Genomic DNA, 56,791 nt, shown 5'->3' with positions numbered 1-56,791 from the left:
TTGACATGAGGCAAAATCTTGCCGGCATTGGTCAGCCGGATATGGAGCAAAAAGTAAAGCGCACCGCCGGCGAGGCTGGCAAGGAATGCAAATGCGAAGGCCGCCTCGATCGGCATCGACCAGCCTGTGGCAATGCGGCCAATGATCGGTCCGGCGCCGATGCCCGACATCATCGATCCGGAAAGTAGAGCAAAAAACCTGATGCGGTGCTCGGGTTCGACGATAGCGGCGACCAGAATGGGTCCAAGCGCATAGAAGGTGCCCCAGCCTATGCCGAGGATGAAGCCGACCGTCATCAGACTCAGCCCAGCTGAGGGAACCATGGCGAATCCCAGCGCTGACGCGGCAAGAAACAGTCCCGAAACAGCCACCGCCCGCGCCGAGCCGATGGCATCCGCGATGTGCCCGGACAGGGTCACGAGAATGACGGTGCTGACAGTCGCGGCCGAAATGATCAGGCCGGCCAGCGCCTCGTCGCCGCCACGCTGGCCAACCAGCACCGGAACCAGAAAGGTCACGCCGTAGGCGATCGAAAGAAGAAACCCTCCAATACACAAAGCGGTAAACTCGCCGCCATCGACTTTCTTCCGTGCAATTGAATCACTCATGTCTCCACGCCCCTCGCAGGAAAACTGATCTGGGATATTTCCGCAATGGAGATCACGTTTGCATTTTACGAACAAGCCGTTTTTATATCGCTCATAACCTATTGAAAAGACATAGACAGATGGGCAAATGTTTCGGTTTAAGCAACATCCTCAACATCCCCGGTCAACGCGCTGCATCGATCGATGATTAGGAAGCCGCCTCCCGACGTCCGCGACCTCGCCCGCCATCAGCGATGCGAATTCTCAGGAATACCTATTGGGTTGACCACGTTCAGCCAAATGGAGAAGAGCCTCAATCGGGGCCAGCCGAGCCAACTGGTTGCTCGGGCTAACTGGGTCTGGCTGAGCTAACTGAGTTTCACCACGCCGGAGCGGCCGACGACGCAATTGCGGCCGCTCTTCTTTGCCGCGTAGAGCCTGCCGTCGGCCGCCGTCAGCACGGCGGTGAAATCGACGCCGTCCTCATCGGCGGTCGCAACCCCGATACTGACCGTGACCGGCCTGTCATCCGGCGTCTTGACGCTGGTCGCGATCGTCCAGCGCAGGCGCTCGGCAAGCAGCAGCCCTTCTTCGTGGTCGGTGCCTGGACAGACGGCAACGAATTCCTCGCCGCCGAAGCGGAAGACGCGGTCGCTGGAGCGCAGCGTCGTGCCCAATCGGGCGGCGATCGCCTTCAGCACCTCGTCGCCCTGGAGATGGCCGTAGCCGTCATTGACATCCTTGAAGTGATCGGCGTCGATAATGAGGACGGTGGCGAATAGCCCCTGCTTCAGTGCCTCGAGCAGCATCAGCGGCGCTTCCATTTCCATGCGCGTCCGATCATAGACGCCAGTGAGCATGTCGCGGCCAGTGCGCTCCAGAAGATCGTTGTAGCGCTCGCGGAACGTCAAGTCACCGAATACGTCGCTGATCGAACGTGCGGACCCGGCTGCGCCGATACGGCGAATGCGATATTCATAGAATGCGAACATCGCCGCGTAGAGGCAGACGGCAAGCATTTTCGCCTTCCATCCGCCCCAGAATGCGGCGATCGGTACATCCAGGAAGTAATGCAGCGCGGCGAAGAAGCCGATCTGGTCGAAGGTCAGCAGCACGAATCCCGAAATCAGGAAGCGCAGGACGACGCGGCGGCGAAAGAAATTGCCGAGTTTTTCGTAGAGCAGGATGATGCCGAGCGAATCGACATAGAGCAGCGCCGTGCCCCAGACCATCAGCCAGCCCATCTCCTTGAGAAAATCGACGTCGGGTGTGTGGCCGGTCGACATCTGCAGCGGCTGGTGCATCTGCAGCACCCAGGCAATACCGACGGTTAGCAGGTTGCCGAGGAACAGGCCGTAGATCGGCTGGCGCACCGTCGCCGCATCCTCCTGCAGGTAAAGCATCAGGATCATCATCAGCTTACCGGAGAAGAACACGGATGAACCCGGCGACACATCCCCGAACGGCAGCGAGACATAGAAGACCGCCGCCAGATATGTCTCCATGAAATGCATGACGCCGAGCGCCGTCAGGAAAACCCCGAGACCAAGCCGATGACGGAAATGCAGAAGCGTTACCATCAGCACGAAATAGGCGATGGCTTCGACGACGAAGAGAAGGAGGTTCAGTGTCTCCATCATGAGACCTTGGCGCCGGACGTTCGGCCTCCTGCCGGCGCGGCGATCGCGACAGCGAATCCTTTGGTCAATCGTCCGAAACAGTCAAACACGGGGGGTGTCCTGCAAATCCTGCAGGCGATACCTTTCACCGCAATCCTTTAAGATTGCGTGAGTGAGAACGCGCTCGCTGGAGAGCACCCGGGTCACACACAGGAATAGTTACAGCCGGCATCAGGGACCTATGCCCGGATCCCGATTTCAGACCTGACGAAGCTTCTCGCCGTCACCAAAGAGCGACGAACCATGCTGATCGATAATCTGCTGCGCCTTGCGCACCGTGCATTCGATCGCATCGTCGGAAGAGGTAAACAGATCGGCGCGGATGAAATTGCGCACCAGCACCTCGTCGCCGACCTTCTTTTCGATGCGGCCGGCCAGGCGATACTGGCTGCCTTCCCTACGAGGTTCGGCATAGATCGTGCAATCGCCGTAGAGCTGCGGCTCGCCGGAAGGGCCTGCCGCTTCCGTGGCCGGTTTGCCGCCGCCGGAGAACATCGAAAAGAGATTTGAAATGAACGAAGCCATGCTCCGCCTTTAGCACGACGGCATCGCTATCGCCAAGTCAAATGATCAGGTTGGCGAGGATCTCGTTTTCGGTAATATCCTCGTAACCCATGCCGGCGGCTTCGAAATTTCCGACCAGCCGGGCGAAATTCTCAGGCGCCTTGGTTTCGATGCCGATCAGGATCGAGCCAAAGTTGCGTGCCGATTTCTTCAGATATTCGAAGCGGGCGATATCGTCGTCGGGGCCGAGCAGATTGAGGAAATCGCGCAGCGCGCCAGGGCGTTGGGCGAGCCGCAGGATGAAGTATTTCTTCAGCCCTGCGTAACGCATGGCTCTTTCCTTTACGTCAGGCAGACGCTCGAAATCGAAATTGCCGCCGGAGACGACGGCGACGATGGTCTTGCCGCGGATCGTCTGGCGATCCATCGCGGCGATCGCCGTCAGTGACAGGGCGCCGGCCGGCTCCAGCACGACGCCCTCGACATTCAGCATCTCCTGAATGGTGACGCAGATGGCGTTCTCCGGCATCAGTTGCACTTGGCTTGCCGGGAAATCGCGAAGAGCGGCGAAATTCAGGTCGCCGATGCGGGCGACGGCAGCGCCATCGACGAAATTGTCGACCTTGGCCAGCGTCGTCACCTTGCCCGCCTCGATACTGCGCTTAAGGCTTGGCGCGCCGGCGGGCTCAGTGAAGACGAAAGCCGATTTCGGCACGGTGCCGTCGAGATAGCCGGTGATGCCGGCGGCAAGTCCGCCGCCGCCAACCGGCAGGACGACCATGTCGGGCACCGTTCCCTCAGGCAGCTGCTGCATGATTTCGGCGGCGACCGTCGCCTGCCCCTCAATGATGTCCGGATGGTCGAAGGGCGGCACCATGACGCCGCCGACCGCCTCCACATGTTCGCGTGCGGCCTGGTAGCACTGGTCGAAGAAGTCGCCGAACAGCCGAATAGTGATGAATTCGGCGCCGAACATCCTGGTCTTGTCGATCTTCTGCTGCGGTGTCGTCACCGGCATGAAGACGACGCCCGGCACGCCGAAATGGCGGCAGACGAAGGCAAAGCCCTGAGCATGATTGCCGGCCGAGGCGCAGACGAAGGTCTTGCCAGAGGCACCCTGCCCGATCGCCTTGCGGAAGAAATTGAAGGCGCCGCGGATCTTGTAGGAGCGCACCGGCGACAGATCCTCGCGCTTCAGCCAGATATCGGCACCGTAGCGGGCCGACAAATGATCGTTGAGCTGCAGCGGCGTTGCCGGAAACAGGCTGCGCATTGCCTCTTCGGCGCTTTCGACATCAAGTCTCGTCACGGGTATGGTCCATTCTCACGTTAGCCACCGCCGCTATGGCACAGGCCGGCCGGCAAAAGAAGCTCGTTTGGGCCATTTCCAGTTCGCTCCCGCATCGTTTCACTCCGCGGGGCCGGGTTCGGCGCTGGGGACAGGTTCTGCTCCCGGGGAAGGCCTTTCTTAAGCCAATAGCGAAATTGGCGGCACATGAACTGATTTTAACTGTCAATAAAAAGGACGGCCACTAATATGAAGCTATGATGACATTCAAATTCGCAAGACCGCTCGCCTGGCTGCTGCTGGCCTTCATCATCTTCGTCACCGTTTCGCCGATCGGAGAGAGGCCGAATACGGTCACGATGGTCGATGTCGACCGCGCGGTCGCCTATCTTCTCCTTGGCTTCGCCTTTGCGCTGGCCTATCCGAAACAGTGGAAGATGGTCGCCATGCTGCTGATCGTCGGCGCATTCGCCATCGAATATCTGCAATACTTCTCGCCGACGCGGCATCCGCGCCTGCATGATGCAGGCATCAAGGCCATGGGCGCTGCCCTCGGGCTGCTAGCCGGATGGGTGATCAACAGATGGCGCGAGACCAAAGCGCCAAACGCTCTACCCTTCGCAGAACGCTGATTATCCCAGGTTAGAAACCGCGCAATTGCACTGCCCAGAAGAGCAGTGGTATCGCAGCCATCGCAGTTCCCAGAACAAGTGCGACACTGGTCTTGAAGATCCGGATGCGCCGAACCTTCGCCCCACTCCAATCGTAAACCATCGTCTTACTCCCACAAGACAACACTTACTCAGCCGCCGCGGCGCAATACTTGCATCGAAAATACCATTGTCAAGCGGCAACTCGCTTTTGTGCACAATATGCAGGCAGATACAATACTGGCATATTCCAACGGCATTATGAAAATGGTGCGGGCGACGGGGCTCGAACCCGTACAGCCAAGGCCGAGGGATTTTAAGTCCCTTGCGTCTACCAGTTTCGCCACGCCCGCTTGCGGCATTTTCAATATCTTGCGTCATGGGCGATGGGAAGAGCCGCAAGGCGTAAAAAATAGTGCCCGTTTGCCGGCAGCACCGACGAGTGATCGGCTAGACATTTCCCTCGCGAAAGCCCGCGCCGACGAAGGCTGCCCAGTCTGTCGCGGGGAAAAACAGAAAAGGCGCGGCGAGCCCCATGCCTGCCGCACCTTGATTTATTTCAGTGTCAAAGATCAGGCGAGCTTAGCTGCCAGCTTGGCGACGTGGGCGCCCTGGTATTTCGCGCCTTCCAGCTCGATCTCGGAAGGCTGGCGCGAGCCGTCACCATTGGTGATGGTGGAAGCGCCGTAGGGCGATCCACCCTTGACTTCCTCAGTGCCCATCTGGCCCTGGAAGGCATAAGGCAGGCCGGCAACGACCATGCCCTGGTGCAGGAAGGTGGGGAGGAAGCCGAGGATGGTCGATTCCTGGCCGCCGTGCTGGGTTGCCGAGGAGGTGAAGACCGAACCGAGCTTGCCGACGAGCTTGCCGGCGAACCAGAGGCCGCCCGTCTGATCCCAGAAATTGCGCATCTGCGAGGCGACCGTGCCGAAGCGGGTGCCGGCACCGACGATGATCGCGTCGTAGTCGGCCAGTTCGTCGACGGTGGCGATCGGAGCCGCCTGATCGACCTTGTAATAGGAAGCCTTGGCGACATCTTCCGGAACCAGTTCCGGAACGCGCTTGACGGTGACCTCGGCACCGGCCGACTTCGCGCCTTCGGCAACGGCATAGGCCATGGTTTCAATATGGCCGTAAGCCGAATAATAAAGGACGAGAACCTTCGCCATCTTCAATCTCCCTTGGAGCACTGGTTGAATTTCGTGACCGAGGGAGTTCTATCAGCGGGTATTTCCGAACACAGCCATGCCTTGAAGAACTCAGTGTTCAACATCCGTAGACGAAAATTCACTTGCGTTTTCATTTCAGCAAAAATGAACGTATCGCAGAACAGCACTTGCACTTTTGGGCATCATGCCGTGGCTGTTTGCAAAGCGACCGAACGGCACTACCTATTCACCAGCCTCAGATCACGGAACATCCCATGAGCCAAAACATCGTCGTCACCGCCGCCATGCTCGCCATCGGCGACGAACTTCTTTCCGGCCGCACCAAGGACAAAAATATCGGCCATCTCGCCGATCTGCTCACGCTTTCCGGCATTGATCTCAAGGAGGTGCGCATCGTCGCCGACGACGAGGAGGTGATCGTCGAGGCGCTGAACGCCCTTCGCGGCAAATATGATTACGTCTTCACCTCGGGCGGTATCGGGCCGACGCATGACGACATCACCGCCGATGCCATCTCCAAGGCTTTCGGCGTGCCTTGCGAATATGACGAAGCGGCAATGACACTGCTTGCCGAGATGTATCGGCGCCGCGAGATGGAATTCACCGAAGCGCGCCAGCGCATGGCGCGCATGCCGCGCGGGGCCGTGCATATCGCCAATCCGGTCTCGACCGCGCCAGGCTTCATCATCGGCAATGTCCATGTCATGGCCGGCGTGCCGCAGGTCTTCCAGGCGATGGTCGACAATGTGTTGCCGACGCTTCGAACCGGCACGCCGGTGCTTTCGCTCGCCATCGCCTGCCCTTACGGCGAAGGCGAGATCGGCACGCCCTTGACCGCGATTCAGAAAGCACATCCGGAAACCAGTATCGGCTCCTACCCGCGCTATGTCGGCCAGAAATTCTCGACCGAGATCGTCGTGCGCGGCCGCTCGCAGGCGGTTATCGATGCGGCCGGCGCCGAAGTGCAGGCGATGATCGACGCCATCCGCCGCAGGAAGGACATCGCCGAAAACCATTCCGCCGAGGCTTGAGGGAAACGCCGGAACTCAGGGCCATCCTTGATCCCCATCAAGGAACAGGAGTACGGTCCGGTGCATTCCTTTCCTCGCGCAAGCCATTTCAGCGCAAGGAGAATTGATATGTCTTACAAAACCATTCTCGCCATTCTCGATACATCAGACAATAGTGCTGCGGTTGCCGATTTCGCCTTTGCCTTCGCCGCTGAAAGCGGCGCCCACGTGATCGGCCTGCATGCCGAAATCATCTCCGCCGTGCCGCTGGTGGCGCCGATGGAAATCCCCGATCCCGTCGCCGTGCAGGCGCTGCAGGACATGGCGCACAGCGAAACGATTGCGGTTGAGCGCATCTTCAGGTCGAAAGCGGAGGCATCAGGCGCCTCCTCCGAGTGGCGCAGCTTTGCCACATCAACCGGATACGGCTCCGCACCGCTAATCGAAAGTGCGCGTAGCGCCGACCTCTTGATCGCCTCACAGGCCGACCCGGCCAGACCTTCCGACAGCCACGTCGACGTCGACAGCTTCCTCTTCGAAAGCGGCCGGCCGGTGCTGATGATCCCCTTTATCATCCGCCAGCCGAAGCCGATCAAGCGCGTGCTGATCGCCTGGAACGGCTCGAAGGAGGCGGCGCGCGCGACCTTCGACGCGCTGCCGATCCTCAAAGCCGCCGACGAGGTGGAGATCTTTTCGGTCGATCCGGCCGACACGGCGCTGCAATCGCCGCTGACAGCAGGCGCCGACATCGCCGCGACGCTTGCGCGTCATGGCGTGAAGACGACGCTTTCGACGGCGCAAAGTGTGGACAAAAGTGCGTCCCACGTCATCGAAAACAGGCTATCGGACAGCAGCATCGATCTTCTCGTCATGGGCGCTTATACGCATTCCTGGCTCTGGCAGATGATCTTCGGCGGCACGACCAAGACCCTGCTGCAATCGATGACGGCACTGACCCTGTTATCGCGTTGATTGGCTGCTCTTGCCTTTTGCCGGCAAATCCCGCTAATTGCGGCGACCGATGACAGCTTCGAGCCTCGGCCCCATCTCGCGCAGTTCCGGCTGCGCGATTTGCGTTTTGCCAATCGCCGCTTCAAGCCCGTCCGGTCGCCGGCAAACGGCGTGTCGTTTTTTCATGCCGCGGAGCAGCCCGATGTCCCTTCCCGATAAAGCCTTTCCCGTTTCCTGGGATCAGTTCCACCGCGATGCGCGCGCGCTTGCCTGGCGGCTTGCCGGCCTTGATCAGACGTTCAAGGCGATCGTCTGCATCACCCGCGGCGGCCTCGTTCCGGCAGCGATCATCTCGCGCGAACTGAACATCCGGCTGATCGAGACCGTCTGCGTCGCGTCCTATCATGACTATGTGAACCAGGGGGACATGGTGCTGCTCAAGGGCATAGCGCCCGAACTTCAGGAAAATGGCGGCGAAAGCGTGCTCGTCGTCGACGATCTGACGGATACCGGCAAGACCGCCGCTCAGGTGCGCACGATGCTGCCGAAGGCACATTTCGCCTGCGTCTATGCCAAGCCGAAGGGCGTGCCGACCGTCGACACCTTCATCACCGAGGTGAGCCAGGATACCTGGATCTACTTCCCTTGGGACATGGGCTTCACCTATCAGGAGCCGATCGCCAAGGGCGCGCGCTGATCGCAACGCGCATCCTTCGACTTTACCACTTGAAATTGTTCCAGATTTTGTCGGCGAGGTTTTCTGAATCCGCTATCGGGATCTGCACATCTATTTTATCTTATTCGCATAAACTCGGCAGCTGCGAATCGCGTCAAATTGCGCTTAAAGCGTGCAGCAAACGATGCGATATAAGGAAGCAAGATGGCGCGGTGGGGGCATATCGGGGCAGTTGTGACCGTCGGGTTGGCGACCTTTCTATTTCCGCTGGCGCCTGTCCGCGCTGAGCCAGCCTACATTCCCCTCGTGCGCGACTACGTCGAGAAGCAGGTCCGGCCGATGGTGGAAACGCCCTTGGTGCTGAAAGCCATTGCCGAACAGAATGCGAAATTCGGCAATGTCAGCGAAATGGATATGCGGGTGCTCGACGAGACCTACCGGTCGGAGGTCGATCAGCACCAACTGCACATGGTCACGCTGCTGCTCGACAAATCCGTGTCGCATTACCTGAAAGCCAGGCAGGACACCTCACAAGGGGCGATCCTCGAATTTTTCGTCACCGACTCGCATGGGCTGAACGTCGGTCAGAGCACCGTCACCGCCGACTATTGGCAGGGCGACGAGGAGAAATATCTCAGAACCTTCGCCAACAGCTCCCGGGAGATCTTCATCGACCGGGCCGAACGCAACGAATCCACCCAGAATCTCGAAACGCAGGCGAGTTTCGTCGTCATGGACGAAGAGAACAGGCCGATTGGCGTCGCCATCGTCACCATCGCCATCGATGCGCTCTGACAGGCACTTGCACCCGTGCGAATCGGCATGCCCATTTGCACCGGAAATGCCATCACAAGATTTGCCGCGGGACGCTTTTTTGCCGTTCCGACGTTTTCCTTAGCCGGCAACACCTGCAAGCCATTGTAATATCAGCGCTCCCCGGCTTTCCCCAATCTCCACAGGCGCATCCACAACATGTTGTGGTTAGCAATCAATTAAAAGCCAGCCCTTGACGGAATCAGCTGTTTCAAACTTTAATGTTTCTGATGTTGCGGCGGCGACAGGACCGGAGGTAACGAGCCCGGTTCCCTTTTGAAAATTAGGACGCGGAATCAGGGCGATGGACCGGGAACGGTTCAGGCCTGACAGGATTTTTGCGCGGTTTTCAGCCTCCAAAAAAAGTGACATCGGGGCTGGCGATAATAAGCTGTTAATACTATATTTAGTGTTTGCAGCCACCATCACCACAAGATACAGGAAGATCATCTCCGGATGACACCCCTGTCACGATACGGAAACGAGACTGGCTGCGCGACGACAAAGTGCCGCCGGATAGGAATTTTGCGCCCCGGTCGCGGGGACCGGGCGCCAACACGAGGTCAAGACCATGCGCATCGAACGTCGTTTCACGAAGGCCGGCCAAGGCGCCTATGCGGATATCGAATTCCGCAAGGCGACGAGCGAGATCAAGAACCCTGACGGTTCGGTCGTGTTCCGCCTCGAGAATATCGACGTTCCCGCGCAGTTCTCCCAGGTCGCGACCGACGTTCTGGCGCAGAAGTATTTTCGCAAGGCCGGCGTTCCCACCCGGCTGAAGAAGGTCGAGGAAAACGATGTTCCTTCCTTCCTGTGGCGCTCCGTTCCCGACGATGCTGCGCTGAAGACCCTGTCTAAGGATGAGCAGACCGGCTCCGAAATCGATGCGCGCCAGGTCTTCGACCGTCTTGCCGGCACCTGGACCTATTGGGGCTGGAAGGGCGGCTATTTCTCCTCCGAGGAAGATGCCTCGGCCTTCAAGGACGAGCTTGCCTACATGCTCGCCACCCAGCGCGTCGCCCCGAACTCGCCGCAGTGGTTCAACACCGGCCTGCACTGGGCCTACGGCATCGATGGTCCCGGCCAGGGCCATTTCTACGTCGACCCCTTCACCGGCAAGCTGACCAAGTCCAAGTCGGCCTATGAACACCCGCAGCCGCATGCCTGCTTCATCCAGTCTGTCGAGGACGACCTCGTCAACGAAGGCGGCATCATGGACCTCTGGGTGCGTGAGGCGCGCCTCTTCAAATACGGCTCTGGTACCGGTTCCAACTTCTCGATGCTGCGCGGCGAAGGCGAAAAGCTTTCCGGCGGCGGCCGTTCCTCCGGCCTGATGAGCTTCCTGAAGATTGGCGACCGCGCCGCCGGCGCCATCAAATCGGGCGGCACGACGCGCCGCGCCGCCAAGATGGTGGTCGTCGATATCGACCATCCCGATATCGAGGAATACATCAACTGGAAGGTCAAGGAAGAGCAGAAGGTCGCGGCTCTCGTGACCGGCTCGAAGGTCGTCGCCAAGCATCTGAAGGCGATCATGAAGGCATGCTTCAACTGCGAAGGCGGTGACAACGGCGATTGCTACGATCCCAACAAGAACCCTGCCCTGAAGCGCGAAATCCGCGCCGCCAAGAAGGACCAGGTTCCTGAGAACTACGTCCAGCGCGTCATCCAGTTCGCCCGCCAGGGCTACAAGGATCTCCAATTCAAGACCTACGACACGGATTGGGACTCGGAAGCCTACCTCACGGTATCCGGCCAGAACTCCAACAACTCCGTCTCGATCAAGGACGACTTCTTGCGCGCCGTCGAGAATGATGGCGAATGGAACCTGACCGCCCGCAAGGACGGCCGCGTGATGAAGACGCTCAAGGCCCGCGATCTCTGGGAAACGATTTCCTACGCTGCCTGGGCTTCGGCCGATCCGGGCATCCACTTCAATACGACGATGAACGACTGGCACACTTCGCCGGCCGGCGGCCCGATCCGCGGCTCGAACCCGTGCTCGGAATACATGTTCCTCGATGACACGGCCTGCAACCTTGCCTCGCTGAACCTGCTGCAGTTCAAGGACAAGGCTACCAAGCGCATCAACATCGCCGATTACGAACATGCAGTTCGCCTGTGGACGGTCGTGCTCGAAGTCTCGGTGATGATGGCGCAGTTCCCGTCGAAGCGCATTGCCGAACTCTCTTACGAATACCGCACGCTCGGCCTTGGCTACGCCAATATCGGCGGCCTGCTGATGTCGTCGGGCATTCCCTATGACTCCACTGAGGCCCGCGCCATTGCAGGCTCGCTGACCGCGATCATGACCGGTGTCTGCTATGCGACCTCGGCCGAAATGGCTGCCGAACTCGGCCCGTTCCCGAACTTCGCGCCGAACCGCGAGAGCATGCTCAGGGTCATTCGCAACCATCGCCGCGCCGCTCATGGCGAAACCTCCGGCTATGAGGCCCTGTCGATCAACCCGGTCGCGCTGATCCATTCGGAAAACCCGGACCAGGATCTCGTCGCCCACGCCAAGTCGGCCTGGGACAAAGCGCTCGAGCTCGGTGAACAGCATGGCTACCGCAATGCGCAGGTCTCGGTCATCGCGCCCACAGGCACGATCGGTCTCGTCATGGATTGCGATACCACCGGCATCGAGCCCGACTTTGCCCTCGTCAAGTTCAAGAAGCTCGCCGGTGGCGGCTACTTCAAGATCATCAACCGCGCCGTGCCCGACGCGCTGCGCACGCTCGGCTATTCCGAAAGCCAGATCGCCGAGATCGAGGCCTATGCCGTCGGCCATGGCAATCTGAACCAGGCGCCGGCTGTCAATCCATCGACGCTGAAGACCAAGGGCTTCACCGACGAGAAGGTGGAAGCCGTCAACGCCGCGCTGAAGAGCGCCTTCGACATCAAGTTCGTCTTCAACCAGTGGACGCTGGGCGCCGACTTCCTGAAGGAGACGCTGAAGGTTTCGGACGAACAGCTGGCCGACATGAGCTTCAGCCTGCTCGACCATATCGGCTTCTCGAAGAAGGACATCGAAGCGGCCAACATCCACGTTTGCGGTGCGATGACGCTGGAAGGCGCGCCTTTCCTGAAGGCGGAACACCTGCCGGTCTTCGATTGCGCCAATCCCTGCGGCAAGATCGGCAAGCGCTACCTCTCTGTGGAAAGCCATATCCGCATGATGGCGGCTGCCCAGCCGTTCATCTCGGGCGCAATTTCCAAGACGATCAACATGCCGAACGAGGCGACCGTCGAGGATTGCAAGAACGCCTACATGCTCTCCTGGAAGCTTGGCCTCAAGGCCAACGCGCTCTATCGCGACGGCTCGAAGCTGTCGCAGCCGCTCAATGCCTCGCTGATCGAAGACGAAGACGACGAGGATGCGCTGGAGGAACTGCTGCAGGCGCCCTTCGCCGCCCAGGCCGTCACTGTTACCGAGAAGATCATCGAGCGGGTGGTCGAGCGTGTTTCCCGCGAACGCGAGAAGCTGCCGAACCGCCGCCAGGGCTATACCCAGAAGGCCGCCGTCGGCGGACATAAGGTCTATCTCCGCACCGGCGAATTCGGCGACGGCCGCATCGGCGAGATCTTCATCGACATGCACAAGGAAGGTGCTGCCTTCCGTGCAATGATGAACAATTTCGCCATCGCCATCTCGCTCGGCCTGCAATATGGCGTGCCGCTCGAGGAATATGTCGAGGCCTTCACCTTCACCAAGTTCGAGCCGGCCGGCATGGTCATCGGCAATGACGCGATCAAGAACGCCACGTCGATCCTCGACTATGTCTTCCGCGAGCTTGCCGTTTCCTATCTCGGCCGCCACGACCTGGCCCATGTCGATACGTCTGATTTCTCGAACACGGCACTCGGCAAGGGCATCCAGGAAGGCAAAACCAACCTGCTCTCCACCGGCTGGACCCGCGGCTACAAGCCGACACTGGTGTCCGGCACCGGCGGCGAACGCCAGGCAGGCGAACCCAAGGGTGCTGCCACATCAGCCCCTGCCCGCGCCGCCTCCACCGGCACCGTGACTGCCTTTGCAGGCAGCGCTGCCCGCAAGCTGGAGCCGACGATTGCCGTCTCCACCTCCGAAATCGTTGCCTTCAAGCGCGACTACGAGGAGCGGGCCAAGGAATTGGCGGAAGAGATCGCCGAAGAGGTGACCGAGGAAATCACCAGCGACGCAACGGCACTCTTCTCCGACAAGGCGGCAGCCGACGCGGCAACGGCGAAATCCGAAGCGAAGAAGCGTGAAGCCGAGCGCCGCCAGCGCTCGATCATGCAGGGCTATACCGGCAACATGTGCTCGGAGTGCCAGAATTTTACGATGGTGCGGAATGGCACCTGCGAGAAGTGCGACACGTGTGGTGCGACGAGCGGGTGCAGCTGAGTAGGCTCTTCCTACTCTTCGGTTCTAAAAATATCGTGGGAGGTCCGGGCAACCGGGCCTCTCATACTTTCATAAACAATATTGAAGTTGGAACTTTGGGGCCCTTCAGCTTCGCCGCCGAAGGGAGCCAGAAACAACCGATCATCGTACCGGTCGATACGTTCGTTCTTCCTCAGGCTTAATGTAGGATTTTCGACTGCTGGGGCAATCTCGCCGGATCCCGCTGGCCCCGCTTTAACCGGCCCCCGGCTTTCGTTTAAAAGGGAAGAAAGTCGAACAGGCGCTTGCTGGCCCTCGCCGCCCAAGCCGGCTTCACGGTTCCGGCAACCAATGGCGGGCCGGACGATGGAGCCAAGGGCGATTGATAGAACCGGTTGAGCATCGCGTCGCACACGTAGTGCCCCCAGTTCGTCAGATACTCCGTCTCCTTCGCGCCCAGAAAATGGAGATAGGTGCCGACCTCCGAGGGAACGACCGACGACGGCGGCAGCGTGTAGGACGCGTTGGGCTTGAGCTCGACGTCCTTGCTGTCGATCGACCAATAGACGCCGCGCGTTCTCGCGCGCAGAGCCGATTTCGCGAGATCGTCGAGGCCAAGCCTATCAGCCTGTTTTGCGGCCTTGAAGCCACCGATCAGGTCTCGGCGCCTCAACGACCGCACCTGATTGTCGGTCGTATCGAGAACGCGCTTGAGCTGGGAGAGATAGTTCCAGTATCCGTGGGTCGAGGATCGCCAAGGCGCTCCGGCATCGCTGACAAACAAGCAATCGCAGCGTTTCAGCGCCGGCTCGATGCCGTGATTGTCATAGATGCCACCGTCGCTCAATATTACCCTGCCCGGAGCAGCCGGTTCGCCAACGGTGTCATCGAGTTTTTCCCTTTTCCAGGAAAACTGCGATAGGTCCAGTCGCAGCGGTGACAGCACGGGCGGGAATGCCGCCGAAGCGGCAACCGCGGTCGCGAGCGAAAGTGTCGGTTGAAACGACACCCCGATCCTGTAATCCGCGAGATAGCGGTTGGACATCCGGAAGAGTGAACCGGTGCTGAGATTGCTGGAGCAAAATACGAACCAGGGCGATCTCGGAAGATCGCTCAGGCTTGGTGATTTTCCGTCGAAGAGATGCCGCTCGTAGAGTTTAGCGGCTTCCTCCGCCGCGCTCGAGAAGGGGTTGAACACGCCCTTCAGGAAGCACGGCCCATCCGCGAACACCTGACTGAAGGCCAGAATGCGATTGAGGTATTCAGTCTTGAAGTTGACGGCGACCTCGTTCTCGAAGATCAGCCGTGGCCACACATAGGCCAGCAGGCCGGATGCGATAGATCCGCCCGAGACCGACGAGATCATATCGAGTTTCGCCAGAAGACCGGCCTCGTTGAGTCTCGCAAGCGATCCCGCATGGAAAAGCATGGCCCGATAGCCGCCGCCCGAAAGGCAGAGGCCGAGTTGGTAGCGCTCGGCCGGCTTGTCGGGTTCGTCAGAACCCGGCAGGACGGTGTTCGATCGGGAATGTTCGTTTTCCGACATGCTCGGCCTCACTCAGGAATCTGAGTTTCCCAACATTTCTTCCTCCGGGCAAACCAACGGTCGCTCGTCTTTGGGCCTGCGCTCTACTGACTCGTATATCGGCGGGAGTTGGCATCGCATTTGTGCCAATCCCAATTTATTCCGGCCTCGTCCTTATGGCCGTAACACCAGTCCGCGCGATTGAGCAGCGGACCGAGTTCGTCGCGCCGTTTGCATGCCCGTAGCGTCTCAGGCCCGTCGCGATCGACACTCGTGCGGCAGATATCGTCCAGTCCTGTCCACTGATGGATCAACCGATCCGGTGCCTTGGCCCCCTTGTCCGTGGCGAGCACCTTTCCGGTCTCAGACTCGATCTGTAGAGAGGCCGTGTTCCACACGAAAGAGAATTCCGCCATCCCGGCGGACGTCTTACCCGTGTCCCTGTTTCCGGCAAACCACTCGACAATTCCCGACATTTCGCATTTTCCGGCACAGCTGGCAGTTACGGAGCCCGGCTTGACGCTGTAGATGCGCTCCGGCCAGCGTTGGGCGAAGGCTGCCTTTTCCTTCAGGACGGCGTCTTTGTCGACCGAGTTTCCGAAGAAGGAGACCTCGTCGGCATAGACGCCCTTCATAAAGGCCAACGCCGAGGCACTGTCTTTCGACCATTCGTCATTGTATCGGTTGACGAAATCAACCGCCTCCGTGGTCAGGTCGCCGGGTTCGGAGGCGGCCACCTCCTCGGAAGCGCTGGGGTCTGACGGCATGTCGGCGGGTGTTGCGCTCTCCTGCGGTGCGGCGCCTGGCCGGGGCGGCGCGCTTTCCTGCGCCGAGGGCATATCCTCGGGCGTGTTGATGTTCCAGTCTCGCATTTCCGCAGCGGTGAGATACCGTATATCGGTGCTGTCGATCGACAGGCTGAGCTGCAGCAGATTGGGGCTTACTCCCATGTCGGTGAGATAGCCGATGATCTCGCCGGTCATCAATTGAACGGTCGAGACTGCCAATTTGTTGTCCATGGGGACATCGTCGGATAGGGAAATCCGATGCACGCCGATCGAGCCCGGCTCGGCGAACCTTTCGACGCCACCGACGAAGGCGAAGGCGCAAGCCGATGCACATTCCAAGGCTCTGATCTGGAGCGTTCTCGCATTCAGTGCGCGGATGGCGCGGCCGAACCTGATCGCGGTGACCACGTTTCCGCCGGGCGAGTCAAAGCTGATATAGTCCGCTTGGTACTGCGTGTATTCGTCGACAAGCTGCGTCGGATCGTCGGAGAATTCAAACACGCCCTTTATCACCAGACCACGTCCCGGGGCGCCGTCCACACGTTGGTAGGAAATTGCTGCATGCCCCTCTCCGGCCATGGCGACGAACGCCAGCAGCAGCGATATCAACGAGACGGATTTGCGCATTCTTACCCAGCCCTCGAGCACCTGTATATCTCCTGTCGTCATTCGCAGCATAGCTTGGCAGCTCTGTATAGCCGGATGATGAAATCACCTGCCCGTGAAGCCCGACCTCATCGGCGACCGCCGACGCCGATTACGGTCAGAAGAACAATAGCTTCGCAGAGAATGTTAATACCGATCAATGCACAAGGGGCGATCTTCTGGCAAGCGGCACAATCAGAAGTGATGAGACAAGGTAAACGCCGGTTCCTCGCACAATCGCGAGATCCCTGTCCGCATTCGTCGGGACGCGCCGGCTGAACGCCAGCAGTTCGACGCGATGCCATCGATATCCGCCGCGCTTGAAATCGACCATATTACTTCCCGAGCGGCGGGCGTTGTAGACCGATGCAATGAATATCGATTATGTCACCTGCATCCAAGCATTCGACCAACGAGGCACTTCGTGACTTTTGCCTATGACAATCACGCCCTCGATCTGAGGAGCGATGCCGATTTCTTCTCCCTCCTCACCGAAAGCTACCGGCGCATCACCGGCCGTCGTCTTGTCCAGGACGGGCATGGGCCAGACTGGCTCTACAACGATGCATCCTTCGTGGTCCTCGCTCACAACACCGCGCCCGACCCGCGCTTCATCTACGCCAACCGCACCGCGCAGAACTGCTTCGAATATAGCTGGGATGAATTTACTGCGCTGCCGTCGCGGCTTTCGGCCGAGCAGCCTGATCGCGCCGAGCGCCAGCGGCTGCTGGACGCCGTCACGCACGATGGTTTTGTCGACAATGCGCGCGGTCTCAGGATCGCGAAATCGGGGCGCCGTTTCTGGATCGAGGATGTGACCGTCTGGCAGCTCATCGATGAAACCGGGAAGCGGTTGGGCCAGGCTGCGATATTCCCTTCGTGGCGGGACGCGTAATGTCGCCGTCCCGGGGGGGAGCGGCAAACGTAGCTTAGCGGTTCTTGCTATACGCTCTCTGCTCCCTCATTCCTGTCCTCGGACTTGATCCGAGTTTTATCGCAATGAAGCTACGGTTTCACGCGGTCAGGATGCGCCGCCTGAAATGCCGGCAGTTTGGCGCATTTGGCGTCGATATCGACGATGCCTTTGAAAGCGGTCATATCTACTCCCCAGCGGCGGGCGTTGTAGACCTGTGGAACCAGACAGAGATCCGCCATCGTCGGCCTGTCGCCAAAGCTGAATGCTCCATCAAATTCGCCGATCATGGCTTCCAGTTTGCGCAGTCCGTCGGCAATGAAATGCTTCATCCATTCCTCGCGGGCATCGGCCTTATCCGTCATGGTCATCAGATGCGACACGACATGCAAGTTGCAGATCGGATGGATGTCCATGGCGACCGCATAGGCAAGGGCGCGGACTTTCTGGCGATCGGCAATGTCAGGTGGCAACAATCCGCATTCCGGCCGAAGCTCGGCCAGATATTCGATGATTGCCAGCGACTGGGTCAGTGTTTTCCCGTCGATCACCAATGTCGGCACGAAGCCCTGCGGGTTGAGCGTGAGATAGTCCGGCGTCCTGTGCGCGCCCTCCAGCAGGTTGATGGGCACGGTCTTATAATCGATGCCCAAGAGATTGAGCGCGATGCGGACGCGATAGCTCGCCGATGATCGCCAGTAGTCGTAAAGAACGACCTCGTTCATCGCGGGTCGGCCCGTTGGTATTTTTCGACAGTCTGCTCGATCGCCCCGAAGATCGAATGACCGGCCTTATCCTTCATCTCTATGCGGACCTGATCCCCGAACTTCATGAAGGGAGTCCTCGGGGATCCGGTGTCGATGGCCTCGATCATCCTGAGTTCGGCGATGCAGGAGTAGCCGTCTCCTCCCTCTTCCACCGGCTTGCCGGGGCCGCCGTCGAGCTTGTTGGACACTGTTCCCGAGCCGATAATCGTTCCGGCCAGGAGGTTACGGGTTTTGGCGGCATGGGCGATCAGTTGGCCAAAATCGAAGGTCATGTCGATACCGGCGTTGGCTTTGCCGAATGGCTTGCCGTTCAAGCTCACCAGCAGCGGAAGATGTAGCTTGCCGCCGTCCCAGGCATCTCCGAGCTCGTCCGGCGTCACCGCGACCGGAGAAAATGCCGATGCCGGCTTCGACTGGAAGAAACCAAATCCCTTTGCCAGTTCGCCCGGGATCAGACCGCGCAGCGACACGTCGTTGACGAGCATCAGCAGGCGGATGGCGCCGCGTGCGGCTTCTGGGCTGGAACCCATGGCGACGTCGCCGGTAATGGCCGCGACCTCGCCTTCCATGTCGATCCCGTAAGCCTCGTCAACCGCCACGATCGGATCGCGCGGCGCGAGGAAAGCGTCCGACCCGCCTTGATAGATCAGCGGATCGGTCCAGAAGCTTGCAGGCATCTCGGCGCCGCGCGCCTTACGCACCAGTTCGACATGGTTGACGTAAGCGGAACCATCGGCCCATTGGTAGGCCCGCGGCAAAGGTGACGTAGCGTCATGTTCGTGAAACCGGATCGTCGGCTGGGCTCCGGTCTCGACGCCTTCGGCAATCAGCTGAAGTCTCGGAGCCACATGCTCCCAGTCGTCGAGCGCCGCCTGCAGGGTCCGGGCAATGTGACCGACCTCCGAACAGCGGGTCAGGTCGCGGGAAACGACGACGAGCCGGCCGTCCCTCGTGGAGTCCTTCAAGGTCGCAAGCTTCATATCTTAATTCCAGTGCCGGAGGGTGTCTTTGCTTGATGCATCACTTGAGCCCGGGGGTTCCGTCGAACTTGCGTTCCAGGCCGTCCCAGCACTCGAGGTAATTATCCTGCAGCGTTTCGAGCTCGGCTGCGTATTTCGTCAATTGCTGCGGGTACCTGGTCTCGAACATGAAGGCCATGGTGTGGTCGAGCTTCACCGGTTTGAGCTCGGTATTGGATGCCTTTTCGAAGGCAAGCGCGTCCGGCCCGTGGGGAAGCATCATGTTGTGCAGGCTCATGCCGCCCGGCACGAAGCCCTCCTCCTTGGCGTCATACTGGCCATGGATCAGGCCCATGAACTCGCTCATGATGTTGCGGTGGTACCAAGGCGGACGGAAGGTGTGTTCGGCGACCAGCCAGCGCGGCGGAAAAATCACGAAATCGACATTTGCCGTGCCGGCATCTTCGGTGGGCGCGGTCAGCACCGAAAAGATCGACGGATCGGGATGGTCGAAGCTGATGGCGCCGACCGGAGAAAATGTCCGCAAGTCGTATTTGTAAGGCGCGTAATTGCCGTGCCAGGCGACCACATCGAGGGGCGAGTGGCCGATCTCCGTGACATAGAATTTTCCGCACCACTTCACATGCACGCGGCAAGGCGTTTCCTTATCCTCGAAAGCGGCGACAGGTGTCTTGAAGTCACGCGGGTTTGCCAGGCAGTTGGCGCCGATCGGTCCGCGGTCCGGCAGCGTGAATTTGGCGCCGTAATTCTCGCATATATAACCCCGCCAGACCGTCTGCTCGCCGCCCTTGAGAACCTTGAACATCATGCCACGCGGGATGAGACATATTTCCAGGGGCTCGACATCGATGATGCCCATTTCGGTGAACACTCTGATGGCGCCGAGCTGCGGCACGATCAGCAGTTCACCGTCGGCGTTGAAGAAGTAATCGTCGACCATGTCCTCATTGAAGACGTAGGCATGGGCTGACATGCCCACCTGGGTGGTGGCATCGCCTGCCGTCGTGACTGTCCGCACCCCTTCGAGAAAGGTCAGTCTCTCCGCGGGCGCGGGGATGGGATCCCAGCGAAGCTGGCCCAGAGGAAGCGAGTGCTCGTCGAGGCAAGGCGCCGTTTTCCAGAGCGGATAGGATGCGTTGGAGAAGCGGCGGGTGTGACGCACGCTCGGGCGAATGCGATAGAGCCAGGACCTTTCGTTCGTCCCGCGCGGCGCGGTGAATGGCGAGCCGGAAAGCTGCTCCGCATAAAGACCGTAATTGCATTTCTGCGGGCTGTTCTGACCCTGCGGCAAGGCACCGGGAAGCGACTCGGTTTCGAAGTCATTGCCGAACCCCGGCATATATTTCAGCCTGTTTGCCGTCGCGGCTTCACCGTCGGACGTCTGGATCGATGTCTGGTCCATTGCTCCACTCCTCCCGTAACCCTCCTGCGCCGCGCACCTTTCCAGACGCGCGGCGCTGCAGAGTTTACTCCGCTGCAGTCCCGATGACACCACGCTTGATCTGATCGGCCTCGATCGACTCGAAGAGAGCCCGGAAATTGCCTTCGCCGAAGCCCTCGTCACCCTTGCGCTGGATGAATTCGAAGAAGATCGGGCCGATGACGGTCTTGGAGAAGATCTGCAGCAGAATTTTCGTCATGCCGCCATTCACCACGCCTTCACCGTCGATGAGGATGCCGTGCTTCTTCATGCGCTCGATCGGTTCGCTATGGCCGTTCACGCGTTCATAGGACATGTCGTAATAGGTCTCCGGCGGACCCGGCATGAAGCGCAGGCCGTTGTCGGCAAGCCTGTCGGTGGCGTCGTAAATGTCCTCTGTTCCAACGGCGATGTGCTGGATGCCCTCGCCCCGGTACTTCTTTAGATATTCCTCGATCTGGCTGGTGTCGTCCTTCGATTCATTCAGCGGTATGCGGATCTTGCCGCAGGGCGAGGTGATGGCGCGGCTCACCAGGCCGGTGATGCGGCCGTCGATATCGAAGAAGTGGATCTGCTTGAAATTGAACAGGTTGCGGTAAAAATCCCACCACTTGTCCATGTTGCCGCGGAAGACGTTGTGCGTCAGATGGTCGAGATAATAGAAGCCGATCCCCTGGGGATGCGGGTCGCGCTCGCCAAGCCAATCGAACTCGGCTTCGTAAGCCGATCCCTTTTCCCCATAGGTCTCGACGAAATAGAGCAGCGAGCCGCCAATGCCGACAATCGCCGGGACGTCGAGCGCCTTGTCGTCTCCCTCATAGGGAACCGCACCTTTTGATACCGCGTGGTCGAAGGTGTGCTTGGCGTCGACGACGCGCCATGCCATCGATGGGGCGCAGGGGCCATGGTTTGCGACGAAACGGGCGGCATGACTGCCGGGTTCGGCGTTCAGGACATAGTTGATATCACCCTGGCGCCAGACGGTGATGTCTTTCGTCTTGTGCCTGGCGACAACGACGTAGCCCATGCGTGTAAAAAGCTCGCGCAGTTTCTCGGGCTCGGGATGGGCGAATTCGACGAATTCGAAGCCGTCGGTGCCGGCCGGATTGTCGGCGGTGATTTCCGAGGGCGGCGCATCATGTGGGAAGGGACCCATTTTCTTTCCTCCAGAGGAGATTGCATTTCTATGCAAAGTGTGGCCCAAAACGCGTGCAAAGTTCTTGCATTCTTTATGCTCTAGGAAGAGATTATGCACGATCCGTGAGTATTTTGGAGATTTCGTGCAATGGATGAACCGCTCGACAAATTGGATTTGCGCCTGCTCCAGGAACTTCAAAAGGACGGCAGGTTGACGAACAACGAGCTGGGGGAGCGGATTGCGCTTTCACCGTCGCAATGCTCTCGCCGGCGAACGAGACTCGAGGCTGAGGGATATATCCGCAGCTACCGCGCCTACCTCGATCGGCAGAAGTTGGGTCTGGATATGCTGGTGGTTATTTCAGTGACGCTTGCGACCCATAACAGAGACAATGCCCGCCGGTTTTCGCAACTGATCAACGGACTTCCGGAAGTTCTCGAAGCCTATGCGCTAACCGGTGAAATGGACTATCACCTGACGGTCGCGACCCGCGGGCTCGCCGACCTCTCCAAATTCGTCAACGACGTTCTCCTGCCCCACGAATCGGTGCAACACGTGAAGACGTCGATCGTCCTCGATACACTGAAGACATTCGAAGGCTTTCCAGTGCTCATGCCGGGCCATTGACATGGCGACAGCACGTGGTGATGTGACGGTATCGCCCTGCGCAGATATCTAAATCAGAGCGGCAGTTCGGTCGAGAATTTCAGCTCGCGCAGCACAAAGCTCGAGACCACTGTGCGCACATGCGGGTTGCGCATCAGATAGCGGGTCATGAAGGCTTCGTAGCTTTCCACGTCGCTTGCCCTTATCTTCAGCATGTAGTCGAAGGCGCCTGATAGGGCATAGCACTCCATGATTTCCGGCCGCTCCAGCACTACCGAAGCGAAAGACGCAACCGCCTCTTCGTGGTGATCCTCCAGCGTCACATGCGCGATGACGCAGAGCTTGAGATCGAGTTTGCCCGGATCGAGCAGGGTCACCCGCTTGCGGATGACGCCGTCGGCTTCCAGCTCCTGGATTTTCCGCCAGGCTGAGCTCTGCGACATGCCGGCCTTTTCCGCCAAGTCTGCCAGCGAAAGGCTACCATCGGCCTGGACGAGTTGCAGAAGCTTTCGGCGAAAATTCCCAGGTTCTTTCATTTTATGCGTCACTTTCGGGAAGATTTGCCATCACTATGGCAATAGCCAGCATGAAAGAAAAGAAAATCCTCCAAACCCGGATCATAATGGCAGGAATAGAGCCGTGCCTGGGAGGATCAGCCTATGACCAAGGAAAGCAGCTATACCGCCAAACTGCCCGGCCCGGACGGTTTGTATGACTACACCCCGGACGAAGATGCGATATGGGGCGAACTCTATCGGCGTCAGATGAGGTTGCTGGCCGATACGGCCTGCCGCGAATATCTGGACGGCGTCAAAATGCTGGGGCTGAAGCCCGACAAGGTGCCTCAGCTTCTCGACGTCAACAGACGCCTGAACGAGACCACCGGCTTCGGCGTCGAAGGCGTGCCGGCGCTCATTCCGCCGTCGCGCTTTTATGAGCTTCTGTCGCAAGGCAAATTCCCGCTTGCAACCTTCCTGCGCCGTCGCGAGCATATCGACTATATCGAGGAGCCGGACCTGTTCCACGAGGTTTTCGGCCACTGCCCCATGCTCACCAACCAGAGCTATGCCAATTTCGTCCGGCATTTCGGCGAGACGGCCGTCCGCCTCGGCAAGGGCTATTCATGGCATCTGTTCCGCATCTTCTGGTTCACCGTCGAATTCGGCCTGATCAATACGCCGCAAGGCCGCCGCTGCTTCGGCGCGGGTATTGTCTCATCGCCAAGCGAAGCGAAGGCGGCAATGGAAGGCAAGGCGTGCGAATTCCGGCCGTTCGATCTGCTCAGCGTGCTGAGGACGCCCTACCGGATCGATATCCTCCAGCCGATCTACTATGTCATCGACAGCTTCGCCGATCTTGAAGCGATCGTGGAGCAGGATATCGAGGCCACGATCCTGAAGGCAAAATCACTGGGTGATTTCGCGCCGGCTTTCGAAGCCAAAGCTTCGTGAATCGCCGCAGGCAATACCTCGCGAGCGACAAGCCAGAGAAGAGTGGGATCGCGACGGATTCCCCCTCACTTCGGCGTGGCTGAACTTCGATTGACGAAATCCACCAGCACGCCTGGCTTGACCATACCGGCCAGCTCTTCGGCGTCCCAGTTCGTCAGCCGCACGCAACCGTGCGATCCCACCTTGTCGATGAGTTTGGGCTCCGGCGTCCCATGTATTCCATAGGTCGGCTCGGTCAGGTCGATCCAGACCGTGCCGACCGGACCGTTCGGCCCTTTCGGGATCGTCAGGACCTTGTCGTTCTTGCCCTGCTTGAAGTTGCGCTTCGGGTCGTATCGGTAGACCGGCATCCTGGCGACGCCCTTGACCTTATGCTTGCCCGACGGCGCCGGATTGTCTTCGCTTCCGATCGTCGCGGGATAGACGGCAAGCAGTGATCCGTCCCCGGCAAAGGCCAGCACCTGTCCCGTTTTCTTGTTGGCTTCGATCGTCTTGACCTTTCCTTCCCTCGGCGGGCCGGGGGTCACGACCCACACCGTATCGCCGGGCGCAAACTGCGAAGTGGGATTGAGCGCGTTTACCAGATCGATCCCCATGTGAAACCGCTCGGATAGCTTCTCGGCAACGCTCGTATATCCCAGGCTCTGCATCTTTGCCTTCTCGCCATAGTCTTCGGGGATCTTGTCAACGAGACCCTTGGCATCGTCGGCCGAGACGACGTAGCTCTCGACGATGGGGGCATTGCCTTCCAGCCGGGAGACGACTTCCGCATCCAGCCTGCCGTCGACGGGAAGATCGTTCATAGCCTCGAAACCGGCCACGGCCTTGTTGACGTTCTCGCCGGAGAGGCCATCGATCACGCCGGGAGACGCGCCCGCTCGGTCGAGCAAAACTTGAAGGCGGACGATCGCCGGGTCTGGATCTGCTGGAGCCGGCTTCTCCGCGCCAATGGAAGCAATCGAAGCGGTATTGATGGCTTCGGGTCGAAGTTCCCGCGCGGCGGCGCCGCCAACGGAAATGGCCAGGGCGAGCAGCGACATCGGCAGGGCTGTTTTCATGGACGACAAATGGCTGGAGCCGGAACTTGTTCCACTGCGCGAGAGCGGCCGGAGAATTTTGGCGACAGCTACGTCTTCAGCGGAACCGCCGGCTTCTGTTCACGATGATTTCAACGTCCAGCCTCAGTAAATTTCAGTACAACCGCCAGTTGATCAGAAGGAGCAAGCAGCGGTCACGGCGTCTTCGCTTGTTTCCTGGCTTCGCGCGACCTTGCCGTGCGACGGGTCGGCCTCAGTTCCTCGATCGTCGGCAGCCACCACGCGGCGTTCTGAACCGGAAGCATTTTCGCGGGCCAGGTGCGGATGAGTTCTTCGAGTGTGGGCACCCGCCAATATCCCCAGACGTGATCCTCGGTCACGCCGGGATAAAAGTCCGCAACGACACTCGGGTCGACCAGTTCGCCTGAGATTTCGCTAAAGACGACGATTCCATAGGCGGTGACCACAGGACGTCCTATTGGCGGCAGGTCGTCGCTCTGAAGCGGGTAACGGTGACGCTTTCGTTCCGCAGAGCGGAGTTTGCTGCGCATCTCCTGTTCGGTCCCCTTCCGCTCCTCGGCTCGACGTCGTCTCTCTTCCGGCTCGTTTCTGCGAGCCGCCGCCTCGATCTCGGGCCATCTGCGCCGGAGTTCCTCATAGGACCGGAAGGGAACGTGCCAAATCCTGAGATCGCCGTCCCACCGTGAGAATGGCACCTCGCGCAATTCGTCGACGACGGTCTTCGAATACGGCGTGCGGATTCGGAAGCCTGCCTTGCCGAGTTCGAGATATGGACTGTCGATGGGATCGAAGGCGAAGGCGTCGCGTCCCTTTGCGTCCGCATGGGCGTCGGCTTCGGACTCGATCTCGGCAAGCCATCGTCCGATGCGGCGGGACGCAGTCCGCCCGGGAACGAACCAGGCCTGGCGGGCATCGCTCCAGCGGGCACGGGGGAAGCGTCTTCGGAATTGCTCGACGGTCATCCTGTCGTAAGGGAAAGAAATGTCCGCGCCGGGCTTCGCACCGTCTTCGCCGGACGGAGCCTTGTCGTGATCAGCGGCGGATTTGGATTCGGTCATGGAAGGAGAACGCTAACGCGCAGCGATCGGTTTCCGATAAGGCGCTCGCTTGGCTGCCCTCTCAGTGAATTGTCTTCGACCGTTTCTCGGTATGCGAGATGTCATCGAGCGTCGCGATCAGCTTTTCGAACTCGCTCAAGACACGATTGAACTCGGCGTCCAGCATGTTGACGATTTCCGGTATCGTCGAGGACACGGACGCAATCAGCCTGTCGATCCAAACGCAGCGCTCGGCCGGCACATTTGCGAGAACCTCCCGCCGATGCGTCTTCAGCTCGCGGAGGATGCGAACGATAAGGGCTGCTCGATCCGCTCGGCTCAAGAGCGGAAGCCTTGTCTGCGCCTGCTGGATTTCTGTTATCAGCGCCGTTGCCATCCCCTGATCTCCAACACTCTAATACAACCGGGTATCACAACCGTAGCGTTTGCAACACGGACTTTAGTCTGATTCACCAGCATGGTGCAGCGTGATCCGCACCGCGCGACCACCGCCGATAATCAATTGCTCGTCGCAACGAGATCCGACATGTCGCAACTGCGCCGCGGTCCTTCCCATGGTTGATACGTATTGTCTTCCGGTCGATACGACTTGTAGCGAGCGGCGCACCGGGCTGCCGCCTGTGCATTCACTTTCGTGCCGACGCCTTGATCGGCCTCGGTGACAGCCCGCGGGAACGGCGAAGCGCAATCGCGGGTCTCACCGCTATAGGATCGATAGCTGTTGGTCGTGGGATCGAAAGAGCGATAACGTTCCCCACACCAGGCAAGATGCGCGGCCGAAAGTCTGGGCTGCGGTGTCTGAAGTTCGGCTGGCGGGCGAGCCGAATCGGGCCTTGCCGCTGACGCCGTGCTCGCCGACGCCTCGGTCACATAGCTGGAATAGAGAGGCGGAATTCGTTCATAGGGCTGCTGCCGAGGATCGACTTTTACCGGCGTCGTCGTCCATAGATCGCGCGCTGCGAGCTCCTTGAAGGCGTGAGGTTCGGAATCCGCCACGACATAGGATGCGACAGATGCGGCAGCGACGCAGGCCCCGACCGAGCTTAAGATGCCAAAGGCAACGGATGCGATGGCTTTCATTGTCCCGACCCCTGCTGTTGAACCTGTGGAACCCAGACACGGCCGGCGGCACTGCTATGTCGGCCACCGGTGGCGACAAGCACGGCGAGAATGCCGGCGATTGCCAGCAGGATGGCGATCAGCGGCACGGCCAGACCACCGGATTTCTCTTCGGAATAGATCATGTTCCTCTCCTCGCTGGCGCTCCGGCGGCGGGGGTCGCCGCCGGGGGCATCGGCTGTTTTTGGCCGCACGACGACGCTGCCGTCGGTCGTGCGGCGGTTCCCGGACTTTGAGCGATGATTTCCGGATGGAGGACGCGGCAGAGGCCGCGTGTAGGATCAGATCACTTGATGACCTGGATCACCTTGCGGGACGACGGTTCGACGATGACACGTTCATCATTGACCACCGCATAAGCATAGGTCGGGTCATCCGGAATAGGCGTTACGACAACCGTCTCCGGCAGGGGCTGACCGACGACAACCTTCTCCTTCACGACCACGCGCGCCGATGGTGCCGGAGCCTCGCGGACATAGGTGACGACCTTTTGCGGCGGCGGATCGATCACGGTTCCAACGACTGCGCCGGCAACGCCGCCGACAGCTGCGCCAACGGGGCCGCCGACGATCGCCCCAGTGACCGCGCCACCGGCGGCACCGTTGACGGTCGAGGACTGGGCGAATGCGACGCCCGACATGAGGGTCGCGGCAGTTGCCGCACCGACGATAAGCTTGGAGATCATTTTCTCCTCCTTCTGTTTCGAGGCGGCCTTCGTGACCGCTGCCAACCAACTAGCTGGACGCAGGGTCGTTCCACGCCTCAGACCTCAGTCTGATCGACCCCGGCCTTTGGTCCCAAACCCATTCCAAGGCCCGTTGCCGACGCTAATTCAAGATCGAGAACCCCGCATAATCGCGGGCATAAGCAGGAGATCGAAAGAGATGGCGCGATCCAACCGCCGGGAAGCCGGACGCAGGCGCCTGGCGATGCGTCTGCCGCATATGCGGAAGTTGATCATGGAAGCGCGCGACCCGTGGCAGCTGGAGCTCTTCGAAGCCTATCAGATGGCAGTCGAAGCCCGCGACTCCGTTCGAAGGCGACGGTTCAATCCGAACCTGGTGCTAGAGTACGACGAAACCTGTTTGGTGATCGAGCGGCACGTCATCTGCGCGATAGAGGAAGCCTCCTACGCGCACCAGTTGAAGTCCGACGAGCCGTCATACCCGGGCGGATAGATCTCTTGCGACGGTATCGCCTGATTGAGACGACAGCCTGCGCCACGGAGTCTTATGGTGCGCGGCAGGCGACGATGAGCGCGCTCATGCCGCCGCAAGGACGGGCTCCGTAGCGCGATTCCACGCGCTCGGCCACTTGAGCGACGATTTCCGGCATACGCTCCTCCGGCACCCGCCGTTCGACCTCTCCCCTGAGCGGAGTGCCTTGGCAGAACGCCGCAGCCACGTCGCGCGCGGTGGCCGCGACTGACGTCAATTCGACCCGATCGCAGGATACCGCGTCAAACCCCGCCGAAGTCAGCTGCGCCTTGATCGGATCGGGGTCGAAGTAGGAATATTGCAAGCGCCTGAAAAAATCCGGCGGATCCGACGGGAAGAGGCTTCCCAGGCATTCGTCCACACATCTTGCGAAGTCGTTGGCCTCGATTGAATCCCACGTCGAGAACAGGAAACGACCTCCGTTCCGCAACACTCTTTTGGCCTCGCCATAAGCCTTCAGCTTATCCGGAAAGAACATTACGCCGAACTGGCAGACGACGAGATCGAACATCGAAGACGCGAACGGGAGATCTTGCGCATCGGCGTGCATCCAGTGGGTCCGCGACATCGTCAGCGATGGTGCGCCAACGTCGATCATCGCCTGGCTGAGATCGGTGGCAACGATCTCCGTTGCCGGATCAAGCGTCGCCCGCAGAGCACGAGTCAAGGCGCCCGTCCCTGCCGCGACTTCGAGAACGCTGCCCGGCTTCAATCGCTCGGCGACGATCGCCATCTCCGAGGCATTGGGCTCGAAGAGAATCGGCACGAGATGGCTGTCGTAAAATTCGGCGACGCCTTGCTCGAACGGCTGGAGAGAAGCGATAGATGCGGCGCGGGCGCTGCCTTCGAAGTCCATGGAAATCATCACTCACAAGCCTCCAAACCCAAGTCGGTCGGCCAGGAAGTATGTCTGTATCTGCCGATGTCTACGGGGGTCAGACCTTGGTCCCAACCTCCTCCGACCGAAGTCCCGGAGGTGGAACGCGCATCGGACTCGCGCCGTTTCGAACGATACTGAAGGAGATCCGAACATGAACCAGAGTCATAGATCCAGAGTGAATGACGCCTGTAACGCGTCCGTCTTCGCCCTTGTTATCGTTCTGGCCGCCCTTCTCTACGTGTTTGGCGCAGCCATGTCGGGCGATACCGTCGGGCTGACCCAGAGCATAAGAGGCGCCGAGGTCTTCGACACCAGGAATGTGCCCTGACGCTGTTTGGAAAACTCTAAAGACGCGGTAGGTTAATCGGGCAGTCTCTTACCGGTATCAAAATGAATTGGCTTCGTCGCTGGAATGCCCGCTCACTCGCCTCCCAGTTCTTTATCGCGGGTGGGCTCATATCGATCGCCGCCATGTTCGTGGTGGGCTTTTTTGTAAGTCACCTGATAGAGGAGGCCGTCATCCACAATTCAGGCGCGGCGACGGCGCTTTATGTGGACAGCGTGATCGCGCCACTACTTCCCGATATGCAAACAGAGTCATTGCTTGATGAAGCGAGTGCTCAGGCTCTGGACGAGACACTCGGTCAAGGTGCGCTCGGCAAGCGCCTTGTTTCGTTCAAGCTGTGGCGAAGCGACGGCACCATCCTCTATTCGAACGAAAAGGAGCTGGTGGGCAGGAAGTTTGCGGTAAGCGACAAGCTGCAGAGGGCATTCGCAGGATCTCTCGTCGCGCGCTACGAAATCGCCAGCGATCCGGAAAGCGACAAGGAGCGCGCGCTCGGCAAACCGCTCATGGAGATCTATAACCCTGTGCTCCAGCCGTGGTCCGGACAAGCGGTCGCCGTCCTTGAATTCTACGAGACAGCACAAGGACTGGGCGATAGTCTGGCGCATGCCAGGCTCCGGAGCTGGGGCGCCGTCACCGCTCTCACGGCGACCTTTTTCCTTGTTCTCTCCGTTCTGGTGTTCCGGGGTAGCCGCACGATCGAGACGCAACGCAAGGATCTCAAAGAACGGGTCGATGAACTGTCTGCACTGCTGGCGGAAAACCGCGGACTCCAACGACGACTGCAGCGCGCCTCCCAGCGGGCGGCAGCGCTGAACGAAACTTATTTGCGCAGCATCGGTGCAGATCTGCACGACGGTCCAGCCCAGCACATTGCCTATGCCTCACTGCGCCTCGACAGCGACATGTTGATCAATGCGTCCACCCAGCCCGAAGCGCGTGAAAAAGAGCTTGCCTGGATACGCTCGAGCCTTGCCGAGGCGATGACGGAGATCCGCAATATCTGCAGCGGACTGGTGCTTCCGCAGATCGAGAAGTCCTCAATCACCGAGATCGTCACGCGGGTCGTCGAAGCGCATCAACACAAGACCGAGACCCATGTCGAAACGATTATCAACGAAGATGGACCGGACCTTCCTCCTGCCGTGAAGATCTGTATCTATCGCTTCATTCAGGAGGCCCTGAATAATGCCTATCGCCACGGTGGCGGCGTTCAGCAGGCTGTCAGGGCTGTCTCGCGCAAGGGTCATGTTCGTGTCGAAGTCAGCGATCACGGCGACGGCTTCAATCCGAGCGAGGTGAGACCAACGAGCCTCGGCCTCGTGGGGTTGCGGGAGCGCGTCGGCAGCCTGGGGGGATCCTTCGACATCAAGACAGGCGAAGAAGGAACGACCGTGACCATGATCTTCGAGCCAATGGAAGTGGGAGAGTAGCGATGACATCAATCACCATCGGCGTCGTGGACGATCATCCGCTTTTTCGAGAGGGTGTAACGCGTAGCCTGTCGGAGATCAGCGGCTTTGTCGTCGTTGGTGAAGGAGCCAGCAGCGACGACGCGGCGATGATCGCCTCAGACAACCACCCCGACATCATGCTTCTCGACGTCTCGATGCCCGGCGGCGGGCTGTCTGCGGTCAGTGACGTCCTGGCGCGGAGTCCGACAACGAAAGTGCTGATGTTGACGGTATCCGAGGAGGTGGACACCTTACTGGGAGCTCTGCAACGGGGTGCGATGGGTTATGTTCTGAAAGGTGTCGGTTCGCGAGGCCTCGCCGAAGCAATCCAAACCGTCCTGCGTGGCTCGCGATATATCTCGCCGACGATGTCGGCAAAGGTCATGGAGAATTCGCTGAATGGCGGAACCTCCGACAAGAGCAGTCTGACGCCACGGGAACGCGAGGTGATGGATCTTGTCGCCCAAGGCATGTCAAACAAGCATATCGGCTTGCGTCTCAGCCTGCAGGAAAAGACTGTAAAGCACCATATGACCCAGATTCTGAGCAAGCTTGGTGCCTCGAACAGGACGGAAGCGGCTCTGCAATGGCGCGAACGGCGCTGAAAGAAGTTATTGCCCCGCTATCACGCTTCAGCGAAGAAAGCGGCTCAGCCGGCGGGCATCGTTGGCCGTCGCCTGTCGATTTATGATCGTCCGGCCTTTCGAGTCCTTCATAATGTAGCGACCGCGCTGCAGGACTTCAGTGATACCATTCGAATGACGGACGTCGATCGAGCCATCGGACGCTGCCGTCGCTTTCGTTCCCGATCCTACTGACGACCCTGAAGACGAGGAAGAGGATCCCGTGCTGCCGGTGGAACTCCCACCATTGCCATTCCCTGAGCCATTGCTGCTGCTGTTGCTGCTGCCACCACCATTGCTATTGCCATTCCCTCCCCCGTTGCCGTTACCGCCGCTGTTGCCATTCCCTCCCCCATTACCGTTGCCGTTCCCACCGCCGTTGCCGTTCCCACCGCCGTTGCCATTCCCACTGTTGCCGTCTTTTGCCTGCGCGCGTTCCATAGCCAGAACAGGAAGGAAACCGCCGAGATTCAATGTGGCTGGTGATGCGGCAGCGACGAGAGCGACGGCCGCGCTGCCGCCCAATCGCAGAAAATCGCGTTTCCGGATACTCATGCCATAGCCTCGTTCGTCCGCCGTTTTCCCATGCAAAATATGACGCGTAAGATTTCTCGCTGTTCCGCAGACAAATTGCAACCGACCTAGGTAGTAGGCGCCGGCAAGACTTTGGTCCGGCTTAATTGATTGCCATACTCGGCGTCCAGAAAAGTCCGAGCGATCGCAAGCCCAGAGTCACTCGCTTCTCCATCTCTGTTATTCTGTGAGGTCAGGAAGCATTTCTATGGAACTTCTCCCCTCGTCGTCGCTTTGTTTGTCGAAGTGCAACAGAGGAAACCCCGATGGCAAACCCGAACGAATCCCCCGCAGTCCAGTCCATGCGAAAAGAGCAGGCAGAGCAGCGGAAGCAGACCCGAAAAGGCGAACTCGACAAAGCAATCGAGGACACCTTTCCGGCGTCCGATCCGGTGTCAGCCACCCACACCTCAATTCCCGCCGGCCGCAGCGACGTCGACGCGGCCGAGCGTGTGAAGCGGGAGCCCGATCCCACCAAGCTGGAGGACGAGTTTCCGCTCGTGGATCAAGCCCTGCGCTCGACCGGTGAAGCTGCCCGCTCCTCCGATATCGATCGCGAAAAAATGTGCGGTCTTCAGAAAGAAGCCGGTCGGATGGCCGAATCCGCTTCGGATCTGGCTTCTGGAACAGCCCGCCTGGCAAAGGCGGAGGCTCGCACATTCGTCCACGACCTCGAGGATCGCATACGCCGGCAGCCGCTGACAGCGGTCGCAATCGTCGCCGGCATCGCCTTCGTCTTCGGTGCGACGCGTTGAGGAGCCAAGTGGCAGTCGGCTCGCTCGATCACCCCGAGAGGGTTCGGCCGGCGGGACATTACGGTGTGGAGAGCCGCCTCCATTGGGACGATTGCGGGCGGGGAATTCCTGAGGCGGAAACTCAGGAGCGTTTCTAGAGCCTGTCCGTGCTTCGACTTCCGGGGGGCATCGTGAAAATTGCAACCTATAACGTCAACGGCATCAATGGACGGCTGCAGATCCTACTGCGCTGGCTCAAGGAGGACGCCCCTGATGTGGTCTGCCTCCAGGAACTGAAGACAGACGACGCCGGGTTTCCACGAAAGGAGATCGAACGGGCCGGCTACGGCGCCGTCTGGCATGGACAGAGATCCTGGAACGGGGTGGCCATCCTGGCGAAGGGCAAGACCCCGATCCTGACGCGGCGCGGTCTTCCCGGCGATCCGGACGATACCCACAGCCGGTATATCGAAGCTGTCGTCGACGGTATCCTGATTGGATGCCTCTATCTTCCGAACGGAAATCCGTTCCCAGGAGCAAAGTTCGATTACAAGCTTCGCTGGTTCCGTCGCCTACACGAATATGCCATCGAACTCCTCGATATCGGGGTGCCTTCGATCCTGGCCGGCGACTTCAACGTCATGCCGACGGAGATCGACGTATACAAGCCGGAACGCTGGCTGGACGATGCCCTTTTCAGGCCGGAAGTGCGCAAGGCCTATGCTCATCTCGTCGCCCAAGGCTGGACCGACGCCGTCAGACATTTGCATCCAGAGGAGCGGATCTACACCTTCTGGAAATACTGGCGAAACAGCTTCGAACGTGACGCTGGGCTTCGGATCGACCACTTCCTGCTCAATCCGGCCGTCGCACCGTGGCTGCAATCGGCGACCGTCCGGCGAAAGCCGCGCGGCTGGGAGCATACGAGCGACCACGCGCCAGTCATGATCGAGCTCGACGTTTCGGAGGCGGAAGCCGACCTATGAGCCGCGAGCGAGGGAACCTGTCATGTCGCCGAGAGTTAGCTTTTACAGCGCCAATGCAAAGGACCTGCCCCACAACTCTCCAACCTGATGTGACCGATATGGACGAAAGCAAGAACTACCTGAACACCGACGAGATCCAGGCCGATGATCAGCTGTCGCCGAAGCCGGTCGAAGGCAAGGATCCGCCAAGGCGGGTGCGCAGAAGCGAGGAAGCCATCGCCGAAGGCTCTGACGATACCGAGCGCGTCCGGGTTCAGCCTCCCGTTGCAAATCCTGATTGATAAACCCATGGACCCTTCTCGAAGTGATTCAGGTTCCTGGCATCACCTCAGTTGCCAGCATCCAGATCGTAAATGCGGCCCGTCAACCAGGCTGGCCAGTCTCGCTCGAAAAAGGATCTGGCGCTTTCATCGAATGTGCGGTTCGCACGCGTTGAAAGCCTAATCTCATCGCCATCAAGCCGAACGACGATCTGCTCCTTGCGATGCACTTCGCGTTCCTTCCGGAAACGATAATCCTGCAACGGCCCTGCGCTCGCAAGCGGAAGGGATTCGCCCTCCGAATCGCATATTGCGCGCGCCCCACGGCTGCCGCCTCCATTGCGAATGAAGAAATCAAGTGCGCTGAGCACGGCTTCCGACGCGAGCGCCATATGCCGCCATTGCACACCTCGAACCGCCTCCGCTGCGCGACCATAGGCAATGCCGTCGGCTCGAATTTCAGCGTTCAGTTTCCGCGCTTCGACCAAGGCTCTGCCTACGCTCTCCTGATCGCAGATGATGCCAGCCTTCTCGCTCATTCGTGCCTGCACTGCCAATCGGATTGATTTGACGGTGAGCGGGCTCTCCTTGCGAAGGCCGGCAAGGAGGTCGGCGATGCCCGCCTCTGCGATATCGGCTATATCCCCCGTGGGGTGCCGCTTCGCCCTTCGGCTCGCGCTGATGTGCTCGCCCGCCCGGGTGCCGAAGACCTGCCCGGCATTGAGCGCCGCTCCACCCGGCCTCGTCACGCCGTGGGTGCCCGCCGCTTCTCCAACCGCGTAACAGCCGCCGAGATTGCTGCGGCCCCAGGTATCGACCATGATGCCGCCGTTCATGTGCTGGTTGTTGACCGCAAATTCTAGCGGCTTTTCGGCAATATCGATCTTGTAGCGGCGGTAGAGCTCGATCGCGAGCGGGTTCATATGCTTCAAGCGATCGATCGGCATTTCCTGGTCGGCGCCGGCCTTGCCGAGATATTCGCGGACGTCTTCATCCAGTCTTTCCAGGCTGAACGGCAGATCGCCCGGCACGGATAGGGGATTGCGATTGAAATCCATAAAGACGCGCCGCCCTGCGGCTGTTTCGCTAGCGATGGCAAGGTCGACCAGGCTTGAGCCGAAATCGAGCATGCGCGTCGCGTGAAATGGCCACTGATAGCCCTTGCGGAAGATGTTCGACGCCAGCTCCTGCGTGCTGCGATAATACTCTGCCAGAAAGTGGTGCTCGGCGCCTTCGGTATCGAGCGAGTAGATATGCGGGATGGCCTGGACGTAGGTGCCGGACAGATTCCATGGGAACCCTTCCCTGCGTGTTCCGATCCCGAACTGGCTTTCGGTCAGGTTGACGAGCTCGACGCCTGCCTCAAGCGCCAATCCGAGAGAACCGAAGCAGCCGTTGGGATAAACGCTGTCGCGATAAAGTTCGCCCGGCCCGCCGGCCGCAAGCACGATCACGCCACTGACGAACAGCGCGATGCCCAGCGGGTTCTCCTCCGTGCGGTCGCTGGCACGCATGGCGAGTATGCCGACGACGTGGCGATCAGCTCCCTCACCCTCGGTTAGGATCTTTACAGCGGTGGTCTGGTTGTAAAACGGCACTCCGAGCCGGATCACCTCCTCGGCCAGCACCTTGACCATCAGGCGTGACGTGCGCGGGCCGCAACTGGTAGCGCGGCCGACTTCGTCATGGTCGGTCTGATATCTGAGCGTTCCGCCCAGCGGATCCTGCGGCAGCGGCAGACCTAAGAACTGAAGCGACGCCATCATCCGCGACGAGCCCACAGCCTCGACGTAGGCCATGTCCTCGTCCATTGCGCCGCCGCTGCGGATGGCTCGGGCCATCGCCTTGTAGTTGTCGCCCTGATCCGCCGTATTTGCAGTATGAAGGGTCTGCTTGTCGGATCCCGAACAGGCCGAGGTTCCACCCCATGCGCTTTGGCTGACGATGACGACGTCATCGCCGCGCCGCTTCATTTCCACCGCGGCTCGCAGACCTGCCGCGCCGGATCCGACAACGACGCAACCGGCCTGATAGACCGGCACCTCGACGCCGGCGAGCCGGATCACTTCCGAAGGGGTGGGCTCGGTTGGGAGCCGCGGCATGTCGACATCGGTTAGTGCGTCAAGAATTTCCTGCGGAACGTCTATGGTCATCGGCGTTCAGCCAGCGGGATGTCGACCCAGCGCCTCTCGCGGGAGGACTCCATGCATGCGTCGACGATCTGGCAGATGTGATGGCCGGTATCGAATGTCGGCCACATCGGCCGGTTTGCAACGATCGAGCGGATCACCTCGGCCACCTCGATGATCTTGCTTTCATTGTAGCCTAGGCCGAAATTCGGCAGGGGAAGGAAAGCCCTGAAGGTGGGGTTCTCAGGCCCCACGTCGATCTCCCGGAAGCCGCGCCGCCCCGTCCGGTCGTCGTTGGAGTAGAAGCGAAGCCGGTTTATCTCGTCATAGGTATAGGCGATGCTGCCCTTCGTTCCATAGATTTCGTAGGTCTGCATGAACTTGCGGCCGGTCGCGACACGGCTGAAATCGACGATCCCGCCGGCACCGTTCTCAAACCGGCACAGCAGGTTCGTCGCATCGGGATTGGTGATATCAGCCCAGGACTCGTTGCCTGACAGTTTCACCTGCTCGCCGTAGGCAAGGCCCTCGACGACAGGCCGACGCGGCGTCACAATGAGATTGTCGGCGATCAGCGAACTGACGCGGCCGACCAGGAAATCCATGAAGCTGAAGATGTGCGAACCGGTATCACCGACGATCCCGGTCGGCGCAAGCTTTCTATCGGCGCGCCACATGAAGGGCGCGTAGGGATCGCCATACATGTCGACGTGCTGGCAGCCGCGGAACAGCTTGATCTCGCCGATTTCGCCGGATTGAATGATGTCTTTCGCCAGATCATGGACAGGATTGCGAGGAAAGGCGTGTCCAACGCGGGTAATGACACCCTTCGCCCGGGCGATGTCGGCCAGTTCCCGCGCTTCAGCGGCGGTGTTTGCCAACGGCTTCTCGCAATAGACATGTTTGCCGGCCAGCAAGGCCGCCTTGGCCACTTGGTAATGAAGGTGGTCGGGCAGGCAGATATCGATCAGATCGACATCAGGATCGGCGACCGCGAGATTCCAATCCTGAAGAATTCTTGCACTCGGCGCCCTGTGGGAAAGATCCCCGGCTGCCTTCGAGGGACCTTCGACGAGAGCCACGATCCGTGCCGTTCCGTCCGACACTCCGAAGAAATGCGGAAAGGTCTGATAGGCCATCGTGTGGACCTTTCCCATCCAGCCCGAGGCGCCAAGCACTGCAACTCTGACTTCAGACATTGTCGTCTCTCCTCTCGATATGGCTTACCGGATTTCGACGCGGGCCCGAGGCCTCGCATCGTTGCGTTCGTAGGCGAAGATGGTGGGGGCAAGTGCCGGCAAGCCTCGAATGAGGTCCGATCCTTTTTCGCCGACCATGATCGTCGGGGCGTTGGTATTGCAGGACGGCACGCGCGGCATGACGGATGAATCGCAGACCCTGAGGCCTTCCAGGCCATGGACCTTGAGATCGAGCCCGACAACCGCGTCAGGCCCTGTCCCCATCTTGCAGGTACCGACCGGATGATGATCGGTCTTTGCGTTGGCGCAGCCGTAGTCGAAAAGCTGCTCGTCGGTCATGACCTTCGGTCCTGGAAGCCTTTCGGCCATGACATAGGGCTTCAGCGCCGCCTGTTGCATGATCTCGCGCGCGATCTTGAGCCCTTCCAGCGACATCGTCCTGTCGTGCGGATCGGACCAGTAGTTGGGGTCGATCAATGGGGCGGCAGCCGGGTCTGAGGATGACAGACGGACTGTCCCCCGCGAGCGCGGATGCAGATAGGCGGAGTTAAGCGTCACACCGGCATTCTTGAGCCGCTCGACACCGGCTTCGATGCCCGAACCCAGGCCGAGATGGAACTGGATATCAGGAGAACGGGCTTGCGGATCGGCGTACCAGAAGCCGCCGGTCTCGAAGAGCGACGAGGCGACAGGACCGGTGCGGAACAGGACGTATTGAATCCCCGCCCAAAGTGTCCGGTGGAGTTTTGCAACGCCATCATAGGTGTGATCGCCCGTGCATTCAGCGATGACGAAAAGATCCAGGTGATCCTGCAGGTTTTCGCCGACACCCGGCAGATCGTGGAGCACTTTGACGCCCACCGACCGCAGATGATCGGCCGGTCCTATGCCGGACTGTAAAAGCAGCTTCGGTGATCCGATCGCCCCTGATGACACCAGCACTTCGCGTTCAGCGCGCACGATCTCCAAGCCGCGCGAGGTCACGATCTCGACGCCTGTCGCACGGGCTCCCTCCACGATAATACGGGCGACGCGCGCGCCCGTCCGGACCGTCAGGTTCTTGCGGTCCTTGATCGGGGAGAGATAGGCGAGCGAAGCCGACGACCGGCGGCGGTTGCGCTGCGTGAGCTGATAAAATCCCACTCCCGCCTGCTGGCGTCCGTTGAAGTCGTGATTATAGGGAATGCCGAGCTCCTGCCCTGCACGGATATAGGCGTCGCAGATCGGCAACGGCGCAGCCGGCATCGAGACGCCCAGCGGACCGCCATAGGAGTGATAGTCGTCAGCGAAGCGCTGATTGTCCTCCGCGCGTTTGAAATAGGGAAGGATCGAGCGGTAGTCCCAGCCCTCGCAACCGTCTTCACGAGCCCAGAGGTCATAATCCGCCGCGTTTCCGCGTGTATAGAGCTGGGCGTTGATGGACGAGCCACCGCCGATGACTTTCGCCTGCGTATAGCGAAGCACCCGACCTTTCATGTGCTTCTGGGGGACAGTTTCCCATCCCCAGCTGGCAACGCCTTTGGTCATCTTGGCGAAGCCGGCCGGCATGTGAAAGAGCGGATTCCAGTCGCCTCCGCCCGCTTCGAGCAGGAGCACGCTGACATCGGGATCTTCGCTCAGCCGGCTCGCAAGAACGCATCCTGCCGGACCGGCGCCAGTGATGATGTAATCGAATCCCATTTTACTGTCCTGTTGCATCCGGCCTGGCGACCGCCAGCGCCTGTGTCATGCCTGCAAAGTCCTTCGACGCGATGTGATCTGCCACTCTCAGCGCTTGGGCGGCGATGGTGAGCGCAGGATTCACCGCGGCCGAAGTGGGGAGGAAACTGGCGTCGACGACGAAGAGATTTTCGTGATCATACGAACGGCAGTAGGCGTTCAGCGGCGCAGTCGCGGGATCGTTTCCGATGCGGATCGTTCCGCACTGATGCGAGGGCGTGCGCTTGTCGAAGGGTCTCGACAGCACGATCGGAAATCCGATCGACTTCAGAATCCCCTTCAACTTGGCGACAAGTGCGAGATGGGCGTCCCAGTTGGTTCGTTGCCATTGGAGAATAATCCGGTCTCCATCCACCATGACGCGGTTTTCGGGGTTGGGAACGTCCTCGCTCATCGCATAAAAGTCGATGGCATGGCCTGTGATGAAGCGCAGAAGCCACTCCGGAGCCTGCGGCAGAGAGCCCTTGAGGACCTTTTCAGAGATGCGGCCGAGGAGCTGCACGTTGCCGAGGGGCGGTCCGCCCTCCCCGTCGGAGAGATAGAAGTCGTTGAAGGCAAACGTCTTCTGATAGATGGAGGTATTCCTGAACCGCGGCGAGACCCCGATGACGGCGGACGCATTGTGATTCATGAAGTTGCGGCCCACCTGGTCGGAAGAGTTCGCCAGACCCTTTGGGAAGCGGTCGTTTTTCGAACGCAGCAAAAGCACGGATGATTGGACCGCCCCGGCGGAGAGGATCACGATCTTAGGCGAAACAGTCACCGTCTGCCCGTTCTTGATGTAGGTCACCTGGTCGATCCGGCTCCCCGCTCCAAGGTCGAGCCTCGTTACACGCGCAGTGGTTTCGAGCCGCACGTTCTCGTGTCTCAGCGCCACTGCGAGGGCTGCAGTCTCGGCATCCATCTTGCCGTCCCGTGCGTTTGGATGCGCATCCCATGGCGTGCGTGCTTTGGAGAGCCAGGCGTCAAGATCCAGGCCGAGCGGTAGGGAAAACGGATGCAGGCCTTTCTGCTTGAGGCGCGCCCTGACATCGGCAATCGGCGCCTCGTCGGGGACTGGCGGGTATTCGTAGGCAGCCGTGTGATGCGGTTCGGTGGGATCTTCGCCCAGACTGCCACGGACCTGATACATGCGTTCAGCCTGGCAGTACCACGGCTCCAGCACCTCATACGGAAACGGCCAGGCTGGAGATACGCCCTCGCGGTGTTCGATGACTGCGAAATCCTCTTTGCGATAACGCGACAGCACGGCGCCGTAGAACTTCGAATTCCCGCCGACATTGTAATAGTTTCCGGGATTGAATCCCTTGCCGTTCGCCTCGTACCAGGTTTCCTTCGGTCGAAAATGTCCCCGCTGGAAGATCGCGCGTTGGTCGCGGTTGATCGGAAGGTCGGCGATATGATCGCCGGCTTCGAGGATCAATATCTGCGCGCCGGTCACGGCCAGGCCGGCCGCGACCGTGGCGCCGCCGATGCCTGAACCGATGATGACGATGTCAGGTGAACTGCTCATGTTAGCACCTGGCCACTACACGATCCGCGCCTGTGTTTCCGGATCGAAGAAGACGGCCTTGTCGAGATTGAATGCGAGGCGGGTGTTTTGTCCTGGAGCGATGCCGGTATCGGCGCGCAGGCGGGCGACGACGGATTTGCCGCCGAGCTTGGTGACGGCGAAGGTATCGGAGCCGGCCGGTTCGACCACCTCGATCAGGCAGTCGCCCTCGGTCAGCGAGCGCGCCTTGCGGTCGGCGCCATCGGGATCGGTCAAGGCCTCCGGCCGGATGCCGAAGATCACCTGTTTGCCGGTATAGGCGGTCAGGCCATTGTTGCCTGCGATGACCGGGAGCCTCAGCGGGGCGGCATTCGGCCGCTCCAGCGAGACCTCGAGCCCGCCGGCGCCGTTTTCGACGGTGGCGGTGAGCAGGTTCATTGCCGGCGAGCCCATGAAGTCGGCGACGAAGATGTTGGACGGGCTGTTATAGATCTCGGCCGGCGTGCCGAACTGCTGCAGCACGCCGTCCTTCAGCACGGCGATCTTGGTCGCCAGCGTCATCGCCTCGATCTGGTCGTGGGTGACATAGACGAAGGTGGTGCCCATGCGCTGATGCAGCCGCTTGATCTCGGTGCGCATGTCGACGCGCAGCTTGGCGTCGAGGTTGGACAGCGGCTCGTCGAACAGGAAGACCTGCGGATTGCGCACCAGCGCTCTCCCCATGGCGACACGCTGGCGCTGGCCGCCGGAGAGCTGGCTCGGCTTGCGATCGAGCAGATGGCCGATCTGCAGCATGTCGGAGACTTGCCCGATCGCCTTGACACGCTCCTCCTTCGGCACGCCGCGGATCTCCATGCCGAAGGCGATATTGCCGGCCACCGTCATGTTCGGATAGAGCGCATAGGACTGGAACACCATGGCGATGTCGCGCTTGGAGGGATGCAGACCGCTGATGTCGCGCCCGTCGATCTTGATATCGCCGGAGGTGATCGTCTCCAGCCCGGCAATGGTGTTGAGCAGCGTCGACTTGCCGCAGCCGGACGGGCCGACCAGCACGAGAAAGCCGCCCTTTTCGAGTTCGAGGTCGATCCCCTTGAGAATGTCGACGGCGCCGAAGCGTTTTCTGAGACCGGAGATTTCGAGGAAGGCCATGGATTACCCTTTGACAGCGCCCGCCATCAGACCGCGCACGAAGTAGCGGCCGGCGAGGATATAGACGATGAGCGTCGGCACGGCTGCGATCATCGCAGCCGCCATGTTGACATTGTATTCGACCACCCCGGTCGAGGTGTTGACGACGTTGTTCAGCGCCACCGTCATCGGCATGGATTCACCGGTGCCGGCGTAAGCAGAGGCAAACAAGAAGTCGTTCCAGATATTGGTGAACTGGTAGATCACCGTGACGACGATGATCGGCAGCGAGTTCGGCAGCATGATGCGGCGGAAGATCTGGAAGAAGCTGGCGCCATCGACCTGGGCGGCCCGCACCAGTTCGGTCGGAAAGGCCTCGTAGAAATTGCGGAAGAACAGCGTCGTGAAGCCGAGGCCATAGACGACATGCACGAAGACCAGATTGACGGTCGGATTGCCGAAGCCGAAGTTCCAGCCCGTGGCATTCTGCAGCGTCATGCCGAAGCGGCCGAGCGAGCCGAGGATCGTTGCCATCGGCAACAGCACCGACTGGAACGGGATGAAGCAGGCAAACAGCATCAGCCCGAACACCAGTGTGTGGCCGGGGAAGCGCCATTTGGTCAGGACATAGCCGTTCAACGCCCCCATGATGGTGGAGATCGCGACAGCCGGCACGACCATCTTGATCGAGTTCCAGAAGTAACCCTTGATGCCGGCGCAGGTCAGCCCGACGCAGGTCTCGCCCCAGGCCTTGATCCAGGGATCGAAGGTCGGCGATTGCGGCAGCGCCAGCATGTTGCCGTTCTGGATCTCGTCCATGGTCTTGAACGAGGTGGTCAGCATGACGAAGAGCGGCATCAGATAGAGGACGGCAAAGATCAGCAGCAGGCCGTAGATGACGGTGCGGCCGATCCAGCGGGTGTTGTTCCTGTGATCGCTGCCATGCGGCAGCGGTGCGGTCGAGGTTGCTATTGGAGAGGTCACGCTGCTCATCGCGCCTTCTCCTTCAGTTCGGAATAGAGATAGGGAACGATGATTGCCGAGATGGTCATCAGCATGATGATGGCGCTGGCCGAGCCGACGGCCATCTCGTTGCGCTTGAAAGTGTATTCATACATGAAGTTCGACGGCAGCCAGGCCGAGCCGCCGGGGCCGCCCGAGGTCAGCGCCACCACCAGGTCGTAGGACTTGATCGCCATATGGGCGAGCACGATGAAGGCGGACAGGAAGATCGGCCGCAGCAGCGGGATGACGATGCGCCGATAGAGCTGGAATGGGGAAGCGCCGTCGATCTGCGCGGCCTTCATGATCTCGCCGTCGATGCCGCGCAAGCCGGCCAGGAACATCGCCATGACGAAGCCCGACGCCTGCCAGACACCGGCGATGACGACGGTGTAGATGACGAAGTCCTTGTTCTTGATCCAGTCGAAATGGAAGCTCGTCCAGCCAAAATGGTGCAGCGTCTGTTCCAACCCGAGGCCGGGATCGAGGAACCATTTCCAGGCAACGCCTGTGACGATGAAGGAGAGCGCCATCGGATAGAGGAAGATCGGCCGGAGCAGACCCTCGCCGCGGATCTTCTGGTCGAGCAGGATGGCGAGGAACAGGCCGAGCGCCAGGCAGATGCCGATATAGAGGAAGCCGAAGATCGCCATGTTGGTGATCGAGGTGTACCAGGAAGATGGCGGATCGCTCTCGAAGGTCCAGCGCCACAGCCGCTGATAAGCGCGCGCGCCGGTCAGCGCATAGGAGGGAAAGGTCTTGGAATTGGTGAACGACAGATAGGCCGTCCAGACGATGAAGCCGTAGACGAAGATGATGGTGATGACGAAGCTCGGCGCCAGGACGATCTTCGGCAGCGCATCCTGCAGCCGGCCCCTCAACGAGATCGCCGTCGATTGCCTCGGCGTCAAAACCGGATCGGTGGTCGCAACGGTGCTCATGGAATGTCATCTCCTCCCCAAAATCGGTCCCGCATGATCATCCCTGCATGATCGGCGCGGAGCCTGAAGCTTCCCCGCGAGCAGGCGGGGAAGCATTTTTAGTCGACAGTGGCCTCAGCGGGCGTCGTCGATCGCCTGGACGAGCTGCTTGACGGCTTCGTCGGAGGTCTTGATCTGGCCGTGGACGAACTTCGAGACGACATCCTTATAGGCATTGGCGATCGCCGGCGGTGCGCCGTACCCTTGCGCCAGCGAGCCGTACAGCGTGCCGCCTTCGTTGGCTGCCTTCAGGTCGGCGATGCCCTTCTTGCCGCAAGCGTCGAAGTCGGTGTCGGGAACGTCGGTACGAGCCGGCACCGAACCCTTGACGACGTTGAAGGCCGACTGGAAGCTCTTCGACAGCGTTGCCGTTGCCAGCGCCACCTGGGCCGCCTTGCGGTCATCGGGGACGTTGAACATGCCGAACATGTCGGAGTTGTAGACCACGCTGCCGTCGGTGCCGGGGAAGCGGTAGCACAGGAAGTCGGTGTCCGGCGTCTTCTTGGCGGCGACGAATTCGCCCTTGGCCCAGTCGCCCATCACCTGCACCAGCGCATCACCCTTGATGACCATGGCGGTCGCCAGGTTCCAGTCGCGGCCCGAGAAGTTCGGGTCGACATACTTGATGATCGTCGCCAGATTGTCGAAGGACTTCTTCATCGTGTCGGACTTCAGCGATTCCTCGTCGAGGTCGTTGAAGGCCTTCTTGTAGAACTCCGGACCGCCGGTCGACAGCACGATGGAATCGAACATCGTCGCTTCCTGCCAGTTCTGGCCGCCAAGGGCGAGCGGGATGACGCCGGCGGCCTTGGCCTTGTCGAGCAGTGCGATCAGCTCGTCGAAGGTCTTCGGCTGGGTGCCGCCGATCTTGTCCATCACAGCCTTGTTGATCCACAGCCAGTTGACCGAGTGGACGTTGACGGGAGCTGCAACCCACTTGCCGTCATAGACCGAGAACTTCTGCAGCGCTGCCGGAACCGACTTGTCCCAGCCTTCCTTCTTCGCCGTCTCGGTCAGATCGCCCATGACGCCGGCCTGGGCATAGTCGAGCACGGTATAACCCAGCATCTGCGAGGCCGTCGGATAGGTGCCGGCCGCAACCATCGCCTTCAGTGCCGTCATCGCCGCATCGCCGCCACCGCCGGCAACCGGCACGTCCTTCCAGGCAAAACCTTCCTTCGAAAGATCCTGCTTCAATACGTTCAGCGCCGCTGCCTCGCCGCCTGACGTCCACCAGTGCAGCATCTGTACTTCCTTCACGTCGGCGGCGCGTACGGACACGCTGGCGCTAGCCAGAGCCAATGCGATCATTGCGGTCGTGGTCAAAAACCTGTTCATCGAAGAACCTCCCAGTTCAAGTTTGGAAGATGCGGGACCCATTCCCGCACCAATCACCCGCCCTCCTCGAGCGTAGTTCGGCCACCGGCTAAGCCAGCTTTTCCGTCTGCGGCATCCACCAACTGGTGCGTTTGCCGATATGCATGTTGAGTGTCTTGGTCTCGGTGTAATCTTCGACCGCATGGCGGCCGAGCTCGCGGCCAAGGCCGCTTTGCTTGTAACCGCCGAAGGGAAGTTCCGAGGCGCCGTCCATGAAGGTGTTCATCCAGACCGTGCCTGCCCGCACCGATCGGCCGATCGTCAGGCACGTGTCGAAATCGCGGCTCCAGACACCGGCCGACAGGCCGTAGTCGATGGAATTCGCAATCCTGATCGCTTCGGCTGGTGTCTCGAATGTCAGGACCGAAAGCACCGGACCAAAGACTTCCTCGCGCGCCACGGCCATATCAGGGGTGACCTCTTCGAGGATCGTCGGCGACATGAACTGCCCCATGCCAAGATCGAGCGTCTCGCCGCCATGGGCGACGCGGGCACCGCCGCTCCTCGCCCCGGCGACGTATCCCGATATCTTCTCCAGGTGCTGCGGCGTGATGATCGCGCCCACCTGCGTCGAAGGATCAAGAGGGTCGCCGACCTTCACTGCCTTCGACAATTCGGCAATCCGCTTGACGACATCGGAAGCCATTGATTTGTGAAGGATCAGCCGCGAGCCGGCATTGCAGCACTCGCCGGCATTGAAGTATGCGCCGAAGACCGCGGCATCGACAAACGCATCGAGATCGGCATCCGGGAACACGATCTGCGGGTTCTTCCCACCCAGTTCCAGCGAGACCTTCTTCAGCGTCTGCGCAGCATTCGACATCGTCAGCTTTCCGACACCGGTCGAGCCGGTGAACGACACCATGTCGACGTCGGGATGGGAGGTCATGACCGCGCCGACCTCTGGTCCCGTGCCGGTGACAATGTTGACGACACCATCCGGAATGCCTGCCTGCTGCAGGATCTCTCCCAGAACGAGCGTCGATCCTGAGGTCAGCTCCGAGGGCTTGACGACGGTCGTGCAACCTGCGGCCAGAGCGAATGGCAGCTTCTGGCCGACGATAAGGAACGGAAAGTTCCAGGGCGTGATGATCGACACTACGCCGATCGCTTCGCGCAAGACGACGCCCAATGTGCCATCGCCGAGCGTGTTATAGCTTTCACCATGGAGGTCGCGGGCAAGAGCCGCCGCGTAGCGCCATATGTCAACGGAGCCGGCAATTTCTCCCCGCACCTGCGTGATCGGCTTTCCTGCCTCGATAGCATCGAGAAATGCCAGCTCCTCTGCGCGCGCCGCGATCAGGTCGGCAGCCTTGAGCAGGATGGCGGAACGTTCGGAAGCGGTCATTCGAGGCCACGGCCCGAGGTCGAACGCCTTGCGTGCCGCAGCGATCGCACGTTCGGCGTCGTTCTTGCTACCGGTCGGAAACCGGCTGATCACGACGCCATGGCTCGGCGCGACACGCTCGATCGGATCGGAGGCACCAGCCTCCCATTTGCCATCGATGAGCATCTTGAAATCACGCGCCTTGTGGTCGCTGAGCGCGGTGGGGTTGACGAGAACCGTCATTACCATTCTCCCTTGAACGTTGCCGGGCGCTTCTCGCTGAATGATGCGACGCCCTCCTTCAGATCGCCGGTCTTCGCAGCGAGGATCGAGCCAAGGGCTTCGACCGCGGTTCCATTGTCTTCGCCGTTCGCCGATGCGATCATCAACTTCGCGATCTCGGTCGCAGCCGGCCCCCTTGCGGCGATCCGCTGCGCATATTCCCTGGCAGCGGTCACCGCGTTTCCGGTGGGAACGACCGCGTCCACGATACCCAGCAGGCGTGCTTCTTCGGCGGTGAATATCTCGCCGCCGAGCGCCATGCGTCGGACGGCCTGCGCCCCGAACCGGCGCACAAGACGCTGAGTCCCGGACCAGCCCGGCACCATCCCAAGGCCGGTTTCCGGCAGACCAATCTTGATCTGCTCCTCTGCAAGGCGAATGTCGGCAACCCCTGCAAGTTCAAGCCCTCCTCCGAGGGCGTGGCCATTCAGAGCCGCGATGAGCGGCACCCGCAGGGTCGCCAGTCTTTCGAAGATACGGTGACCGTGCCGAACCCAGAGATGACCGAACTCCTGAGGCAACATTCCGCCCCAGGCCTTGATATCGCCTCCGGCGGAAAAGCCCTTTCCTTCGCCCGTGAGAATGGCAGCGCGCACATTGGCGTTGGCCTCCACCTCGTCGGCAGCGTCCACCAATGCCTTGAGCATGTCGAGGTCGAGCGCGTTCAGCTTCTCCGGACGAGAAATCGTCAGTGTCGCAACATGTCCGTCGACATCAATTCTGACTGTTCCGCTAGCCATGGAAGCTGCCCTCCAGCGTCCGTGCCCCTTTGACCGGAAGCGACAGGCCGATGTTCGCTTCCCTAAAGAGCTCGGCATCCATCACTTTCAGGTCGGGCGCGACGATCAGCGGAAATTCCGACTGATCGAGGATATGGGACTGGAGATCGACACCGGGGGCAATCTCGGTGAGGACGATACCATCAGGCGTCAGCTTCATCACGCACCGCTCGGTGACATAGGTTATATCCTGCCCCTGCTCGATCGCACGCCTACCGCTGAAAGTGACGTGTTCGACCTCGTTCACGAGCTTCTTCAACTTGCCTTCCTTCTCAATGAGAAGAGATCCATCGGCGATCGAAAGCTTCGCTCCGGCATTGAACATGCCGGAGAAGACGATCTTCTTTGCCCGCGCCGTGATGTCGACGAAGCCTCCGGCACCAGCCGTCACATGCGGCCGGAACGAGAGCTTCGAGACGTTGACCGAACCGTCTTTGCCGATCTCGAGGAAGGACAGCAGCGAGGCATCGAAGCCTGCGCCCTGGAAATAGGTGAACTGATAGGGAGACGGCATGTAGGCGTCGGCATTGGAGGCGCAGCCAAAGGCGAAGTCGAGCAACGGCACCCCACCGACCGCACCTTGCTCGATGACCCAGGTGACGGCGCCGTGGAGCCCTTCCTCCAGCAGGATGCGCGGCACGTTGGCCGAGATGCCGAAGCCGAGATTGACGCAGCTCCCCGCCTGAAGTTCTTGCGCGACGCGACGCGCGATGACTTTCTGAACATCGAACTCCGGAACGCTGAAGCTATCGAGCGGGCGGAAGATCTCCCCGGAAATTGCCGGATCGTATTGCGTCTGCGTCGTCTGCTTCTGTTCCGGATCGACGACCACATAGTCGACCAGCATCCCGGGCACCCGAACGTCATGGGGTTTCAGCGAGCCTTCCTTGGTGATCCGCTTGACCTGGGCGATAACGATGCCGCCGTTGTTGCGTGCGGCCAGCGCCTGATCGAGGCCGCCGAGGTAGGCGCCTTCATGTTCGTATGTCAGGTTGCCGCGCTCGTCGGCGGTGGTGGCGCGGATGATGGCAACCTCAGGGACGATCGAGGGAAAGAACAGCCAGTCGTCGCCCTCGAAGCTGACGCGCTTGACCACCGCATGCTCCGAAGCCAGGCCGTTCATCGCGCAACCCTGCCGCTCGGGATCGACGAATGTATCGATGCCGATCTTGGTCAGGACGCCCGGCCGCTTCGCGGCGGCTTCGCGATGGATGTCGAAGAGGATACCTGAGGGGATGTTGTAGGCCGGGATTTCGTTGTTGGTGATCATTTGCCAGATCAGCGGCGGCTCTGATGACGACGGGCCGGACGGATAGGAACCACCAATGATGCGCTTGAGCAGCCCCTTCTTGGCGATATAGTCGACGCCCTTGATGCCACTCATATCACCGGCAGCGATCGGATGAAGGGTCGTGATATCACGGGGATGGCCGGTCGCATCGAAACGTTCACCAATCGCCTTCAGCATGAGATCCGGGCAACCGAGACCGCTCGAGGAAGACACCGTTACAACAGCGCCATCCGGGATCAGCGCGGCCGCTTCGGTCGGGGTGAGATGCTTGTTCATTGGCGTTACTCAGAATCCTGTTTCGATTTTTACGCTCTTGCGGGCTCCGCAGCTCTCGCGAACAACCAGCCGAACCGCTGTTGTCACAGTCTCCGCCTCCGCCTTGCCCGCATTGATCTGCTTCAGAAGCAGTTGCGCGCCGCGGCGCCCAATGCCCTGCGGATCGACCGAAACCGTCGTGAGTGCGGGAACCGCCGCCTGAGCCTCGATGACGTCATCGAAACCCACGACCGCGAAGTCGGAGCCGGGCTCCAGACGGCGCGCACGCAATCCGTCGCAAACACCGAAGGCTACGGCATCGTTGAAGCAGACGGCTGCCGTGGGTTTGTCGGCAAGAACGATCGCTTTTCCGATCGCCGCCACCCCGCCAGCTCGCGAAGGCGCCGACGAGATGACAAGTTCTTGGTGATAGTCGAGCCCGGCTGCCTCTATGCCGCTTCGGTAACCGGCAAGGCGGTCGTCGAAGACAGCGGTGTCGGGAAAGCCGCCGAGAAAAGCGATGCGCTTGTGACCAAGCTCCGCCAAGTGCTTGACCGCAGACACCATGCCAGCCCGGTTGTCGGAGACGACGGACGAGACTTTGGCGCCAGGCAGGCTTCGAACGACCACCACCACCGGAATCCCTGCCGCGACGAGTGGCTTGAAGTCTGCGGCATCTGTGGCGCGCGCCGGCGACACGATGAGCCCCGAAATACCATGCTCCCGCATCGATGCGACAACCTCGCGCTGCCTGTCGATGCTCTCGCTGGTGTTCGACAGGAACTGCACGAATCCGGCCGACTGAACAACCATGTCGACGCCGACTGCCAGTTCCGCGAAGAAGCTGTTCGTCAGGTCGTTCACGACGACCCCGATGATCCTCGATTTGGCACTGGCCTGCCGAAGATTGGCTGCGCCGCGATTGTAGACGTAGCCCAGCTCGCGCATCACGGCATTGACCTTGGAACGCGTCCCCTCATTGACCAGGGAGGAACCCTGAAGCACCAGCGAAACCGTCGATTTCGAGACGCCTGCGGCTTTCGCAATGTCGATGACGGTTACCCGCGCCTTTGTCACGTCTTCCTCCCGACGCCAACGTCGAATGATTACCTAAATATTTGGAACGTTCCAATCCTGTCAAGCGAAATTTATACGAACCGCTATCCATTAGAAGCATCTGCGGCAAATTTCTCCCTCCCCGACTGCCGGAATCTCATCCCGAAAATTGGAACGGTCTAAAAAATGATCATAACTGAGAGGCATATGTCGATATTTTTCGACCTGCAGAATCGTGCGTGGCGCACGACCGACCGATGCGTTGGCAGCAAAAATGTAGAGGATTCAGGCTCGCCCGGTATTTCCGTCGAAGCGATCAAGGCGGCGTAATCGGCGGACCTTCTGGCAAAAGCAGGAAGGGCCTCTATTCTGTGTTGATGGACGTTGTGACAAGCCCAGTGGAGACCATGGAGACATGAAATTGCGCGCCGAGCTGACGGTTGTGCCGCCACGCGAACAGGCGCGGCGCTTGGCAGCGATCGCCGCGGTTTTGGTCGCACAGATCGAGCGCACCGAACCCGCGCGCGAAACCAAGGCCGCCTTGGCGGCAATCCGTACCTGGGGTGATGGCGGACGCCTGACAGGCCGGTACTTCTCCGACCTCATCTACAGCGACGATGAGCACGGGACGCTCCGCCGGCTCTCCGAGGCAGTGGGAAAGCCCAGCGAAGACGGCTGGAACGCGCTGACGACAGCAGCCATGTACGTCGCCTGGCTTGTTTATCAGGAGACAGGTGAACCCATGCCGAGTGATGTCAACGAAGTGGGAGAGGACAGCCTTGACCTTCTGGACGAGCAACTGGCCAAACTCGGCTGAAGTCCCCTCGCCGCTCGCTATTGCTCGCAGCTATTCCATGGCTCACATAACCGTCCGCATTTGCCTAGCGGACCTTCATCGGCTTCGTCTCGAGCGGGATGAGAGGCTTGTAGGAAGCGCCTCCGAGCTCCCTCAGGTGTTCCTGCTTCGCCTGGCCGATCAACTCGCTGTCCTGGAGACATCTGGCGGCGGCGGCGGCCATGACCTTGCCGGCCTGAAGCATTCCTTTATGCGCGTAGGAAGTCTTGCCCTGCGCAACCATCTGCCAGCTATGCGGAGGCGTTCCGTAGGCTGATGTCGCCATATAGACCTGTCCGGTGGGAACGATCCAGCTGACGTCGCCGACATCGGTCGAGCCATGGAGAAATGTCGGCTTTTCCTGAAACTCGTTCACATGTCCGGAGAGGATCGTCCCGCGCTTCTCGATGCGCGCTTGAACATCCCTCGGAAAAGTCCTCTGGATCTCCGCCGCGAACTCCTTCTCGCTGTTCGAGAAGGACGCTCCGCCGATCTTGTCGAGCTCCTGGTGAATCACACCTGCCAGCGTGGCGTTCGGTATGAGGTCGGCAGAGGCTGCATCGAAGGTGATTTCGACCTCCGTTCCCGTCATCAGTGCCGCTCCACGAGCCACGTCCTTAACCCGCTCGGTGATGTCCCGCACCTGATCCATCAGCGGCGCGCGGACCTTGTAGAGTACTTCGGCCTGCGACTGGACGACATTGGGCGCCTTTCCGCCGGTATCCGTTATTGCATAGTGAATTCTGCCGTCCTGGACGATGTGCTCGCGCAGGAAATTTGCCCCGACATTCATCAGCTCGACTGCATCGAGCGCGCTTCGCCCGAGATGGGGCTCGAAGCCCGCATGTGCGCTCACACCACGGAAAGTGAAATAGACCTGGTTCGTCGCCAGCATTCTTGCATGGTAGGCGAGGTTCTCATCCCACGGGTGCCATGTGAATGCGACGTCGACACCATCGAACAATCCCTCTCGGGCCATGAAGGCCTTTCCGCCGCCGCCTTCTTCGGCAGGGCAGCCGTAGAAGCGGATCGTACCGGCAAGCCCGAGTTCGTCCTTGCAGGCCTTGAGCGCGATGGCGGCGGCGAGCGAACCGACACCCAGTAGATTATGCCCGCATCCATGGCCGTTGCCGCCGGGGACGACGGGCTTGTATCCCGCGACGTCGCCCTCCTGGCTGAGATTGGGCAGCGCATCGAACTCGCCCAGGATCGCCACAACGGGCTGTCCCCTACCGTAGCTCGCGACGAAAGCCGTCTCGATTCCCCCGGCCTGGCGCTCGACTGAGAATCCCTCCGCTTCGAGAATGTCGGCCAGAAGTGCAGCCGACTTGTACTCTTCATATCGGATTTCGGCGAAGGACCAGATTTCATTCGCTGCCGATTGCAGCCCCTCCGCCTTGTCGGTGACAGCGCGCTCGATGATGTCGTTATATGTCATTTCACCAGTCCTGGAATTGCTTGATCTGCGACCAGCTCTTCCTTGCTTCCGGCCGGAAGCGTTGCTGCCACGGCGAGGGTCACGATGGCGCAGCCGATCATCGCCAGGAAGGCTGTCCGATAGTTCTGATCCGTGGCTTGCAGGATGGCGCCGATCGCTGTGGGCGAGACGAACGATCCGATCTGGGCGAGCGAATTGATCAGGCCCGTCGCGGTCCCCACGGAGTGGCTGGGGTAGTGCTTCATGATCGTCACGAACACGCTGATCGAGATCGCGTTCAGAAACACGTTTGAAACCGTCAGATAGAAGAAGGCCAGCGGGATGGATGTAGCGTTGGCCATCAGATAGATGAACACCGCCGACACCAGCGCGCCGATACAGATGAGGTACTTTTCCTTCTTGTGGAAATAGCGGTCGAGCAGCCAGCCGCAGAACAGGAAGGACAGGAAGCCGAGCGTCGGCGGGATTGCCGAGTAGGCGCCCATCGACATCATGCTCATGCCCTTGACCTTCACCCAATAAGACGGAAGCCAGGACTGGAGACCCCAGAACACGATGTTCGTGAAGAAGTAGCAGAGGGCGATCTTCCAGGTCAGCGAGTTCTTGAGCAGAGCCACGATCCGGGCTTTTTCCGACTTTGCCTTTTTCGGGCCGGCGGAGATCGAAGCCGCGCCGGCGAGCGGTTTCATGACCAGATAGAGCGCGATCGCAAGGGCCAGTCCGACCAGGCCGAGGGTGACGAACATGACGCGCCAGTTGAAGTAGGCGATCAGCGCGGTGGTGACGAGCGAGCCCACGGCAAAGCCCACGGACGCTCCCGACTGAATGACCGATTTCGGCCTGGCCATGCTCTCCTTTTTGAAGTTCTCGGTTATGGCGACCGAGCTTCCCGCCGGGAACACAGCCTCGCCCATTCCGACCAGAGCGCGCGACACGGCCAGCCCCATCGCGGAGCCGACCGCACCGCACGCGATCGTGCCGATCGACCAGATGCCGACTGCCGAGGTCAGGACCGAGCGGGTTCCCAGCCGATCAACAAGGTAGCCCCCGATGAGCTGCGTCAGAGAATAGGCGAGAAAGAATGCACTAATGATCATCCCGGACTGTTCGGAGGTCAGGTGGAACTCGTCGACGATCGGAATGATGGCGATGTTGATCGCGGTCTTGTCGAGGAACCCGACGACCCAGCAGATGAACAGCATCGCGACGATAATGTGCCTGCGCTTGATTTGACTAAGCATGGAATGCTCCCCTTTTGAGCGTTTATAAAGCATGCTTAATATGTGAGCAGCCGTTGTTGGATGTTGAAACACACATCACACTCAGTTTATTTGTGTGAAAAGACACATGGGTGCCACATGACGATCATAGACGAAATCGAGAGTTCGCTTTTGCTTTTGTCGAGCCGACCGCACGTAAGCTGGCGGCGAGCTTCGGGTCGACCGACGATTCCGGACACCGACGCGTCGGAACCTACGATCACCTTCAGCCACCGCCCCGACGAGGACGATGCCATATTGACCGCCGATATTTCCTATTTTGCAGGGGCCGTCTGCGAGGTGCGGATTCCCGGCGCCCACTATGAAACCGTCTTCGCCCGCCTACAGAAGATAGTGCTTAGCGCGGTCATCCGCTTTCAGAACCGCGCGGTCCAGGCAATGAATGCCATCAATCGCAATGTCCTCGATTCTCTCGATCCGAACGAGATCAACATGAACGCGATCGAGCAGACGCTGAGTGTGATAGCCGCGAGCGATGCTGGCGTACTGAGACTTTACGACGAGGCGTCGGGTCTCCTCATTCCGGTGTCGCAGGTCGGCTTCGACGACGATTATTACAATTATCGCACCACGCCTCAAGAATCGATCTCCGGCAGCGTGTTCTCAACCGGAACGGCCGTCCTGCTGAACTCCCCGGAAGATATCAGGGACGCTCATGCGAACCTGCGTGAGCCGAACGTTCGCTTCCTGTCCGAACAGCGCCTCTCTCATAGCCTTATCTGCGTTCCCATCAGGACGGATACGACGACGCTGGGGACGCTGACAGTCATGTCGTTTCGGGAGGGGTCCGCCTATGGTGAATTCAGCGTAAGCCTGCTTGCAGCCGTGGCGACGCAGCTTGCCATCGCCTACAAGAAGTCGCAGGCCTACGAGTTGGCCGTCCGATCGAATGAAAGCATCAACCGGATGCGGCTGGAGATCGAAAAGCGCAATGCGGAGCTGGCGCGCTCGCTCTCGGCCCATGACGACATCCTCTCCATCTTCACGCACCACCGGCCACTCAGCGAACATCTCGAGGAAATAGCGACGCATTACGGCATCGATTTCCACTACGCCGATATTTTTGGAACGACGTTCGGGTCCAAGGAATGGAAGGAGCCGAAGACCACGGAGGCCGTCCTCGTGCATCCCGTCCGTGTCGCCGACGACGTCGTCGGAGCCTTTCGTTTCGAGCGCGGCGACAATGCAAGCTATGCCGCGGCGATCTTGGGCGTGGTGTCCGCTTTCGTAGCGCTCGAAGTTGTCCGCAGCGCGTCACAGGACGAAATCCTCAACAGCAAGAGACGGAAGCACTTCGAGGCCTTGGGAAGGGATGATCTCGTCACGTCTGGCGGAGCCGTCCGGTTCGGCTTCCAGATCAGGAAGTACTGCCAGATCATCTTTGTCAGGCACGAGCAGGAGAGCGCCCAGAACCAGAGCCTGTTCCTGCAGAGAACGCTGCAGCAGGCATTGAAGGCGGCGACGATCCGCAACCAGCTGTCGTTCTATACGGACGAAGGCGTCTTCCTGCTGTTCTGCGCCGCCACCGAGGAAACCCTGAGGACGAACCTGGAATCCATCGGAGACCAGGCGGCTGCGGAGGGATGGTGTTGCGGGGCGAGCCTGATTCAAAGCGCGCCCCATCGTTATCCCGAAGCCGCCGCCGAGGCTGTCGAGGCCGCGCATCTCATGGGCATGCGGCATCGGCCGGGCATCCTCATGCACAGCGAGACCGGCATCGACAGACTGCTGCGCAAACAATCCGCTGCTGATATCCTCGAATTCGCAGATCAGATACTCGCTCCCTTCGAGAATGAAGCAAACGGCGACGCCCTTCTAAGGACCTTGGAAATCTACATCGAGAGCGGAAAATCAGCGTCCAAGGCAGCGGCCTCCCTCGGCATACACATCAACACCCTCTATCAAAGGCTGCAGCGGGCGCAGCTATTGATGGGCAAGGACATCGACAATAAGGACGATTATCTGCTGCTCAGCCTGGCGTTCCACCTGAAGTCGACATACGGTTCTCCGCAGCCTGCCGACAGAACCAAAGCAGCTTCCGCTTGAACGCTGGTTCGCCTATCGCAAACGACAGAAGAATTCCGGATCAGGCGTGTGCTCCAGGTTTCCGTCGAGGACTTCCCGCCGGTAGACATTAGCGAAACTTTATCGTTTCTGACGAATGCTACGGATACGTGCAAACGCGCCAGATCTGAAGCAGGGCCGGATGATGTCACACTCGTTTGAATCCATTCTGGAGAGCCTGCCTCAGGGCATTGTTCTGCTTGATCCTGCCGGTACGGTGACGGCTTTCAATTCACGCACGCTTGATATTCTCGGCCTTCCGCAAGGAGCCATTCGCAAAGGCATGAATATCGACGGATTGCCGGGCACTGCAGACTGCCGTGCGGTGGCGTCCCGGCGATCGATGGTCGGTGGACCGCCCACGTCTCCGTTTGCCCTTTCGGACGGAGGAATGGTCTCATTGACCTGCGCCCCATCGAGGGATGGAGGCTGGATCCTCAGTTACGAAGACATCTCGACTCTCATTCGGGTCGAAGACAGCCTGACCGAACAACATCGCCGGTTCGACGCAGCCCTCAGCAACATGCCGCATGGGCTATGCATGTTCGATTCGACCAAGAACCTGATATTGTGCAACGCCTCCTACGCGCGGATGTACAATCTGCCGGACCTTCTGACGCAACCGGGAACGCCGCTTGTGGATATCCTGGCCTATCGCAACCGGGAGGGAAATGGCCCGGCCGATACCACGACCTATTTTGACGTGGTCTTTGAAGCGACAGCCCGCGGTGCGCCGGCCAGCCAGAACATCGTTCTGGCCGATGGACGCGTTATCAAGATCACCCACAATCCGATGCAGAACGGTGGATATGTGGCCACCCATGAGGACGTCACCAAGACCGTTCGACTTGCCGAAGAGCTGCGCCGGCATCACGATCAGCTCGAAGCGACGGTCCAGAGCCGCACGGCGGAAGTCGAGCG

At 60.1% G+C, this 56,791-nt stretch carries 54 protein-coding genes and 1 tRNA gene (2 of these 55 only partly in view); 19 read left to right on the top strand and 36 right to left on the bottom strand.

Features of this window, described 5'->3' with window-relative positions:
• The 4 genes from ACD590_RS07965 to ilvA all read right to left on the bottom strand — a co-directional run.
• A protein-coding gene (locus ACD590_RS07965; protein WP_247264400.1) for an MFS transporter crosses the window boundary here: on the bottom strand, positions 1 to 608 show its 5' portion. The gene continues 586 nt to the left of window position 1, outside the view; 608 of the gene's 1,194 nt are visible here — the first part of the coding sequence; its start codon is at positions 606 to 608; its stop codon lies beyond the left edge, outside the window.
• A gap of 347 nt (positions 609 to 955) precedes the next feature.
• Positions 956 to 2,227, bottom strand: coding sequence for a diguanylate cyclase (locus tag ACD590_RS07960; RefSeq protein ID WP_439002398.1), 1,272 nt, complete (start codon positions 2,225 to 2,227; stop codon positions 956 to 958).
• A 237-nt stretch (positions 2,228 to 2,464) separates the two neighbouring features.
• Entirely contained in the window at positions 2,465 to 2,791 is a 327-nt protein-coding gene (locus tag ACD590_RS07955; RefSeq protein ID WP_018241720.1) for an HlyU family transcriptional regulator, read from the bottom strand.
• 37 nt (positions 2,792 to 2,828) lie between these two features.
• Entirely contained in the window at positions 2,829 to 4,079 is a 1,251-nt protein-coding gene (gene ilvA, locus ACD590_RS07950) for a threonine ammonia-lyase (RefSeq protein WP_018241719.1), read from the bottom strand.
• A 236-nt stretch (positions 4,080 to 4,315) separates the two neighbouring features.
• Here ilvA and ACD590_RS07945 point away from each other — a divergent pair, with 236 nt between their 5' ends.
• On the top strand, positions 4,316 to 4,690 hold the full coding sequence (locus ACD590_RS07945) for a VanZ family protein (protein ID WP_018445713.1): 375 nt from the start codon (positions 4,316 to 4,318) through the stop codon (positions 4,688 to 4,690).
• A gap of 286 nt (positions 4,691 to 4,976) precedes the next feature.
• Here the strand turns inward: ACD590_RS07945 and ACD590_RS07940 are convergent.
• Positions 4,977 to 5,061 (bottom strand) — tRNA-Leu (locus tag ACD590_RS07940).
• Between the two features lie 219 nt (positions 5,062 to 5,280).
• Positions 5,281 to 5,877 carry an NAD(P)H:quinone oxidoreductase type IV gene (gene wrbA, locus ACD590_RS07935; RefSeq protein ID WP_018241717.1) on the bottom strand — a complete coding sequence of 199 codons (597 nt, stop codon included), beginning with the start codon at positions 5,875 to 5,877 and terminating at the stop codon, positions 5,281 to 5,283.
• 254 nt (positions 5,878 to 6,131) lie between these two features.
• Here wrbA and ACD590_RS07930 point away from each other — a divergent pair, with 254 nt between their 5' ends.
• The 4 genes from ACD590_RS07930 (at position 6,132) to ACD590_RS07915 (ending at position 9,309) form a co-directional block, all read left to right on the top strand.
• A complete protein-coding gene (locus ACD590_RS07930; protein ID WP_439002397.1) occupies positions 6,132 to 6,908 on the top strand; it encodes a competence/damage-inducible protein A in 777 nt (258 codons plus the stop codon).
• A 108-nt stretch (positions 6,909 to 7,016) separates the two neighbouring features.
• Entirely contained in the window at positions 7,017 to 7,859 is an 843-nt protein-coding gene (locus ACD590_RS07925) for a universal stress protein (RefSeq protein ID WP_018241715.1), read from the top strand.
• A gap of 181 nt (positions 7,860 to 8,040) precedes the next feature.
• Entirely contained in the window at positions 8,041 to 8,535 is a 495-nt protein-coding gene (gene gpt, locus ACD590_RS07920) for a xanthine phosphoribosyltransferase (protein ID WP_018241714.1), read from the top strand.
• Positions 8,536 to 8,718: 183 nt separating this feature from the next.
• Positions 8,719 to 9,309 (top strand): hypothetical protein, encoded by a 591-nt coding sequence (locus tag ACD590_RS07915; RefSeq protein ID WP_018241713.1) that lies wholly within the window; start codon positions 8,719 to 8,721, stop codon positions 9,307 to 9,309.
• 186 nt (positions 9,310 to 9,495) lie between these two features.
• Here the strand turns inward: ACD590_RS07915 and ACD590_RS07910 are convergent, their stop codons facing one another.
• Positions 9,496 to 9,777: a hypothetical protein gene (locus ACD590_RS07910; RefSeq protein ID WP_439002396.1), complete on the bottom strand. Its 282-nt coding sequence runs from the start codon at positions 9,775 to 9,777 to the stop codon at positions 9,496 to 9,498.
• 121 nt (positions 9,778 to 9,898) lie between these two features.
• Here ACD590_RS07910 and ACD590_RS07905 point away from each other — a divergent pair, with 121 nt between their 5' ends.
• Positions 9,899 to 13,714 (top strand): vitamin B12-dependent ribonucleotide reductase, encoded by a 3,816-nt coding sequence (locus tag ACD590_RS07905; protein ID WP_439002395.1) that lies wholly within the window; start codon positions 9,899 to 9,901, stop codon positions 13,712 to 13,714.
• A 256-nt stretch (positions 13,715 to 13,970) separates the two neighbouring features.
• On the opposite strand, the gene ACD590_RS07900 is transcribed toward ACD590_RS07905, so the two are convergent.
• A complete protein-coding gene (locus ACD590_RS07900; protein WP_247264405.1) occupies positions 13,971 to 15,239 on the bottom strand; it encodes a patatin-like phospholipase family protein in 1,269 nt (422 codons plus the stop codon).
• 83 nt (positions 15,240 to 15,322) lie between these two features.
• Positions 15,323 to 16,654, bottom strand: coding sequence for a hypothetical protein (locus ACD590_RS07895; RefSeq protein WP_247264406.1), 1,332 nt, complete (start codon positions 16,652 to 16,654; stop codon positions 15,323 to 15,325).
• A gap of 421 nt (positions 16,655 to 17,075) precedes the next feature.
• Between ACD590_RS07895 and ACD590_RS07890 the strand changes: the two genes are divergently transcribed.
• Positions 17,076 to 17,546, top strand: coding sequence for an MEKHLA domain-containing protein (locus ACD590_RS07890; RefSeq protein WP_247264407.1), 471 nt, complete (start codon positions 17,076 to 17,078; stop codon positions 17,544 to 17,546).
• 110 nt (positions 17,547 to 17,656) lie between these two features.
• On the opposite strand, the gene maiA is transcribed toward ACD590_RS07890, so the two are convergent.
• The 4 genes from maiA to hppD form a co-directional block, all read right to left on the bottom strand.
• Entirely contained in the window at positions 17,657 to 18,289 is a 633-nt protein-coding gene (gene maiA, locus ACD590_RS07885) for a maleylacetoacetate isomerase (RefSeq protein ID WP_018445721.1), read from the bottom strand.
• Positions 18,286 to 19,311 carry a fumarylacetoacetate hydrolase family protein gene (locus tag ACD590_RS07880; protein ID WP_247264408.1) on the bottom strand — a complete coding sequence of 342 codons (1,026 nt, stop codon included), beginning with the start codon at positions 19,309 to 19,311 and terminating at the stop codon, positions 18,286 to 18,288. The genes maiA and ACD590_RS07880 overlap by 4 nt, the downstream gene beginning before the upstream one ends.
• Positions 19,312 to 19,351: 40 nt before the next feature.
• Positions 19,352 to 20,713, bottom strand: a complete 1,362-nt coding sequence (gene hmgA, locus ACD590_RS07875; protein WP_247264409.1) for a homogentisate 1,2-dioxygenase — start codon at positions 20,711 to 20,713, stop codon at positions 19,352 to 19,354.
• A gap of 64 nt (positions 20,714 to 20,777) precedes the next feature.
• The gene (hppD, locus tag ACD590_RS07870; protein WP_130716247.1) at positions 20,778 to 21,887 is read right to left on the bottom strand and encodes a 4-hydroxyphenylpyruvate dioxygenase; all 1,110 of its coding nucleotides are present in this window, start codon (positions 21,885 to 21,887) and stop codon (positions 20,778 to 20,780) included.
• Between the two features lie 129 nt (positions 21,888 to 22,016).
• Here hppD and ACD590_RS07865 point away from each other — a divergent pair, with 129 nt between their 5' ends.
• Positions 22,017 to 22,496, top strand: coding sequence for an Lrp/AsnC family transcriptional regulator (locus ACD590_RS07865; protein ID WP_003558671.1), 480 nt, complete (start codon positions 22,017 to 22,019; stop codon positions 22,494 to 22,496).
• Positions 22,497 to 22,549: 53 nt separating this feature from the next.
• Here the strand turns inward: ACD590_RS07865 and ACD590_RS07860 are convergent, their stop codons facing one another.
• Positions 22,550 to 23,011, bottom strand: coding sequence for an Lrp/AsnC family transcriptional regulator (locus tag ACD590_RS07860; protein WP_003547665.1), 462 nt, complete (start codon positions 23,009 to 23,011; stop codon positions 22,550 to 22,552).
• Positions 23,012 to 23,134: 123 nt separating this feature from the next.
• Between ACD590_RS07860 and ACD590_RS07855 the strand changes: the two genes are divergently transcribed.
• Positions 23,135 to 23,926 carry a phenylalanine 4-monooxygenase gene (locus ACD590_RS07855; RefSeq protein ID WP_439002394.1) on the top strand — a complete coding sequence of 264 codons (792 nt, stop codon included), beginning with the start codon at positions 23,135 to 23,137 and terminating at the stop codon, positions 23,924 to 23,926.
• Positions 23,927 to 23,991: 65 nt separating this feature from the next.
• On the opposite strand, the gene ACD590_RS07850 is transcribed toward ACD590_RS07855, so the two are convergent.
• The 6 genes from ACD590_RS07850 to ACD590_RS07825 form a co-directional block, all read right to left on the bottom strand.
• Positions 23,992 to 24,993, bottom strand: a complete 1,002-nt coding sequence (locus ACD590_RS07850) for a L,D-transpeptidase family protein (protein ID WP_247264412.1) — start codon at positions 24,991 to 24,993, stop codon at positions 23,992 to 23,994.
• 164 nt (positions 24,994 to 25,157) lie between these two features.
• Positions 25,158 to 26,042 (bottom strand): hypothetical protein, encoded by an 885-nt coding sequence (locus ACD590_RS07845; protein ID WP_247264413.1) that lies wholly within the window; start codon positions 26,040 to 26,042, stop codon positions 25,158 to 25,160.
• Between the two features lie 61 nt (positions 26,043 to 26,103).
• Positions 26,104 to 26,418, bottom strand: coding sequence for a hypothetical protein (locus ACD590_RS07840; RefSeq protein ID WP_018241698.1), 315 nt, complete (start codon positions 26,416 to 26,418; stop codon positions 26,104 to 26,106).
• A 122-nt stretch (positions 26,419 to 26,540) separates the two neighbouring features.
• Positions 26,541 to 27,122: a BA14K family protein gene (locus ACD590_RS07835; protein WP_439002393.1), complete on the bottom strand. Its 582-nt coding sequence runs from the start codon at positions 27,120 to 27,122 to the stop codon at positions 26,541 to 26,543.
• Positions 27,119 to 27,286 (bottom strand): hypothetical protein, encoded by a 168-nt coding sequence (locus ACD590_RS07830; RefSeq protein ID WP_018241696.1) that lies wholly within the window; start codon positions 27,284 to 27,286, stop codon positions 27,119 to 27,121. The genes ACD590_RS07835 and ACD590_RS07830 overlap by 4 nt, the downstream gene beginning before the upstream one ends.
• 161 nt (positions 27,287 to 27,447) lie before the next feature.
• Positions 27,448 to 27,846 carry a DUF1236 domain-containing protein gene (locus ACD590_RS07825; RefSeq protein ID WP_026230571.1) on the bottom strand — a complete coding sequence of 133 codons (399 nt, stop codon included), beginning with the start codon at positions 27,844 to 27,846 and terminating at the stop codon, positions 27,448 to 27,450.
• A gap of 199 nt (positions 27,847 to 28,045) precedes the next feature.
• Between ACD590_RS07825 and ACD590_RS07820 the strand changes: the two genes are divergently transcribed.
• Complete coding sequence (locus ACD590_RS07820; protein WP_047622352.1) at positions 28,046 to 28,339, top strand: hypothetical protein; 294 nt, start codon at positions 28,046 to 28,048, stop codon at positions 28,337 to 28,339.
• A gap of 52 nt (positions 28,340 to 28,391) precedes the next feature.
• On the opposite strand, the gene ACD590_RS07815 is transcribed toward ACD590_RS07820, so the two are convergent.
• Entirely contained in the window at positions 28,392 to 29,243 is an 852-nt protein-coding gene (locus ACD590_RS07815) for a class I SAM-dependent methyltransferase (RefSeq protein WP_247266187.1), read from the bottom strand.
• Positions 29,244 to 29,409: 166 nt separating this feature from the next.
• Here ACD590_RS07815 and ACD590_RS07810 point away from each other — a divergent pair, with 166 nt between their 5' ends.
• The 3 genes from ACD590_RS07810 (at position 29,410) to ACD590_RS07800 (ending at position 31,663) form a co-directional block, all read left to right on the top strand.
• Entirely contained in the window at positions 29,410 to 29,586 is a 177-nt protein-coding gene (locus ACD590_RS07810; protein WP_018241692.1) for a hypothetical protein, read from the top strand.
• A 62-nt stretch (positions 29,587 to 29,648) separates the two neighbouring features.
• Complete coding sequence (locus ACD590_RS07805; protein ID WP_247266178.1) at positions 29,649 to 31,037, top strand: sensor histidine kinase; 1,389 nt, start codon at positions 29,649 to 29,651, stop codon at positions 31,035 to 31,037.
• 2 nt (positions 31,038 to 31,039) lie between these two features.
• On the top strand, positions 31,040 to 31,663 hold the full coding sequence (locus tag ACD590_RS07800) for a response regulator (protein ID WP_047622355.1): 624 nt from the start codon (positions 31,040 to 31,042) through the stop codon (positions 31,661 to 31,663).
• 27 nt (positions 31,664 to 31,690) lie between these two features.
• Here ACD590_RS07800 and ACD590_RS07795 read toward each other — a convergent pair whose 3' ends face one another.
• The gene (locus ACD590_RS07795; protein ID WP_247266179.1) at positions 31,691 to 32,236 is read right to left on the bottom strand and encodes a hypothetical protein; all 546 of its coding nucleotides are present in this window, start codon (positions 32,234 to 32,236) and stop codon (positions 31,691 to 31,693) included.
• 284 nt (positions 32,237 to 32,520) lie between these two features.
• Here ACD590_RS07795 and ACD590_RS07790 point away from each other — a divergent pair, with 284 nt between their 5' ends.
• The 3 genes from ACD590_RS07790 to ACD590_RS07780 all read left to right on the top strand — a co-directional run bounded on the left by ACD590_RS07790 (position 32,521) and on the right by ACD590_RS07780 (position 34,255).
• On the top strand, positions 32,521 to 33,009 hold the full coding sequence (locus ACD590_RS07790; protein ID WP_247266180.1) for a hypothetical protein: 489 nt from the start codon (positions 32,521 to 32,523) through the stop codon (positions 33,007 to 33,009).
• A 170-nt stretch (positions 33,010 to 33,179) separates the two neighbouring features.
• On the top strand, positions 33,180 to 33,974 hold the full coding sequence (gene xth / locus ACD590_RS07785) for an exodeoxyribonuclease III (RefSeq protein WP_439002392.1): 795 nt from the start codon (positions 33,180 to 33,182) through the stop codon (positions 33,972 to 33,974).
• Positions 33,975 to 34,072: 98 nt separating this feature from the next.
• Positions 34,073 to 34,255, top strand: coding sequence for a hypothetical protein (locus ACD590_RS07780; RefSeq protein ID WP_018241686.1), 183 nt, complete (start codon positions 34,073 to 34,075; stop codon positions 34,253 to 34,255).
• Positions 34,256 to 34,302: 47 nt separating this feature from the next.
• Here the strand turns inward: ACD590_RS07780 and ACD590_RS07775 are convergent, their stop codons facing one another.
• The 12 genes from ACD590_RS07775 to ACD590_RS07720 form a co-directional block, all read right to left on the bottom strand.
• Complete coding sequence (locus ACD590_RS07775) at positions 34,303 to 36,387, bottom strand: FAD-binding protein (protein ID WP_439002391.1); 2,085 nt, start codon at positions 36,385 to 36,387, stop codon at positions 34,303 to 34,305.
• Entirely contained in the window at positions 36,384 to 37,562 is a 1,179-nt protein-coding gene (locus tag ACD590_RS07770) for a Gfo/Idh/MocA family protein (protein ID WP_439002390.1), read from the bottom strand. The genes ACD590_RS07775 and ACD590_RS07770 overlap by 4 nt, the downstream gene beginning before the upstream one ends.
• Positions 37,563 to 37,586: 24 nt before the next feature.
• Entirely contained in the window at positions 37,587 to 39,242 is a 1,656-nt protein-coding gene (locus ACD590_RS07765) for a GMC family oxidoreductase (protein WP_028732265.1), read from the bottom strand.
• Position 39,243: 1 nt separating this feature from the next.
• Positions 39,244 to 40,794: a GMC oxidoreductase gene (locus ACD590_RS07760; RefSeq protein ID WP_439002389.1), complete on the bottom strand. Its 1,551-nt coding sequence runs from the start codon at positions 40,792 to 40,794 to the stop codon at positions 39,244 to 39,246.
• Between the two features lie 15 nt (positions 40,795 to 40,809).
• Positions 40,810 to 41,925 (bottom strand): ABC transporter ATP-binding protein, encoded by a 1,116-nt coding sequence (locus ACD590_RS07755; RefSeq protein ID WP_028732266.1) that lies wholly within the window; start codon positions 41,923 to 41,925, stop codon positions 40,810 to 40,812.
• A gap of 3 nt (positions 41,926 to 41,928) precedes the next feature.
• Positions 41,929 to 42,897 (bottom strand): carbohydrate ABC transporter permease, encoded by a 969-nt coding sequence (locus tag ACD590_RS07750; protein WP_112902594.1) that lies wholly within the window; start codon positions 42,895 to 42,897, stop codon positions 41,929 to 41,931.
• Complete coding sequence (locus ACD590_RS07745) at positions 42,894 to 43,847, bottom strand: carbohydrate ABC transporter permease (RefSeq protein WP_130771960.1); 954 nt, start codon at positions 43,845 to 43,847, stop codon at positions 42,894 to 42,896. Before ACD590_RS07745 ends, ACD590_RS07750 begins: the two co-directional genes overlap by 4 nt.
• Before the next feature lie 114 nt (positions 43,848 to 43,961).
• Positions 43,962 to 45,224: an ABC transporter substrate-binding protein gene (locus ACD590_RS07740; RefSeq protein ID WP_439002388.1), complete on the bottom strand. Its 1,263-nt coding sequence runs from the start codon at positions 45,222 to 45,224 to the stop codon at positions 43,962 to 43,964.
• An 88-nt stretch (positions 45,225 to 45,312) separates the two neighbouring features.
• Positions 45,313 to 46,833 carry an aldehyde dehydrogenase family protein gene (locus tag ACD590_RS07735; protein ID WP_439002387.1) on the bottom strand — a complete coding sequence of 507 codons (1,521 nt, stop codon included), beginning with the start codon at positions 46,831 to 46,833 and terminating at the stop codon, positions 45,313 to 45,315.
• Positions 46,833 to 47,612: an enoyl-CoA hydratase/isomerase family protein gene (locus tag ACD590_RS07730; RefSeq protein ID WP_047622622.1), complete on the bottom strand. Its 780-nt coding sequence runs from the start codon at positions 47,610 to 47,612 to the stop codon at positions 46,833 to 46,835. Before ACD590_RS07730 ends, ACD590_RS07735 begins: the two co-directional genes overlap by 1 nt.
• Complete coding sequence (locus ACD590_RS07725; RefSeq protein ID WP_439002386.1) at positions 47,605 to 49,218, bottom strand: acyl CoA:acetate/3-ketoacid CoA transferase; 1,614 nt, start codon at positions 49,216 to 49,218, stop codon at positions 47,605 to 47,607. The genes ACD590_RS07730 and ACD590_RS07725 overlap by 8 nt, the downstream gene beginning before the upstream one ends.
• A gap of 9 nt (positions 49,219 to 49,227) precedes the next feature.
• Complete coding sequence (locus ACD590_RS07720; protein WP_439002385.1) at positions 49,228 to 50,274, bottom strand: LacI family DNA-binding transcriptional regulator; 1,047 nt, start codon at positions 50,272 to 50,274, stop codon at positions 49,228 to 49,230.
• 394 nt (positions 50,275 to 50,668) lie between these two features.
• Between ACD590_RS07720 and ACD590_RS07715 the strand changes: the two genes are divergently transcribed.
• On the top strand, positions 50,669 to 51,070 hold the full coding sequence (locus ACD590_RS07715; protein WP_439002384.1) for an Imm6 family immunity protein: 402 nt from the start codon (positions 50,669 to 50,671) through the stop codon (positions 51,068 to 51,070).
• A gap of 64 nt (positions 51,071 to 51,134) precedes the next feature.
• Here the strand turns inward: ACD590_RS07715 and ACD590_RS07710 are convergent, their stop codons facing one another.
• Complete coding sequence (locus tag ACD590_RS07710) at positions 51,135 to 52,526, bottom strand: amidohydrolase (RefSeq protein WP_439002383.1); 1,392 nt, start codon at positions 52,524 to 52,526, stop codon at positions 51,135 to 51,137.
• The gene (locus ACD590_RS07705) at positions 52,523 to 53,767 is read right to left on the bottom strand and encodes an MFS transporter (protein ID WP_439002382.1); all 1,245 of its coding nucleotides are present in this window, start codon (positions 53,765 to 53,767) and stop codon (positions 52,523 to 52,525) included. The genes ACD590_RS07710 and ACD590_RS07705 overlap by 4 nt, the downstream gene beginning before the upstream one ends.
• Positions 53,768 to 53,884: 117 nt before the next feature.
• Between ACD590_RS07705 and ACD590_RS07700 the strand changes: the two genes are divergently transcribed.
• Together ACD590_RS07700 and ACD590_RS07695 are read left to right on the top strand one after the other, a co-directional pair.
• Positions 53,885 to 55,852 (top strand): helix-turn-helix domain-containing protein, encoded by a 1,968-nt coding sequence (locus ACD590_RS07700; RefSeq protein ID WP_439002381.1) that lies wholly within the window; start codon positions 53,885 to 53,887, stop codon positions 55,850 to 55,852.
• A gap of 160 nt (positions 55,853 to 56,012) precedes the next feature.
• On the top strand, positions 56,013 to 56,791 hold the 5' portion of the coding sequence (locus ACD590_RS07695; RefSeq protein WP_439002380.1) for a PAS-domain containing protein. It continues 757 nt past the right edge of the window; 779 of the gene's 1,536 nt are visible here — the first part of the coding sequence; its start codon is at positions 56,013 to 56,015; its stop codon lies off the right edge, out of view.

Origin of the sequence: Rhizobium sp. 862_C5_N1_2 (genome assembly GCF_051811205.1) — a bacterium.
GTDB lineage: Bacteria > Pseudomonadota > Alphaproteobacteria > Rhizobiales > Rhizobiaceae > Rhizobium > Rhizobium leguminosarum.
This window is presented reverse-complemented; position numbering and strand designations above follow the sequence as displayed.

Bases quoted from the DNA above. Each gene is read 5' to 3' on its own strand.
- ACD590_RS07755 (WP_028732266.1), bottom strand. From the start codon at position 41,925: ATGGCCTTCCTCGAAATCTCCGGTCTCAGAAAACGCTTCGGCGCCGTC.
- ACD590_RS07810 (WP_018241692.1), top strand. From the start codon at position 29,410: ATGAACCAGAGTCATAGATCCAGAGTGAATGACGCCTGTAACGCGTCC.
- ACD590_RS07780 (WP_018241686.1), top strand. From the start codon at position 34,073: ATGGACGAAAGCAAGAACTACCTGAACACCGACGAGATCCAGGCCGAT.
- ACD590_RS07930 (WP_439002397.1), top strand. From the start codon at position 6,132: ATGAGCCAAAACATCGTCGTCACCGCCGCCATGCTCGCCATCGGCGAC.
- ACD590_RS07910 (WP_439002396.1), bottom strand. From the start codon at position 9,777: ATGATCTTCCTGTATCTTGTGGTGATGGTGGCTGCAAACACTAAATAT.
- ACD590_RS07865 (WP_003558671.1), top strand. From the start codon at position 22,017: ATGGATGAACCGCTCGACAAATTGGATTTGCGCCTGCTCCAGGAACTT.
- ACD590_RS07765 (WP_028732265.1), bottom strand. From the start codon at position 39,242: ATGGGATTCGATTACATCATCACTGGCGCCGGTCCGGCAGGATGCGTT.
- ACD590_RS07735 (WP_439002387.1), bottom strand. From the start codon at position 46,833: ATGACGGTTCTCGTCAACCCCACCGCGCTCAGCGACCACAAGGCGCGT.
- ACD590_RS07725 (WP_439002386.1), bottom strand. From the start codon at position 49,218: ATGAACAAGCATCTCACCCCGACCGAAGCGGCCGCGCTGATCCCGGAT.
- ACD590_RS07770 (WP_439002390.1), bottom strand. From the start codon at position 37,562: ATGTCTGAAGTCAGAGTTGCAGTGCTTGGCGCCTCGGGCTGGATGGGA.
- ACD590_RS07880 (WP_247264408.1), bottom strand. From the start codon at position 19,311: ATGAAGCTTGCGACCTTGAAGGACTCCACGAGGGACGGCCGGCTCGTC.
- ACD590_RS07955 (WP_018241720.1), bottom strand. From the start codon at position 2,791: ATGGCTTCGTTCATTTCAAATCTCTTTTCGATGTTCTCCGGCGGCGGC.
- ACD590_RS07745 (WP_130771960.1), bottom strand. From the start codon at position 43,847: ATGAGCACCGTTGCGACCACCGATCCGGTTTTGACGCCGAGGCAATCG.
- ACD590_RS07800 (WP_047622355.1), top strand. From the start codon at position 31,040: ATGACATCAATCACCATCGGCGTCGTGGACGATCATCCGCTTTTTCGA.
- ACD590_RS07775 (WP_439002391.1), bottom strand. From the start codon at position 36,387: ATGACCATAGACGTTCCGCAGGAAATTCTTGACGCACTAACCGATGTC.
- ACD590_RS07925 (WP_018241715.1), top strand. From the start codon at position 7,017: ATGTCTTACAAAACCATTCTCGCCATTCTCGATACATCAGACAATAGT.
- ACD590_RS07715 (WP_439002384.1), top strand. From the start codon at position 50,669: ATGAAATTGCGCGCCGAGCTGACGGTTGTGCCGCCACGCGAACAGGCG.
- maiA (WP_018445721.1), bottom strand. From the start codon at position 18,289: ATGAACGAGGTCGTTCTTTACGACTACTGGCGATCATCGGCGAGCTAT.
- wrbA (WP_018241717.1), bottom strand. From the start codon at position 5,877: ATGGCGAAGGTTCTCGTCCTTTATTATTCGGCTTACGGCCATATTGAA.
- ACD590_RS07740 (WP_439002388.1), bottom strand. From the start codon at position 45,224: ATGAACAGGTTTTTGACCACGACCGCAATGATCGCATTGGCTCTGGCT.
- ACD590_RS07790 (WP_247266180.1), top strand. From the start codon at position 32,521: ATGGCAAACCCGAACGAATCCCCCGCAGTCCAGTCCATGCGAAAAGAG.
- ACD590_RS07760 (WP_439002389.1), bottom strand. From the start codon at position 40,794: ATGAGCAGTTCACCTGACATCGTCATCATCGGTTCAGGCATCGGCGGC.
- ACD590_RS07700 (WP_439002381.1), top strand. From the start codon at position 53,885: ATGACGATCATAGACGAAATCGAGAGTTCGCTTTTGCTTTTGTCGAGC.
- ACD590_RS07815 (WP_247266187.1), bottom strand. From the start codon at position 29,243: ATGATTTCCATGGACTTCGAAGGCAGCGCCCGCGCCGCATCTATCGCT.
- ACD590_RS07835 (WP_439002393.1), bottom strand. From the start codon at position 27,122: ATGAAAGCCATCGCATCCGTTGCCTTTGGCATCTTAAGCTCGGTCGGG.
- gpt (WP_018241714.1), top strand. From the start codon at position 8,041: ATGTCCCTTCCCGATAAAGCCTTTCCCGTTTCCTGGGATCAGTTCCAC.
- ACD590_RS07705 (WP_439002382.1), bottom strand. From the start codon at position 53,767: ATGCTTAGTCAAATCAAGCGCAGGCACATTATCGTCGCGATGCTGTTC.
- ACD590_RS07915 (WP_018241713.1), top strand. From the start codon at position 8,719: ATGGCGCGGTGGGGGCATATCGGGGCAGTTGTGACCGTCGGGTTGGCG.
- ACD590_RS07825 (WP_026230571.1), bottom strand. From the start codon at position 27,846: ATGATCTCCAAGCTTATCGTCGGTGCGGCAACTGCCGCGACCCTCATG.
- ACD590_RS07730 (WP_047622622.1), bottom strand. From the start codon at position 47,612: ATGGCTAGCGGAACAGTCAGAATTGATGTCGACGGACATGTTGCGACA.
- ACD590_RS07960 (WP_439002398.1), bottom strand. From the start codon at position 2,227: ATGATGGAGACACTGAACCTCCTTCTCTTCGTCGTCGAAGCCATCGCC.
- ACD590_RS07855 (WP_439002394.1), top strand. From the start codon at position 23,135: ATGACCAAGGAAAGCAGCTATACCGCCAAACTGCCCGGCCCGGACGGT.
- ACD590_RS07795 (WP_247266179.1), bottom strand. From the start codon at position 32,236: ATGAGTATCCGGAAACGCGATTTTCTGCGATTGGGCGGCAGCGCGGCC.
- ACD590_RS07840 (WP_018241698.1), bottom strand. From the start codon at position 26,418: ATGGCAACGGCGCTGATAACAGAAATCCAGCAGGCGCAGACAAGGCTT.
- ACD590_RS07845 (WP_247264413.1), bottom strand. From the start codon at position 26,042: ATGACCGAATCCAAATCCGCCGCTGATCACGACAAGGCTCCGTCCGGC.
- ACD590_RS07750 (WP_112902594.1), bottom strand. From the start codon at position 42,897: ATGAGCAGCGTGACCTCTCCAATAGCAACCTCGACCGCACCGCTGCCG.
- ACD590_RS07830 (WP_018241696.1), bottom strand. From the start codon at position 27,286: ATGATCTATTCCGAAGAGAAATCCGGTGGTCTGGCCGTGCCGCTGATC.
- hmgA (WP_247264409.1), bottom strand. From the start codon at position 20,713: ATGGACCAGACATCGATCCAGACGTCCGACGGTGAAGCCGCGACGGCA.
- ACD590_RS07805 (WP_247266178.1), top strand. From the start codon at position 29,649: ATGAATTGGCTTCGTCGCTGGAATGCCCGCTCACTCGCCTCCCAGTTC.
- ACD590_RS07860 (WP_003547665.1), bottom strand. From the start codon at position 23,011: ATGAAAGAACCTGGGAATTTTCGCCGAAAGCTTCTGCAACTCGTCCAG.
- ACD590_RS07900 (WP_247264405.1), bottom strand. From the start codon at position 15,239: ATGTCGGAAAACGAACATTCCCGATCGAACACCGTCCTGCCGGGTTCT.
- ACD590_RS07945 (WP_018445713.1), top strand. From the start codon at position 4,316: ATGATGACATTCAAATTCGCAAGACCGCTCGCCTGGCTGCTGCTGGCC.
- ACD590_RS07820 (WP_047622352.1), top strand. From the start codon at position 28,046: ATGGCGCGATCCAACCGCCGGGAAGCCGGACGCAGGCGCCTGGCGATG.
- ACD590_RS07905 (WP_439002395.1), top strand. From the start codon at position 9,899: ATGCGCATCGAACGTCGTTTCACGAAGGCCGGCCAAGGCGCCTATGCG.
- ACD590_RS07710 (WP_439002383.1), bottom strand. From the start codon at position 52,526: ATGACATATAACGACATCATCGAGCGCGCTGTCACCGACAAGGCGGAG.
- hppD (WP_130716247.1), bottom strand. From the start codon at position 21,887: ATGGGTCCCTTCCCACATGATGCGCCGCCCTCGGAAATCACCGCCGAC.